General features: G+C 62.9%; 53 protein-coding genes, 1 tRNA gene and 3 pseudogenes (1 of these 57 only partly in view). 34 read left to right on the forward strand and 23 right to left on the reverse strand.

All coding sequences use genetic code 11. From position 1 onward, the window contains the following. Nucleotides 1–11: 11 nt before the first annotated feature. Nucleotides 12–272 (reverse strand): annotated as a pseudogene (locus NKI38_RS12965) (transposase); the annotation flags it as partial. Between the two features lie 539 nt (nt 273–811). Here NKI38_RS12965 and NKI38_RS12970 point away from each other — a divergent pair. The 9 genes from NKI38_RS12970 (at nt 812) to NKI38_RS13010 (ending at nt 12,171) form a co-directional block, all read left to right on the forward strand. Continuing rightward, nucleotides 812–1,843: a substrate-binding domain-containing protein gene (locus NKI38_RS12970; protein WP_352658093.1), complete on the forward strand. Its 1,032-nt coding sequence runs from the start codon at nt 812–814 to the stop codon at nt 1,841–1,843. A gap of 97 nt (nt 1,844–1,940) precedes the next feature. After that, the gene (locus NKI38_RS12975) at nt 1,941–3,476 is read left to right on the forward strand and encodes a sugar ABC transporter ATP-binding protein (protein WP_352658096.1); all 1,536 of its coding nucleotides are present in this window, start codon (nt 1,941–1,943) and stop codon (nt 3,474–3,476) included. A 76-nt stretch (nt 3,477–3,552) separates the two neighbouring features. Further along, on the forward strand, nt 3,553–4,476 hold the full coding sequence (locus NKI38_RS12980; protein WP_352658339.1) for an ABC transporter permease: 924 nt from the start codon (nt 3,553–3,555) through the stop codon (nt 4,474–4,476). A 24-nt stretch (nt 4,477–4,500) separates the two neighbouring features. Next, nucleotides 4,501–5,481, forward strand: coding sequence for a sugar-binding transcriptional regulator (locus NKI38_RS12985; RefSeq protein ID WP_352658099.1), 981 nt, complete (start codon nt 4,501–4,503; stop codon nt 5,479–5,481). Continuing rightward, entirely contained in the window at nt 5,478–6,473 is a 996-nt protein-coding gene (locus NKI38_RS12990) for an aldo/keto reductase (protein WP_352658102.1), read from the forward strand. Before NKI38_RS12985 ends, NKI38_RS12990 begins: the two co-directional genes overlap by 4 nt. A gap of 19 nt (nt 6,474–6,492) precedes the next feature. Continuing rightward, complete coding sequence (locus NKI38_RS12995) at nt 6,493–8,190, forward strand: glycerol-3-phosphate dehydrogenase/oxidase (RefSeq protein ID WP_352658105.1); 1,698 nt, start codon at nt 6,493–6,495, stop codon at nt 8,188–8,190. Next, nucleotides 8,181–9,023: a class I fructose-bisphosphate aldolase gene (locus NKI38_RS13000; protein ID WP_352658108.1), complete on the forward strand. Its 843-nt coding sequence runs from the start codon at nt 8,181–8,183 to the stop codon at nt 9,021–9,023. The genes NKI38_RS12995 and NKI38_RS13000 overlap by 10 nt, the downstream gene beginning before the upstream one ends. Nucleotides 9,024–9,043: 20 nt before the next feature. Continuing rightward, complete coding sequence (locus tag NKI38_RS13005; RefSeq protein WP_352658111.1) at nt 9,044–10,558, forward strand: FGGY-family carbohydrate kinase; 1,515 nt, start codon at nt 9,044–9,046, stop codon at nt 10,556–10,558. Next, nucleotides 10,555–12,171, forward strand: coding sequence for a GMC family oxidoreductase (locus NKI38_RS13010; RefSeq protein ID WP_352658114.1), 1,617 nt, complete (start codon nt 10,555–10,557; stop codon nt 12,169–12,171). Before NKI38_RS13005 ends, NKI38_RS13010 begins: the two co-directional genes overlap by 4 nt. A 5-nt stretch (nt 12,172–12,176) precedes the next feature. Here the strand turns inward: NKI38_RS13010 and NKI38_RS13015 are convergent, their stop codons facing one another. Beyond that, nucleotides 12,177–13,094: a LysR family transcriptional regulator gene (locus tag NKI38_RS13015; protein ID WP_352658117.1), complete on the reverse strand. Its 918-nt coding sequence runs from the start codon at nt 13,092–13,094 to the stop codon at nt 12,177–12,179. A 159-nt stretch (nt 13,095–13,253) separates the two neighbouring features. Between NKI38_RS13015 and NKI38_RS13020 the strand changes: the two genes are divergently transcribed. Both NKI38_RS13020 and NKI38_RS13025 read left to right on the forward strand, forming a co-directional pair. Then, nucleotides 13,254–13,892, forward strand: a complete 639-nt coding sequence (locus NKI38_RS13020; protein WP_352658120.1) for a DsbA family protein — start codon at nt 13,254–13,256, stop codon at nt 13,890–13,892. Nucleotides 13,893–13,926: 34 nt separating this feature from the next. Then, a pseudogene (locus NKI38_RS13025) lies at nt 13,927–14,522 on the forward strand (NAD(P)-dependent oxidoreductase). Between the two features lie 231 nt (nt 14,523–14,753). Here the strand turns inward: NKI38_RS13025 and NKI38_RS13030 are convergent. From NKI38_RS13030 to NKI38_RS13055, 6 genes are all read right to left on the reverse strand, one after another. After that, on the reverse strand, nt 14,754–15,260 hold the full coding sequence (locus tag NKI38_RS13030) for an L-2-amino-thiazoline-4-carboxylic acid hydrolase (RefSeq protein ID WP_352658123.1): 507 nt from the start codon (nt 15,258–15,260) through the stop codon (nt 14,754–14,756). Next, entirely contained in the window at nt 15,257–16,042 is a 786-nt protein-coding gene (locus NKI38_RS13035; RefSeq protein WP_352658126.1) for an ABC transporter ATP-binding protein, read from the reverse strand. Before NKI38_RS13035 ends, NKI38_RS13030 begins: the two co-directional genes overlap by 4 nt. Further along, the gene (locus tag NKI38_RS13040) at nt 16,039–17,052 is read right to left on the reverse strand and encodes an ATP-binding cassette domain-containing protein (RefSeq protein WP_352658129.1); all 1,014 of its coding nucleotides are present in this window, start codon (nt 17,050–17,052) and stop codon (nt 16,039–16,041) included. The genes NKI38_RS13035 and NKI38_RS13040 overlap by 4 nt, the downstream gene beginning before the upstream one ends. Next, nucleotides 17,049–17,879 (reverse strand): ABC transporter permease, encoded by an 831-nt coding sequence (locus tag NKI38_RS13045; RefSeq protein WP_352658132.1) that lies wholly within the window; start codon nt 17,877–17,879, stop codon nt 17,049–17,051. The genes NKI38_RS13040 and NKI38_RS13045 overlap by 4 nt, the downstream gene beginning before the upstream one ends. Next, complete coding sequence (locus tag NKI38_RS13050) at nt 17,876–18,862, reverse strand: ABC transporter permease (protein WP_352658135.1); 987 nt, start codon at nt 18,860–18,862, stop codon at nt 17,876–17,878. Before NKI38_RS13050 ends, NKI38_RS13045 begins: the two co-directional genes overlap by 4 nt. Nucleotides 18,863–19,123: 261 nt before the next feature. Beyond that, nucleotides 19,124–20,734: an ABC transporter substrate-binding protein gene (locus NKI38_RS13055; protein ID WP_352658138.1), complete on the reverse strand. Its 1,611-nt coding sequence runs from the start codon at nt 20,732–20,734 to the stop codon at nt 19,124–19,126. A 373-nt stretch (nt 20,735–21,107) separates the two neighbouring features. On the opposite strand from NKI38_RS13055, the gene NKI38_RS13060 reads away from it, so the two are divergent. After that, entirely contained in the window at nt 21,108–22,301 is a 1,194-nt protein-coding gene (locus NKI38_RS13060; RefSeq protein WP_352658141.1) for a M24 family metallopeptidase, read from the forward strand. Between the two features lie 200 nt (nt 22,302–22,501). Here NKI38_RS13060 and NKI38_RS13065 read toward each other — a convergent pair whose 3' ends face one another. Genes NKI38_RS13065 through NKI38_RS13075 form a run of 3 tightly spaced genes read right to left on the reverse strand, consistent with a single transcriptional unit; the run spans nt 22,502 to nt 24,994 of the window. Further along, complete coding sequence (locus tag NKI38_RS13065) at nt 22,502–22,918, reverse strand: cupin domain-containing protein (protein ID WP_352658143.1); 417 nt, start codon at nt 22,916–22,918, stop codon at nt 22,502–22,504. Beyond that, on the reverse strand, nt 22,915–23,787 hold the full coding sequence (locus tag NKI38_RS13070) for a phosphoenolpyruvate hydrolase family protein (protein WP_352658146.1): 873 nt from the start codon (nt 23,785–23,787) through the stop codon (nt 22,915–22,917). The genes NKI38_RS13065 and NKI38_RS13070 overlap by 4 nt, the downstream gene beginning before the upstream one ends. A 10-nt stretch (nt 23,788–23,797) precedes the next feature. Continuing rightward, complete coding sequence (locus tag NKI38_RS13075; RefSeq protein WP_352658150.1) at nt 23,798–24,994, reverse strand: Tm-1-like ATP-binding domain-containing protein; 1,197 nt, start codon at nt 24,992–24,994, stop codon at nt 23,798–23,800. An 83-nt stretch (nt 24,995–25,077) separates the two neighbouring features. Here NKI38_RS13075 and NKI38_RS13080 point away from each other — a divergent pair, with 83 nt between their 5' ends. From NKI38_RS13080 to NKI38_RS13110, 7 genes are all read left to right on the forward strand, one after another. Then, nucleotides 25,078–25,767 carry a TetR/AcrR family transcriptional regulator gene (locus NKI38_RS13080; RefSeq protein ID WP_352658153.1) on the forward strand — a complete coding sequence of 230 codons (690 nt, stop codon included), beginning with the start codon at nt 25,078–25,080 and terminating at the stop codon, nt 25,765–25,767. A gap of 363 nt (nt 25,768–26,130) precedes the next feature. After that, a complete protein-coding gene (locus tag NKI38_RS13085; protein WP_352631823.1) occupies nt 26,131–27,447 on the forward strand; it encodes an ABC transporter substrate-binding protein in 1,317 nt (438 codons plus the stop codon). Nucleotides 27,448–27,515: 68 nt separating this feature from the next. Further along, nucleotides 27,516–28,421 (forward strand): carbohydrate ABC transporter permease, encoded by a 906-nt coding sequence (locus NKI38_RS13090; RefSeq protein WP_352631825.1) that lies wholly within the window; start codon nt 27,516–27,518, stop codon nt 28,419–28,421. 1 nt (nt 28,422) lies between these two features. Beyond that, nucleotides 28,423–29,382 (forward strand): carbohydrate ABC transporter permease, encoded by a 960-nt coding sequence (locus tag NKI38_RS13095; protein ID WP_352631827.1) that lies wholly within the window; start codon nt 28,423–28,425, stop codon nt 29,380–29,382. Further along, nucleotides 29,379–29,600, forward strand: a complete 222-nt coding sequence (locus tag NKI38_RS13100; protein ID WP_352631829.1) for a hypothetical protein — start codon at nt 29,379–29,381, stop codon at nt 29,598–29,600. The genes NKI38_RS13095 and NKI38_RS13100 overlap by 4 nt, the downstream gene beginning before the upstream one ends. After that, on the forward strand, nt 29,597–30,700 hold the full coding sequence (locus NKI38_RS13105) for an ABC transporter ATP-binding protein (RefSeq protein ID WP_352658156.1): 1,104 nt from the start codon (nt 29,597–29,599) through the stop codon (nt 30,698–30,700). The genes NKI38_RS13100 and NKI38_RS13105 overlap by 4 nt, the downstream gene beginning before the upstream one ends. Then, the gene (locus NKI38_RS13110) at nt 30,700–31,803 is read left to right on the forward strand and encodes an ABC transporter ATP-binding protein (RefSeq protein WP_352658159.1); all 1,104 of its coding nucleotides are present in this window, start codon (nt 30,700–30,702) and stop codon (nt 31,801–31,803) included. Before NKI38_RS13105 ends, NKI38_RS13110 begins: the two co-directional genes overlap by 1 nt. A 5-nt stretch (nt 31,804–31,808) precedes the next feature. Here NKI38_RS13110 and NKI38_RS13115 read toward each other — a convergent pair whose 3' ends face one another. After that, the gene (locus NKI38_RS13115) at nt 31,809–32,240 is read right to left on the reverse strand and encodes a DUF4437 domain-containing protein (protein WP_352658162.1); all 432 of its coding nucleotides are present in this window, start codon (nt 32,238–32,240) and stop codon (nt 31,809–31,811) included. Between the two features lie 360 nt (nt 32,241–32,600). Next, a pseudogene (locus NKI38_RS13120) lies at nt 32,601–33,583 on the reverse strand (AraC family transcriptional regulator). 90 nt (nt 33,584–33,673) lie between these two features. On the opposite strand from NKI38_RS13120, the gene NKI38_RS13125 reads away from it, so the two are divergent. Then, nucleotides 33,674–34,888, forward strand: a complete 1,215-nt coding sequence (locus NKI38_RS13125; protein ID WP_352658165.1) for an MFS transporter — start codon at nt 33,674–33,676, stop codon at nt 34,886–34,888. Between the two features lie 130 nt (nt 34,889–35,018). On the opposite strand, the gene NKI38_RS13130 is transcribed toward NKI38_RS13125, so the two are convergent. After that, nucleotides 35,019–35,366 carry a GFA family protein gene (locus NKI38_RS13130; protein ID WP_352658168.1) on the reverse strand — a complete coding sequence of 116 codons (348 nt, stop codon included), beginning with the start codon at nt 35,364–35,366 and terminating at the stop codon, nt 35,019–35,021. 106 nt (nt 35,367–35,472) lie between these two features. Between NKI38_RS13130 and NKI38_RS13135 the strand changes: the two genes are divergently transcribed. Then, on the forward strand, nt 35,473–36,768 hold the full coding sequence (locus NKI38_RS13135; protein WP_352658171.1) for an amidase: 1,296 nt from the start codon (nt 35,473–35,475) through the stop codon (nt 36,766–36,768). Between the two features lie 18 nt (nt 36,769–36,786). Here NKI38_RS13135 and NKI38_RS13140 read toward each other — a convergent pair whose 3' ends face one another. Genes NKI38_RS13140 through NKI38_RS13160 form a run of 5 tightly spaced genes read right to left on the reverse strand, consistent with a single transcriptional unit; the run spans nt 36,787 to nt 41,040 of the window. Next, complete coding sequence (locus tag NKI38_RS13140) at nt 36,787–37,176, reverse strand: hypothetical protein (protein WP_352658173.1); 390 nt, start codon at nt 37,174–37,176, stop codon at nt 36,787–36,789. A gap of 42 nt (nt 37,177–37,218) precedes the next feature. Next, nucleotides 37,219–38,199, reverse strand: coding sequence for a hydroxyacid dehydrogenase (locus tag NKI38_RS13145; protein ID WP_352658176.1), 981 nt, complete (start codon nt 38,197–38,199; stop codon nt 37,219–37,221). A 5-nt stretch (nt 38,200–38,204) separates the two neighbouring features. Further along, nucleotides 38,205–38,921, reverse strand: coding sequence for a FadR/GntR family transcriptional regulator (locus tag NKI38_RS13150; protein WP_352631844.1), 717 nt, complete (start codon nt 38,919–38,921; stop codon nt 38,205–38,207). 2 nt (nt 38,922–38,923) lie between these two features. After that, complete coding sequence (locus tag NKI38_RS13155; RefSeq protein WP_352658178.1) at nt 38,924–40,093, reverse strand: mandelate racemase/muconate lactonizing enzyme family protein; 1,170 nt, start codon at nt 40,091–40,093, stop codon at nt 38,924–38,926. Nucleotides 40,094–40,152: 59 nt separating this feature from the next. Further along, complete coding sequence (locus NKI38_RS13160) at nt 40,153–41,040, reverse strand: sugar phosphate isomerase/epimerase family protein (RefSeq protein ID WP_352604514.1); 888 nt, start codon at nt 41,038–41,040, stop codon at nt 40,153–40,155. 391 nt (nt 41,041–41,431) lie between these two features. Here NKI38_RS13160 and NKI38_RS13165 point away from each other — a divergent pair, with 391 nt between their 5' ends. From NKI38_RS13165 to NKI38_RS13175, 3 genes are all read left to right on the forward strand, one after another. After that, a complete protein-coding gene (locus NKI38_RS13165; RefSeq protein WP_352658181.1) occupies nt 41,432–42,487 on the forward strand; it encodes a sugar phosphate isomerase/epimerase family protein in 1,056 nt (351 codons plus the stop codon). Between the two features lie 147 nt (nt 42,488–42,634). Further along, nucleotides 42,635–43,822 carry a Gfo/Idh/MocA family protein gene (locus NKI38_RS13170; RefSeq protein ID WP_352658184.1) on the forward strand — a complete coding sequence of 396 codons (1,188 nt, stop codon included), beginning with the start codon at nt 42,635–42,637 and terminating at the stop codon, nt 43,820–43,822. A gap of 36 nt (nt 43,823–43,858) precedes the next feature. Beyond that, on the forward strand, nt 43,859–44,710 hold the full coding sequence (locus NKI38_RS13175; protein WP_352658187.1) for a sugar phosphate isomerase/epimerase family protein: 852 nt from the start codon (nt 43,859–43,861) through the stop codon (nt 44,708–44,710). A 222-nt stretch (nt 44,711–44,932) separates the two neighbouring features. Here the strand turns inward: NKI38_RS13175 and NKI38_RS13180 are convergent, their stop codons facing one another. Next, complete coding sequence (locus tag NKI38_RS13180) at nt 44,933–46,165, reverse strand: ABC transporter substrate-binding protein (RefSeq protein ID WP_352658190.1); 1,233 nt, start codon at nt 46,163–46,165, stop codon at nt 44,933–44,935. Between the two features lie 177 nt (nt 46,166–46,342). Between NKI38_RS13180 and NKI38_RS13185 the strand changes: the two genes are divergently transcribed. Genes NKI38_RS13185 through NKI38_RS13195 form a run of 3 tightly spaced genes read left to right on the forward strand, consistent with a single transcriptional unit; the run spans nt 46,343 to nt 49,109 of the window. Further along, nucleotides 46,343–47,149, forward strand: coding sequence for an SDR family oxidoreductase (locus NKI38_RS13185; protein WP_352658193.1), 807 nt, complete (start codon nt 46,343–46,345; stop codon nt 47,147–47,149). Nucleotides 47,150–47,151: 2 nt separating this feature from the next. Then, nucleotides 47,152–48,231 carry an ABC transporter ATP-binding protein gene (locus NKI38_RS13190; protein WP_352658195.1) on the forward strand — a complete coding sequence of 360 codons (1,080 nt, stop codon included), beginning with the start codon at nt 47,152–47,154 and terminating at the stop codon, nt 48,229–48,231. After that, nucleotides 48,228–49,109, forward strand: a complete 882-nt coding sequence (locus NKI38_RS13195) for a MurR/RpiR family transcriptional regulator (RefSeq protein ID WP_352658198.1) — start codon at nt 48,228–48,230, stop codon at nt 49,107–49,109. Before NKI38_RS13190 ends, NKI38_RS13195 begins: the two co-directional genes overlap by 4 nt. Before the next feature lie 18 nt (nt 49,110–49,127). Here NKI38_RS13195 and NKI38_RS13200 read toward each other — a convergent pair whose 3' ends face one another. Then, on the reverse strand, nt 49,128–49,436 hold the full coding sequence (locus NKI38_RS13200; protein WP_502899303.1) for a DUF167 family protein: 309 nt from the start codon (nt 49,434–49,436) through the stop codon (nt 49,128–49,130). Then, the gene (locus NKI38_RS13205; RefSeq protein WP_352635885.1) at nt 49,433–49,723 is read right to left on the reverse strand and encodes a YggT family protein; all 291 of its coding nucleotides are present in this window, start codon (nt 49,721–49,723) and stop codon (nt 49,433–49,435) included. Before NKI38_RS13205 ends, NKI38_RS13200 begins: the two co-directional genes overlap by 4 nt. A 160-nt stretch (nt 49,724–49,883) precedes the next feature. On the opposite strand from NKI38_RS13205, the gene NKI38_RS13210 reads away from it, so the two are divergent. From NKI38_RS13210 to NKI38_RS13240, 7 genes are all read left to right on the forward strand, one after another. Beyond that, a tRNA-Ala gene (locus NKI38_RS13210) sits at nt 49,884–49,959 on the forward strand. Between the two features lie 431 nt (nt 49,960–50,390). After that, a complete protein-coding gene (locus NKI38_RS13215; RefSeq protein WP_352658203.1) occupies nt 50,391–51,881 on the forward strand; it encodes a hypothetical protein in 1,491 nt (496 codons plus the stop codon). Nucleotides 51,882–52,457: 576 nt separating this feature from the next. Next, nucleotides 52,458–53,207 (forward strand): helix-turn-helix domain-containing protein, encoded by a 750-nt coding sequence (locus NKI38_RS13220; protein ID WP_352658341.1) that lies wholly within the window; start codon nt 52,458–52,460, stop codon nt 53,205–53,207. 529 nt (nt 53,208–53,736) lie between these two features. Continuing rightward, nucleotides 53,737–54,699: a SagB family peptide dehydrogenase gene (locus NKI38_RS13225; RefSeq protein ID WP_352658205.1), complete on the forward strand. Its 963-nt coding sequence runs from the start codon at nt 53,737–53,739 to the stop codon at nt 54,697–54,699. Between the two features lie 59 nt (nt 54,700–54,758). Further along, the gene (locus tag NKI38_RS13230; protein ID WP_352658208.1) at nt 54,759–55,010 is read left to right on the forward strand and encodes a hypothetical protein; all 252 of its coding nucleotides are present in this window, start codon (nt 54,759–54,761) and stop codon (nt 55,008–55,010) included. Between the two features lie 4 nt (nt 55,011–55,014). Continuing rightward, nucleotides 55,015–55,275 carry a hypothetical protein gene (locus tag NKI38_RS13235; RefSeq protein WP_352658211.1) on the forward strand — a complete coding sequence of 87 codons (261 nt, stop codon included), beginning with the start codon at nt 55,015–55,017 and terminating at the stop codon, nt 55,273–55,275. Nucleotides 55,276–55,374: 99 nt separating this feature from the next. After that, on the forward strand, nt 55,375–55,689 hold the full coding sequence (locus tag NKI38_RS13240; RefSeq protein ID WP_352658213.1) for a hypothetical protein: 315 nt from the start codon (nt 55,375–55,377) through the stop codon (nt 55,687–55,689). A 23-nt stretch (nt 55,690–55,712) separates the two neighbouring features. On the opposite strand, the gene NKI38_RS13245 is transcribed toward NKI38_RS13240, so the two are convergent. Beyond that, nucleotides 55,713–56,586: the 3' portion of a TonB family protein gene (locus NKI38_RS13245; RefSeq protein ID WP_352658216.1), read on the reverse strand. It continues 68 nt past the right edge of the window; the window shows 874 of its 942 coding nt (coding positions 69–942); the start codon falls outside the window, past its right edge; its stop codon occupies nt 55,713–55,715.

A 56,586-nucleotide genomic window follows, 5' to 3' on the forward strand; every position in this document is an offset into this window, starting at 1 on the left:
GGGCGTCACCATTTCTTTCCCACAAGATCCTTCAACGCGGCATTGTCGAGCATGGCGTCGGCCAAAAGCCGCTTTAGCCGCGTGTTCTCGTCCTCCAGCGCCTTCAGTCGCCGAGCCTCGGAGATATCCATCCCGCCGAAGCGGGCCTTCCAGTTGTAGATCGAGGCGTCGCTGACCCCGTGCTTGCGGCACAGATCGGCAACCGATACCCCGGCCTCGTGTTCCTTCAAAATTCCGATGATCTGCTCTTCAGAGAAGCGGCTACGTTTCATGTCCTGGTCCTCTCGATGGGCCAGAACGAACTTCAAACCGGATTAGATCAGAGGGGCAAGGTCACTCATGATCAATCCCCATGTCGCTGACCGGAAGCGGCTTTTGCTCGTCCGTGCGTCGCCCTGCCGCCCAACGCAGGATTCCTAACGAAGAGAGCGTCAAGCTCCAAGCCGAGCAGATGCCACCAACACGCGACCGGACGCCAGACTATGAAGGCGCTGCCGGCGATCGGCTCACCGCGAACGTCCCTCCAACATTCCATCTCCGCTTCGCCGTCAAGCGAGAATGCCCTGCCAAAAAGTGCGAGACCTTGGCCCCGACCGCGACCGGCCTCATCGAACCAGAACGTGTGGTGTCTCGTAGCGCGTATGGTGTGAAATATATTTCAATATGTGAATTATATTGACAGTACGGAACGGCACTGTAATGTCCCGATCGTCGGCTTTCGGAGGAAGGTCGGCGTCATCAAATCCATACGGCAGCGCTCATTGAGCGCCTGCGACGGTCATTGAGGATGGCTTCGGCCAAGGGAGGAAACTTGCGCAAATTTCTGAGCACGCTCGCAATCGCGGCGGCTGCATCGACCTGCTTTGGGCCGATGCTGGCACGCGCCGAAACCCCTAACCCGTTCAAATGCGAGCCGGGTGAAAAATACGTCATGAACGTCATGGTCTCGGGCGTTGAATACTGGTTCCCGGTCTATGAAATGTTCAAGCAGGCTGGCCAGCAGTTCGGCTGCGAGACGGCTTATACGGGTACGCCCGAATACGACGTCAACAAGCAGATCGCGACCTTCGACCAGGCGCTGGCACAGAAGCCGGCCGGCATACTGGTGCACCCGATGAACTCCGATCCGTTCATCGAGCCGATCAACCGCGCCATCGAGCAGGGCACAGCGGTGGTGACCTTCGCCGCCGACTCGCCGAATTCCAAGCGCGTCTCCTACATCACCTCCGACAACAATGCCGAAGGCACCTATGCCGCCGACGCCGTTGCCAAGGCGATGGACGGCAAGGGCGAATATGCCGTGCTGGAAAATCCCGGTCAGGACAATCACGACAAGCGCGTCAACGCCTTCGTTGCCCGCATGGAAGCCAAATGGCCTGATATGAAGCTCGTCGGCCGCGCCGCCTCGAACCAGGATCCGACCAAGGCCTATCAGGCGGTTCTGAGCCTGGCCCAGGCGCATCCCGATCTCGGTGCCGTGTTCATGCCGGAAGCCAACTCGGCCATCGGTGCTGCCCAGGCGGCCAAGGAAGGCGGCGGCAAGATCCGCGTCATGCTCGCCGACGTCAATGCCAAGATTCTCGACATGATCAAGGCCGGCGAGATCTTCGGCTCGGTCAATCCCAATCAGGGCATGCAAGGCTATATGGGCTTCATGCTGTTGTGGATGGCCAAGCATCCTGGCCTGATCGATCCGATGAACGACGCCCAGCGTTCGGGCTTCAACTCGATGAGCGTGCCCTTCGTCGACAATGGTTTCTCCATCGTCTCCAAGGACAATGCGGACGACTTCTACTGGGACAAGTATCTCAAGCGTCGCGGAACCAAGGGCATCGAGGAATAGTCTCGATCTCTCGTTCCCGACCCTTGCAGAGTCGGACCAGATAGGAAGGAGGCTTCGGCCTCCTTCCCCTCAGCAATCGCCTTCGCAGGAGCATGGCGTGACCCTGGCACCCATTCTTGAAATCCGCGGCCTGTCCAAGGCGTTCGGCCCGGTCAAGGCGCTGAGCGACGTGCGGTTCGAGCTGCGGCGCGGCGAAATCCACGCGCTGTGCGGCGAGAACGGCGCCGGCAAGTCGACGCTGATGAACATGATCGCCGGTGTGCTGCAGCCCGACGAGGGCGACATCCTGATCGATGGCGAGCCGCTCTCGATCCTCTCACCCGCGGCCGCCCAACGTCTCGGCATCGCGCTCGTCCACCAGGAGATCGCGCTCTGCCAGGATGCGACGGTCGCCGAAAACATCTACATGGCCGCGATCAACAGCCGGCGCGCGCCGCTGATGAATTTTCAGAAGCTTTATGCCGATGCCCAGAAGGTCATGGACCTGCTCGCGCCCATTCCGGTGCGCACCAGGGTCGCCGACCTCTCCATTTCCAACCAGCAGCTCGTCGAGATCGCCAAGGCGCTGACGCTCGACTGCAAGGTGCTGATGCTCGACGAGCCGACCGCAGCGCTCACCGAAAGCGAAGCGCAGCGCCTGTTTTCGATCGTGCGCGGGCTCAAGCACCGCAGCATCTCGGTGGTCTATATCAGCCATCGCATGGCCGAGATCTTCTCGCTGTGCGACCGCGTCACCGTCTTCCGCGATGGCCGCTACGTGGCGACCGATGCGATTGCCGCCGTTTCCCCCGATGACGTCGTGCGCAAGATGGTCGGCCGCGAAATCACTCAGCTCTACCCCGACAAGCTGGCGCCGCAAGAGCCCGGGCGCCTGCTCCTCTCGGTGGAGGGGCTTTCCGATGGCCGCCGCTTCGCCGGCGTCGATCTTCAGCTCCGCGCCGGTGAAATTCTGGGCATAGGCGGCCTGATCGGCGCCGGCCGCAGCGAGATCGCGCAAACGGTCTGCGGCCTGAGGCCAATGACGTTAGGAACCGTTGCGCTCGACGGAAAGCAGCTGCGGCTGTGCGGCTATGGCGATGCGGTCAAGGCGGGGCTGGTCTACCTTTCGGAAGACCGCAAAGGCTCCGGCGTGTTCCTCGATCTGCCGATCGCGGCGAACATCTCGGCGCTTGACCTTGGCAGGGTGACCGGGCCACTCGGTCTGCTCGATCGCAAGGCCGAGGATCGTCAGGCGAGGGAACTGACCGGCAGGCTCGGCGTGCGCATGGCTGGCATCGAGGCCGCCGTCTCGACGCTGAGCGGCGGAAACCAGCAGAAGGTCGCCATCGCCAAGCAGCTGTCCGTCAGCCCCAAGGTCATCATCATGGACGAGCCGACACGCGGCATCGATGTCGGCGCCAAGGTGGAGATCCACCGGCTGCTGCGCCATCTCGCCGGCAGCGGTGTCGGCGTCGTCGTCATCTCGTCGGAACTGCCGGAGCTGATCGGCCTGTGCGACCGCGTCATCGTGGTGCGCGAGGGCAGGATCGCCGGCGAACTCACAGCCGGCGAGCTCGGCGAGGAAGCCATCATCATGCTCGCCTCGGGCGTCCAGGACAGTTCAACTCAAAGGCAGGCTCAGAATGTCGCCTAGGGAATCAGGAGAAGCGCTCGTGCACGCCGAGATCAAGGCCGCCGGGCGGCGCATCAATTTCGCTCAGCTCGCATCGATGCGCGAGGCCGGGCTGATCGTCATCATCCTGGCGCTGTGCATCGCCATGAGCTTCGCCTCGCCGCATTTCCTGACATGGGGCAATTTCCGCGCCATGATGATGAGCTTTTCCATCGAAGGCATCGTTGTCGTCGGCATGACGATCCTGCTCATTGTCGGCGGCATCGACCTTTCCGTCGGCTCGGTCGTGTGTTTCTCGATGGTCGTCTCCGGCGCGCTGTTCCTCGCCGGCCTCGATCCCTGGACGGCAAGCCTGATCGGCATTGGCGTCAGTGCACTGATTGGCGCGGCGATGGGCTTCTTCGTCACGGTGATAGGCCTCAATCATTTCATCACGTCGCTGGCGGCCATGGTCATCGTGCGCGGCATGTGCCTGGTCGTCACCAAGGGCACGCCGCTTTCGCTGTTCACCCTGCCGCCGGCCTTCAAGGCCGTCGGTCAGGGCAGCTTCAACAACATCCCCTATGTCATCCTGATCTTCGTCGTCGTGGTGGCGATCTTCGACCTCCTGCTGCGCCGCGCCACGGCCTTCCGCAAGGTTTTCTACACCGGCTCCAACGAGAAGGCCGCGCAGTTCTCCGGCATCAGAACCAATCAGGTGAAGTTCTGGGTCACGGTGCTGTGCTCGACCCTCGCCGGACTGGCCGGCGTCATCTACATGGCGCGCTTCGGCGCGGCGACGCCGACCTTCGGCGCCGGCATGGAGCTCAACATCATCGCCGCGGCCGTCATCGGCGGCGCCTCGCTGAATGGCGGCTCGGGCACCATCTTCGGAGCGATCCTCGGCATGGCACTGCTCTCGGTGGTGACGAGTTCGCTTATCCTGCTCGATATCTCAGTCTATTGGCAGGACATGATCAAGGGATGCATCCTGCTCGCAGCCGTATCGATCGATCACTTCCTGCACCGCAAGAAGTCCTGAACTCCAGAGGCACCGAACAAGGCCATGGCCCCACCCAACACCCGCGACGACATCGCCGCTGTCCGCCAGATGCACCAGGCGCTTGTCCTGCATTATGTCGAAGGCAAGACCCAGGCCGAGATCGCCGGGGAACTCGGCATCTCGCATGCCACCGTCAACCGGCTGATCAAGCGCGGCCATCAGCTCGGCCTCGTCGAGATCAAGATCAAGTCGCCGATCGACCACCTGGTCGACCTCGAAGCGCGGCTGGTGGCGCTCGGCGGCATCGAGCGGGCGGTGGTCGTGCCGTCGGTCTCCGAAAACCCTCACACAGCTCTGCAGCGGGTCGGCGAGGCGGCGGCGCGGTTGCTGCTCGACACCATCAAGGATGGCGACACCATCTCGATCACCGGCGGCAAGGGCGTCAGCGCGCTGGTCGCCGGCCTCAAGCCGGGACGCCGATACGATGTCGAGATCATCCCGGCCACCGGGCTGGTGCAGGGCAAGCACTATACCGACGTCAATCACGTCGCCTCGCTTATGGCCGACAAGCTCGGCGGCCGCGCCTATCAGGTTCATGCGCCGCTGTTTGCCGATACCGCGCAGCAGCGCGAGATGCTGATGGGCATCAGCTCCGTCGCAGACGTGTTTCGCAAGGCGCGCGAGGCCGATGTCGCGGTGGTGGGCGTCGGCTCCATCCTGACCGACGATTCCAGCTACTACGATCTGCATCCGTCCTCGAACGCCGATCGCCAGGCGATCGAGAAGTCCGGGGCGACAGGCGAATTGCTCGCCCATCTCATCGATCGCCAGGGCAAGCTCTGCAACTACTCGCTCAACCGTTCGCTGGTCTCGCTGACGCTTGACGAGTTCGCGACCATCCCGCGCTCTATCGGCATCGCCAGCGGACCCAGCAAGGTCGCACCGATCCTGAGCGCGATGCGCGGAAACCATCTCGACACCATCGTCACGGACGAGGCCACCGGGCTCCAGATCCTCGAGCTGGCCGGACAGGAGGCAGCATGAATTCTCGACAGATCCAGCGACAGATCGGCAAGTCAGGCATATCGGCGTCGGCCGTGGGCCTGGGCACCTGGGCCATTGGCGGCTGGATGTGGGGCGGCACCGACGAGAAGGAGTCCGTGCGGGCGATAGAGGCCTCGATCGATGCCGGCCTCAGCCTGATCGACACCGCACCGGCCTACGGCCTTGGTCGCAGCGAGGCGATCGTCGGTACCGCCATCAAGGGTAAGCGCGACAAAGTGGTGATCGCGACCAAATGCGGGCTGAACTGGCATTCGGGTAAGGGCGGCTATTTCTTCGACCAGGACGGCAAGCCGGTGCATCGCTATCTCGGCGCCGACGGCATCGCCTATGAGGTCGAGCAGAGCCTGCGGCGTCTCGGCACCGATCATATCGACCTCTACATCACCCATTGGCAGGACCCGACGACGCCTATCGCCGAGACGATGGCGGTGCTGGAAAGACTGAAGGCAGCCGGCAAGATCCGCGCCATCGGCGCCAGCAACATCGGCGCCGGGGATCTCGGCCACTATATCGACGCCGGCCAGCTCGATGCGATCCAGGAGCGCTATTCCATGATCGACCGCGACATCGAGAGCAGCCTGCTGCCGATCACCCGCCGCCATGACATCGCCACCCTCAGCTACTCGTCGCTGGCGCTGGGCCTGCTCACCGGCGCGGTCGACCCCGGCCGTACATTCGGTGGTGACGACCAGCGCAAGGACAACCCACGCTTCTCCACAGCCAACCGGCAAAAGGTCGCAAGGCTGAAGGAGGCAATCGCCCCCATTGCCATCGGCCATCAAGCGTCGATGGCGCAGATCGTCATTGCCTGGACGCTTGCCCAGCCGGGGATCACGTTCGCCCTGTGCGGCGCGCGCAACCCCGAACAGGCGCTCGACAATGCGCGGGCCGGCGCGATCACGCTTGCGGCAAGCGAGCTTGCGGCCATCGACGCCGCGGTAGCCGTGCATCTCACGGCGATGGTTGCCTGAGCAAAAAGGCAACAGTCCAATGAACCGTAGCCAAACAACAGCCGCTCTGCGCGACCGGCCGGACATTGCCGTGCTCGTCATCGGCGGCGGCATCAACGGCATCAGCGTCTTTCGCGAACTGGCCCTGCAAGGCGTCGATGTCGTGCTGGCGGAAAAGGGCGACTTTTGCAGCGGCGCCAGTGCCGCGCTTTCGCGCATGGTGCATGGCGGTCTGCGCTATCTCGAGAATGGCGAATTCAAACTGGTGCGCGAATCGCTGCTCGAACGCGACCGCCTGCTAAGGAATGCGCCGCACTATGTGGCGCCATTACCAACGACGGTGCCAATCTTCGATATGTTTTCGGGTCTTGCCAATGGCGCGGTGCGTTTCCTCGGGCTGACGCGGCGGCCGAGCCGACGCGGCGCGCTGGTCATCAAGACCGGCCTTGCCATGTACGACCTGTTCACCTCCGCGCGGCGACTGATGCCGACGCACAGGTTCAGGGGGCGAGCCGAGACCCTAAAGACATGGCCGGCGATCAATCCGGCGATCCGCAACTCGGCGACCTATTACGACGCCTGGGTGAGCCGGCCCGAACGCCTCGGCCTGGAGATGCTGCTGGATGCCACGGCGAGCGCGGCGAACGCCCGCGCCTTGAACTATGCACAGGTATCATCGACCGGTGACGGCCTTGCCATTACCGACACGCTGACCGGCGAAGAACTGCCGGTGCGGGCGCAACTGGTCATCAACGCCACAGGCGGCTGGATCGACCTGACCAACAAGGCCATCGGGGCCGCGGCCCCGAGGATGATGGGCGGCACCAAGGGCTCGCACCTCATCGTCGACAACGCAGAACTGTTCGACGCGCTTGGCGGCCACATGGTCTATTACGAGAACGAGGACGGCCGCATCTGCATCCTGTTTCCCTATCTCGGCAAGGTGCTGATCGGCTCGACCGACATCCGGGTCGACGATCCGGACCAGGTCCGCTGCGAGGAGGACGAGCAGCGTTACATCCTGCAGTCGCTCGCTTTCGTCTTTCCCTCGATCAAGGTCACCGAAGGTCAGATCGTGTTCCGCTTTGCCGGCGTGCGTCCCTTGCCCGCCAGCGAAGACAGTTTTACGAGCCGCATACCGCGCGATCATTTTTGCGAGTTCGTCGAAGCGAACGGGCATCTGCCGGCGACGCTTTGCATGATCGGCGGCAAGTGGACCACTTTCCGTTCATTTGGAGCGCTGGCAGCCGATATGGCGTTGAAGCGACTGGGACTCGTGCGCAACATGGGAACGCAGGACATGGCTATCGGTGGCGGCCGTGACTTTCCGGCCGACCCGGAGGCCTGGTGCGCGTCATTCGCCGCCGAGCACGGCCTGCCGGTCGAGCGCGCGCACACGCTTCTGCAGCGCTACGGCACCTCGGCCAGCGATTTCGTTTCGCACCCGGCAGGCGAACATATGCTGCCGCAGTCGGACTATTCGGCAAGCGAGATCGGGCACATCATCGAGCGTGAGCATGTCGAGTGCCTTGCCGACCTGTTCCTGCGCCGCACCACCATCGCCATTTCGGGTGGCCTCGGCTTCGCCCTCATCAACGCCGTTCTCGACATGCTGGCGGCGCACAAGGGCTGGAGCGCCAGCGAGGCTACCGCCGAACGATCGACCTTCCTCGCCTTGCTGGCCGACCGGCACGGCATCGATCTCCAGACGCACCAAAGGAGCGCCCTATGCGCGTGAACAAGAAAGTCCGCATGAACCGGCTGTTCGGCGGTGGCCGCTGCCTCGACGTGGCTATCGATCATGGTGTCTGCAACGAGCCGAGCTTCCTTGCCGGGCTCGAAGACATGGCCGGTGTCGTCGCCCAGCTGGTCAAGGCCGGCCCCGACGCCATCCAGATGAACTACGGCCAAGCCGATCTGCTGCAGTCCGTACCGGGCAAGGACAAGCCGGCGCTTGTCATGCGCATCGACATGGGCAATCCCTACAACAGGATACGCCACCGGGCGATGTGGGCGGTGTTGCAGAACGAGACCGAGCCCTTGCTTGGCGCCCTCGAAATGGATGCGGCTTGCGTCGTGGTCAATCTGTTCATGCTGCCCGACGAGCCTGACTTGTTCCGGCAATGCGTGCAGAACATTGCCCGTGTGCGTGCCGACTGCGAGAAATACGGCCTGCCGCTGATGATCGAGCCGCTGGCCATGCTGCCGGTTGCCGAACATGGCAGCTACATGGTCGACGGCGATGCCGAAAAGATCGTCACCTTGACCCGGCTTGCCCGCGAGATGGGCGCCGATATCATCAAGGCCGATCCGACCACCGACCCCAACGATTTCCACCGTGTCGTCGAGGCCGCGCGCTGCCCGGTACTGGTGCGCGGCGGCGGCAAGGAGGACCTGCGCGCCGTGTTCGACAAGTCGGCTGCCTTGATGGCGCAGGGTGCGCTTGGCATGGTCTATGGCCGCAACATCTACCAGCATGCCAATCCGAGCGCCGTCGTGCGTGGGCTGATGGCGATCATCCACGACGATGCCGATGGTGCCGTCGCCTGGGACCTGTACAAGCAGGCATAGGCCGGTATCGGGAGGAGCCAATGGGTAAGTATATTCTCGGCCTCGATGCCGGCAACACCGTCATCAAGGCCATCCTCTTCGACCTGTCGGGGCGCGAGCTGGCACTTGCCGCCCGCGACGGCCGCTCGTCCATGCCAAAGCCCGGACATGTCGAGCGCGACCTCGACGAACTCTGGCGCAACGCGGTTTCGGTCATCGGTCAATGCATCGCCCAGGCGGGGGTCGATGCCGGCGATATCGTCGCCATCGGCTGCGCCGGCCATGGCAACGGGCTCTACGCGCTCGATCGCACGGGTGCACCGCTGATCGGCATCCAGTCGCTCGACACACGCGCGGTCGGTGTCGTTGCCGAATGGGCACAACGGAATGTCGGCGACCGCACCTATGCACACTGCCTGCAACGGCCGTGGGCGGCGCAGACGCCGACCCTGCTTGCCTGGCTCAAGCGCTTTTCTCCGGCGCTGTTCTCTGGGATAGGCACGGTTTTCCTGTGCAAGGATTTCGTCGTCAACCGCCTGACAGGCGCGCGCAGCAGCGATACCTCTGATATGTCGGGTTGCGGCCTGCTGCAGATGCGGGACCGGCGCTACGAGCCGGACCTGCTTGCCGCCTACGGGCTCGGTGATTGCATGGACCTGCTGCCGCCGGTGCTGGAATCGGCCGACATTGCCGGACATATCAGTGAAGAGGTGGCGACCCTGACGGGACTGCGCGCCGGCACGCCCGTCGTGGCCGGCCTGTTCGACGTCGTCGCCAGCGCGGTCGGTTCGGGCGTGACCAGAACCGGTGCCGCCTCGGTCATCGCCGGAACCTGGAGCATCAACCAGGTGATCACCGACGAACCGATCCGCGACCCTTCGATTTTCATGCTGTCGACTTTCGATCGCCAGCGCTATCTGGCGATCGAATCCAGCGCGACCTCGGCCGCCAATCTCGAATGGATCGTTCGCGAATTCCTCGAGCATGGCGGCGAAGCCGGCAAGTCGCCGTTCGAATTGTGCAGCGAACTCGTCGCTTCCGTCGATCCGAACAGCGACATTCCGATCTATCATCCCTTTCTGTATGGCTCGCAACAGAATGGCCATGCGCGCGCCGGCTTCTACGGCATTGCAGGCTGGCACGGCCGAGTTCATCTGCTTCGTGCGCTGTTCGAGGGCGTCGCCTTCGAGCACAAGCGCCATGTCGAGACCTTGCACAAAGCGGGCGCCGACTTCGACGCGGTGGTGCTGTCCGGCGGCGGCTCGCGCAGCACGGTCTGGCCGCAGATATTCGCCGATGTGCTCGGCGTACCCGTTACCGTGGCGCGCAGTCGCGAGACCGGCGCCCTGGGAGCGGCAATTGCGGCGGGCACCGGCGTCGGTATCTTCGCCGACTACAGCACGGGCGCCGCGGCCATGACGGCCGCCGCCCGGCACTTTGTACCCAACGAGGCGGTTGCCGACGCATACGCACGGCGGTATCGACTGTACGGCGAGATCAACCAGGCGATGACCCCGATGTGGGAGCGAATCGCCGCACAGCAGGCACGCACGTGAGCGAAGCTTCACCGTCCCCGTTCGGCGTCTACGACTACGTCATTGTCGGCGCCGGCTCCGCCGGCTGCGTGCTCGCCAATCGGCTCTCCGCCGATCCGCGCAACAGTGTGCTGTTGCTCGAAGCCGGCGGCAGCGACCGCTACCACTGGGTCGATATCCCGATCGGCTACCTCTTCTGCATGGGCAACCCGCGCACCGACTGGATGATGAAGACCGAGCCGGAAGCTGGTCTCAACGGGCGCAGCCTCAACTATCCGCGGGGCAAGGTGCTTGGCGGCTGTTCATCGATCAACGGCATGATCTACATGCGCGGCCAGGCAGCCGACTATGATGGCTGGCGTCAGGCCGGCAATGCCGGCTGGAGCTGGGACGATGTCCTGCCTTATTTCCTCAAATCGGAAGATTATCACGGCGGCAAGAGCACCATGCACGGAAGCGGCGGCGAGTGGCGAGTCGAACGGCAGCGGCTGTCATGGCCGATCCTTGACGCCTTCCGGGACGCGGCCGAGGAACTTGGCATTCCGCGCACCGACGACTTCAACACCGGCACCAATGAAGGCTCGGGTTATTTCGAGGTCAACCAGAGGAACGGCGTGCGCTGGAACACGTCGAAGGCGTTCCTGCGCGGTATTGCGGCGCGCAAGAACCTGCGGGTGGTGCTCGGCGCGGAGACGGAACGGCTCGAATTCGACGGCCGGCGCGTAACCGGACTGGTGTTCCGAAAAGACGGTGGCCTGCACCGCGTGTCAGCCGGCCAGACCATTCTCGCCGCCGGCGCCATCAACTCGCCGAAGCTGCTCGAACTGTCGGGGGTGGGCCGCCCGGACCTGCTTTCGAGCCTTGGCGTGGATGTCCGCCACGCCTTGCCGGGCGTTGGTGAAAATCTGCAGGACCATCTGCAGATCCGCACCGTCTTCAAGGTCGCCAACACCGCGACGCTCAACCAGCGCTACCACAATCTGTTCAGCCGTGCATCGATGGGGCTCGAATACGCGCTCAGGCGCAGCGGGCCGCTGTCGATGGCACCGAGCCAGCTCGGCATCTTCGCCAGGAGTGATCCGCGCCTCGAAACACCTGATCTCGAATACCATGTGCAACCGCTGAGCACCGACCGCCTGGGCGAGCCGCTGCATCGGTTTCCAGCAGTGACAGTATCGGTCTGCAATCTGCGCCCGGAAAGCCGAGGTACGGTGCATGTGGGATCGTCCGACGCGCATGAGGCGGCGAAGATCCGGCCGAACTATCTTTCCACCGAGGGAGACCGCAACGTGGCCATAGCTTCGCTGCGCCATGTCCGCCGCTTGATGAAGGCCCGGGCCGTGGCGCGCTTTGCGCCGGAAGAGATGCTGCCCGGCGCGCAATATGACAGCGACGAAGACCTCATCCGCGAGGCCGGCGATATCGGCACGACGATCTTCCACCCCGTCGGTACCTGCAAGATGGGTTCGGACCCGATGGCGGTGGTCGACGACGGCCTGCGAGTTCACGGGCTTGCTGGCCTGCGCGTGGTCGATGCCTCGATCATGCCGACAATCGTTTCGGGCAACACCAACTCTCCGGTCGTCATGATCGCGGAGAAGGCAGCCGAGATGATCCTGCAAGAGGCCCGCTGACGGCGTCACGCCATGGCGACGCCGCGCGATCGCCTCTTCTCGACGGCCGCGAGCAGGTCAACGAAGGCGCGCACCTTGGCGGGCCGGAACCGGGCCGGTGGAAACACGGCATGGATGCCGCCGGTGGGCAAGGTCCAGTCGGCAAACACCGGCACCAGCCGTCCCTCAGTGATATCGTCGCTGACGCTGTAATCCGGAAACACGCCGAGCCCGATGCCGGCAAGCACGCAAGCCAGGGCAGCCGGGCTCTTGTCGCACATGATGACCGGATTGAGCTCGGTCAGCACCGTTTCACCATCCCTGGAAAACAGCCATTGGCCGATGCCGCGCAGCTGGACGTTGCCGACCCAGGCCAGCGATCTTGCCTGGCGCGGCGTCACGTCAGGCGGCAGGCTTGCCGCGAAGCCAGGGCTCGCCACCACGACCTGCCGTATCGTGCCCAGGCGCCGCGCCTGGTTCGAGGAATCCGTGAGCCAGCCGACACGGATGCCGAGATCGATCTGCTCGTCCACCAGATTGCTCACCGCGTCGTCGAAGATCGCCTCGACGCGCATATGCGGATAGGCCCTGAGATAGGCCGCCATGACCGGGGCCACCATCTTGGTGCCGTAGTCGAGCGGCGCGGTCAATCTCAGCGTTCCACTCGGTTCGACGGTTCCGCGCGAGATTTCGCCATAGGCCGCCTCCGCTTCCCGCAAGATGATCATCGCGCGGTCATAGAACAGGCGGCCCTCCTCGGTCGGCGTGACACGCCGTGTCGTGCGCTGCAACAGCGTTGCGCCCAGTTCCTCCTCAAGCTTGCCGATCTGATGGCTGACCACAGCCTTGGCGACGCCAAGCCGGTCGGCCGCCGCGGTGAACGAGCCGGTTTCCATTACCGTGGTGAAGTAGGCGAGCCGATTGAGGTTCAGAAGTTCGGCCAAGGCGGCACCATTTGTATGATTGGATCAGACAGTTTGTATTATTGAGTGCTATTTTTCGCAAGAACGCCATTTGCCATATATCGGCCAACACGTTCGACAGGCGCAGCAGCCCAATATCCCGAACCAAGCCGGTGTCCCACACCAAGGATGGCAGCGATCATGAGCAGTTCAGAAGTGACCTACCTTTTCGATCCGCTCTGCGGCTGGTGCTATGGCGCCACCCCGATGCTCGACGGACTGTTGGCCAGCGGCCTGCGCGTCGAGCTGCTGCCGACCGGCCTGTTCTCCGGCGCCGGCGCGCGTCCGATGGATGAAGGTTTTGCCGCCCATGCCTGGGCGAACGACCAGCGCATCGGGCGCCTGACCGGACAAGTGTTCACACCGGCCTACCGGCACAATGTCCTTGGCGTCCGCGGAACCCTGCTCGACTCGCATGCCGCTACGCTCGGTATCAGTGCCGCCGGCCTCGAAGATCCCAGCCGCCGGCTTGCCGCACTGAAGACGATCCAGCGGGCCCGCTACGTGGATGGACGCGATGTCGTGACGACCGGCGGTGTGGCCGAGGTGCTCGCCGCCGCCGGCATGGCGGACGCTGCCGAGATGCTCAAGGCGCCGACCGAAACATTGCTGACGGCTTGCCGCGAGATGGTCGGCCGCGGCCGCGCGCTGTTCCAGCGCCTGCATGCCGATGGCGTGCCTTCGCTGGCGGTCATCCGCAACGATGCGCCCCGGCTCATCGGTTCGAACGCACTGTTCGGCAGCTTCGACAATCTCGTCGCCCATATCGCGGCGGCGTGATCCCAGCAAATTTTCAACAAGGGAACTGAAAGACATGGCAAAAGTCGCTCTCATTGGTGCATCCGGCGCAGTCGGTTCGCGCCTTCTCAAAGAACTCTCCGATCGCGGCCACACCGTCACCGGCATTGCGCGCAACCCGGAAAAGATCGCGGCGCTGCCACGCGTGACGGCCAGGAAGGGCGACGTCTTCGACGAGCAGGGTCTTGCCGATCTGATCCGCGGCCATGATGTGGTGATCAGCACGGTGCATTTTCTGGACAGCGACGCCGACACGCTGATTGCCGCTGTGCGGGCCTCCGGCGTGAAGCGCTATCTCATCGTTGGCGGCGCCGGCAGTCTCGAAGTCGCGCCGATACCCCCGAATTCCCTGATATCTACAAGGCCGAAGCGCAGAAAGGCGCCGACTTCCTGGACAAGTTGAAGACGGTCGGCGACCTCGATTGGACGTTCCTGTCGCCATCCGCCATGTTCGTCCCGGGCGAGCGCACCGGAAAATTCCGCCTCGGCAAGGACACGCTTCTCGCCTCGGACAAGGGCAGCAGCATTTCGTTCGAGGACTACGCCATCGTTATGGTCGACGAGATCGAGAAGCCTGCCCATATCCGGCAGCGCTTCACCGTCGGCTATTGATCGAACAGGCGTCGGCCGGGGGTAAATAGAAGCCCGCCGCCGCCAGGCGCGCCAAGGCTTCGCGGACGCCGACGCGCCGGTAGGTCTCGGTGACGAGGCCGTCTTGTCTCAGCGCCTCGCGGCGGCGTTCAACGAAGGCGCGTTCCTCGCTGGTCAGGTCGTGCTCGTGCTTGCGCAGTCATTCCTGATAGGACGGATCGACCTCCTTGATCGGCTTGGCGGCCTACTGAGCTATCCGGCATCCCTGTCTGTCAGCGCGATATGACAGCAACCGGAGCCGTGGCCTGGTGTCCAGGTGACATTGTCGAAACGCACGCCGGTCGCCTCGAACAGGCCGCGGTCAAAGGCGCCGGCGATACGGCAGAGCGTTGCGAGTTTTTCGTCATTAAGCCCAGCCTCGACCCAGGCATCTTTCAGCGGGCAGCGTTTCACCTTGAAGGCGATGCGATCATCGCTGCGTTCGACATCGGTCGGGTACATCAGGCCGCCATCCGGACTGACGGCCAGGAAGGCCTCGCCGATCGCGCGTGCGTCATTAGGGCCGAAGCCGGCGAAGGCGGCTGCGGCCACTTCCTTGCCGCGCTGTTCGATGGCGCGGATCATGACCGCTTCGGCCTTTTCGGCGCCTAGTTCTCCTGTCAACTCGTCGAGGAACAGGCGGTACAGATCGGCTCGGTTGCGAAAGGCGGAATCGAGTTCGCGCGACAGTTTCTCGGCTCTGGCTTCGGGATCGGTCATGATGCGTCCTGTGTGGTCCGGTTCAATCTCGGTGCGGCCGCCACAAGCGCCTTGCCGATGGCCGATTGCGGTGCGCCGATGACGGTTCGGGCATCGCCGCTCTCGGCAATCCGCCCGGCGTCGAGAAGGACGACGCGGTGGGCGATGGCGCTGATAACGCCGAGATCATGTGAAATGAAGAGATAGGCGATCTGTTCCTGGCGTTGCAGGTCAAGCAAAAGGTCGAGGATCTGTCCGCGCACGGAAACGTCGAGCGCCGACACCGCTTCGTCGAGCACGATCAGCGACGGTTTCGTCGCGATGGCGCGCGCAATGGCGACGCGCTGCCGCTGGCCACCGGAGATTTCATGGATGGCGCGGGTGGCGAGGTCGGCCGTCAGCCCGACACGCTCCAGCAAGACGGCGATGCGGCGCGGGCGCTCGGCGCGGGAGGCGATGCCATGGATGCGCAAGGGATCGTCGAGTACGCGTGCCACCGTGGCGCGAGGGTTGAAGGCGGCAAGTGGATCCTGGAACACCATTTGCAGGCGTGCGCGACGCGCTCGTAGCGCCGCGCCAGTCAAAGCCAGGAAATCATTCCCTTCGAAGTCGATGCGGCCAGCGTCCGGCTCGATCAGCCGCAGCACCAGCCGCGCGATGGTCGACTTGCCGCTGCCGGAGGGCCCGGCCAGCGCCAGCGTCTCGCCGGGGTCGATGTGAAAGGAGACATCGTCGATGGCAGCGATGGCCTTTTTGTCGCGACGGTAGCGTTTGGTGAGGTTGGACACGGTCAGCAGGCTCATGCGTGGAGCTCGGCTCGGTTCAGCAACGGCTTGGCGTCGAGGCCGATATGGGCGTCGAGCAGCGCGCGTGTGTAAGCTTGGCCAGGTGCATTGATGATCTGCGCCGTCGTGCCAAGCTCGATCAACTGGCCATAACGGAAAACGGCGATGCGCTCGGCAAGCTCGGCCGCCAGCGCGATGTCGTGGCTGATGAACAGCAGCGTCATGCCGTCCTCGGCCACCAGGCGCCGGATCAAGGCAACGATCTCGGCCTGCACGATGGTATCGAGCGCGCTGGTCGCCTCGTCGGCGATCAGCAATTTCGGACCGGCCGCAATGGCCGCAGCAATCGCCACACGCTGCTTCTGGCCGCCGGAGAGCTGATGTGGGAAGGCGCGCAAGGCGGCATCCGGATCGGGCAGGCGGACACGCTCCAGCAAGTTTTTTGCCTTCGCATACGCTTGTGCCCATGTGAGGCCGAGATGGGTGCGCGCGACTTCGGCGATCTGTTTGCCGATGGTCATGACAGGGTCGAGGCTGGCGGAGGGATCCTGGAAGACGAAGCCGATGTCGCGGCCGAGGAGGGGTATGCAGCTCTGTTTGAAGGGAGACTTTCGGACTTCGCGCTCTACGAGGCCCCCCTCTGTCCTGCCGGACATCTCCCCCTCAAGGGGGGAGATTGTGCCCTTATCTCTGCTTTCGCCAACTACGCTGGCAGTAGGGGAGGAACCGACAGTGGAACTGCCAATCTCCCCCCTTGAGGGGGAGATGTCCGGCAGGACAGAGGGGGGTGCCTTGGCACCCAACGTTGGTGGCATAAACCAATCGATGCGGCCTTCAATCCTGGACGCAGCCGGCAGCAGCGCGGCAATGGCCAGTGCCAGCGTGCTCTTGCCCGAGCCGCTTTCGCCGATGATGGCGAGGCGTTCGCCAGCGGCGATGTCGAGGCTGACGCTCTTCAGTGCCGCCACCTCGCTGCCGTCGCGGCGGTAAGTCACCGTCAAGTCGCGGATCGTAGCCAGGGCGGTCACGAAAGGCCTCTCCTGACTGCCGTCGTCTCGACGATGCCTTCACCAGCGAGATAGACGCCGAGCACGGTCAGAACCAACGCTATGCCCGGAACGATCGACAGGAAGGGTGCGGTGCGCAGGACGGCGCGGCCTTCGGCGATCATGCCGCCCCAGGTGACCCGGTTAGGGTCGCCCAAGCCGAGGAAGGACAAGGCCGCTTCGGTGAGGATCGCGGCGGCGACGATCACCGACGACATCGCCAGCACCGGTGGCAAGGCGTTGGGCAGCACCTCGCGAAAGGCGATCGCCAGCGGGTGCATGCCGATGACCCTGGCCCCGGCGACATAATCGCGTTCGCGAATGGAGAGGACTTCCGCGCGGGCCACTCTGGCAGGTCCGGTCCAGGTGCCGAGCGCGATGGCAATCACGACGATGCCGAGTGACGGTCCGACGACGCTGACGAAGGCCAGCGCCAGCAGGAAACTCGGCACGGTCTGGAAGGCGTCGGTGATGCGCATCAGCACCTCGTCGACGAGGCCGCCGGCAAAGCCGGCCAATGTGCCGACCACCGCGCCGACGACAAGTGCGGCCACTGCTGCCGCGAGCCCGACGGCCAGCGACGTGCGGGCGCCATGAAAAAGCTCGGCCAGCACGTCGCGGCCAAGCCGGTCAGTGCCGAGCGGCAGCGACCAGTCCTGGAAGGGCGGCAGCAGTGCGGGGCCGGCGATGGCTTGGGGATCGCCTGGGAACAGCAGCGACGCCGACAGCGCCATGGCAATCAGCGCCGCGAGGAGGATGGCACCGGCAACCGCCTCAGGCGCGCGCAGAAAGCGGCGGAGCAGGCTCATGCGCGGGCCTCGCTCGCGCCGACGCGCGGATCGAGGAAGGCATAGGCGATGTCGACGAGAAGGTTGATGACAATGACCAGGACGGCGCTGGTGAGGATAATGCCAAGCAGAAGCGGCGTGTCGCGGGAGGCGACTGCCTCCTGCGCCAGCCGGCCGAGGCCGGGCACGGAAAAGACGCTCTCGATGACGACGCTGCCGCCGAGCATCTGCGCCGATTGCAGGCCGAGCATGGTGACCAGCGGCAGTAGTGCGTTGCGGGCGACATGGGCGAGAACGATGCGCCGGCGGGATAGCCCCTTGGCGCGGGCGGCCAGGACGAAATCCTGCCGCCAGACCTCGGCCATGCCGGCGCGCATCATGCGCAGATAAAGCGCCAGATAGATGAAGCCGAGGGCAGAAACCGGCAAGACGAGATGGATGGCGATGTCGGCTGCACGGTCGAGACCCGTCTTGTCCGAGGCCAGGGTTTCGATGCCGCCGATCGGCAGCCAGCGCAGGTCGACGGCAAAGACGACGATCAGCACCAGGCCGAGCCAGAAACCCGGCACGGCATAGAGCGCCAGCGAGCCGATCGACAGGAAGCGATCTCGGAAACTGCCTGGCCGCGCACCGGCATAGATGCCAAGTGCCGAGCCAAGCCCGAAGGAGAGCGCGGTGGCGCTGACCATCAACAGCAGCGTATTGGGCAGGCGTTCGAGGATGACGTCGCGGATCGGTCGGGAGAACGTCACCGACTGGCCGAGATCGAGATGCAGCAGCGCCCAGAGATAGTTGGCGAGCCGCGTCAGCTCCGACTGGTCGAGGCCCCAGCGATGGCGCAACAGCTCGATCATGCCGGCGTCGCCGCCGGTCGACACGATATAGGCATCGACCGCGTCGCCGGGGGCCGCTTCGAGCAGCAGGAAGGTGCCGACGACGACGATCAGCAGCACGAAGATGCTGCCGGCGAGGCGACGGCGAAGGAGGGTTAGGGCGCGGGTCATGGGAGCGTCGAGGGGGCGCGACGATCAAAAGAAAGGTCGCGCGCGTGCACCCCCCTCTGTCCTGCCGGACATCTCCCCCTCAAGGGGGGAGATCGGAAGGCATTTGCGGTTTCGCCAATCTTCGACGTTGCAGGCAAATCAGCCGACGACGCGGCCAGCCAATCTCCCTCCTTGAGGGGGAGATGTCCGGCAGGACAGAGGGGGGCCTCGTAAAACGCAACCCCTACGATCATTCCGCGAACTTTCATCCGCGAAATACTGTCACGATTCCAGATACGTGTCCGCCCAGTTCGACACCGCCCAGCGTGGGTTGTTGGCGATGTTGCCGACCGTGTCGCGGGCGACGCTGATAAAACTCCATTCGGCGACGTTGATCAGCGGCAGGTCGGCGGCCACCTCCTTCTGGAACTCCTTGTAGAGGTCGGTGCGGGCAGTGGTTTCGAGCGTCTCGGATGCCTTGGCGATGAGGGCATCGAGCGCGTCGTTCTTGTAGCCGCCCTGGTTGGAGAACGGCACGCCGTCGGGAATGCCGCTCTGCACCAGGATGGTGGTGGAGATCGCCGGGTCGCCACGGAACACCGGCGGGCCGACGGCGAGGTCGAAGGCGTGATCTGTGTAGACGGCCTTGATGTGGCCGGCCGAGTCGTTGTTGACCAGTTCCGCGTCGATGCCGATGGCGGCCAGCGCCTGGCGCAGATAGTCGCCGAACTGCTTGGTCTCGTTGAAATAGGGCGCGGGCAAAAGCTTCAGCGAGAAGCGGTTGCCGTCGGCGCCTTTCTTGTAGCCGGCCTCGTCGAGCAGCGCGTTGGCCTTGGCGACGTCGAAGGCGTAGGTCGGCACGTCGGCGGTGTAGAATTGCGGATCGTTCTTCGGCACTGGGCCGGTGGCGGCGGCGGCATAGCCGAGGAACACCGTCTTGACGACGAAATCCTTGTCGATGGCATGCGCGATCGCCTGGCGCACTTTCACGTTGGCCAATTCCTTGCGGCGATGGTTGATCTCGACGACGAGCTGATAGGTGAGCCCCTCATAGCCCTTGGAGATCACCTTCAGGCCTGGAACTTTAGCGATGCGGTCCAGATCGGCCAGCGGCACGGCGGAAAAGGCTGCGAGCTGGATCTCTCCAGCCTCCAGCGCGCTCGCCGCGGATGTGCGATCCGGCAGCACCTGGTAGATGATCTCATCGAGATAGGGCTCGTCCTTGCCCCAGTAATCGGTGTTCTTCGTCAGCCGGTAGTACTGGCCGGCCTTGTACTCGCCGAATTTGAACGGCCCGGTGCCGATCGGCGCGTTGTTGGCCGGGTTGTCCTCGATCTTGCCGACCTCGTAGATGTGCTTTGGCACCACGCTGCTCAGCGCCGGCAGCGCGTTGCGGATCAGCTGGAAGGGTGTCGGCTTGGCGAATTTGAATACGGCGGTGAGATCGTCCGGAGTTTCGACGCTGGCCAGATCCTTGAACACGGTGCGGCCAAGATTCTGCAGCGGCTTCCAGATCTGCAGCGCCGAGAAGGCGACGTCGGCCGAGGTGAATGGCTTGCCGTCATGCCACTTGACGCCGTCGCGCAGTTTGAACGTCGCCGAGAGCCCGTCGGCGGCACCTTCCCAGCTCAGCGCCAGCCGTGGCGCGAGCCCGTCCTTGCCGTCGAATGAGGCTTCGGCCAGCGTTTCGACGATCTTGCTGGAGATGAAGAAGACGCCGTTGGAGGCGACAATCGCCGGGTTGAGGTTGCGTGGTTCGGAGTCGGCGGCAAGCACCAGCCGGCCACCCTTCTTCGGCGTCTGCGCCCGGCCTGATATTGGCATGGCGGTGGAAGCCAGCAGCATCGCCGAACCGGCAAGCATCGTGCGTCTCGAAATCGTGAAATCTGACATGATCGAACTCCGTCCTCTCCGCGACCCGACCGGGTGCGCCAATACCCCTCAGACCCGGCAAGTCCGCCGGCATCCTTGCGGCGGCGATTATGGGCCTTGCCGAGGGTTTCGCCAGAGACGGAATTGGCGCATCCTCGCTTGGCTTTGAAATTTTCATCCGCTGGACCAGTTTGGAGGAAGCGGTTCTATCAGACCATTCTGGTAGGACCAGATTGACCTGATATGCGACGGATGACGACGTGGTGACGTCGAGTTGTGCTATTTCGCCTCTTTCTGGATGGACCAGCGCGGGCAAAATGGTGCAGATTTGATCCAAAGCCAACGGATCGGGAGCGGAACAGCCGGCGATCCCAAGCAATTCAGGGAGAGAGAGATGAACATTGCTCCGGGCGGCAAGAATGCGGTCGGCAATATCCCGTTCGACCACGCAAGGGTCGACCGGTTGATGGAGGAGGCCGGCATCGATGTGCTGCTCGCCACCTCCAAGCACAACACGCAGTATCTGCTGGGCGGCTACAAATTCATCTTCTTTGCCGCCATGGATGCGATCGGCCACAGCCGTTACCTGCCGATCGTCGTGTACGAAAAGGGCGGGCCGGACCATGCCGCCTATATCGGCAACCGCATGGAGAGCAGCGAGCATCAGAACAACCCGTTCTGGACGCCGACGCTGCACGCCGCCTGCTGGGGCACGCTCGATGCCGCCAATCTCGCGGTCGAACACCTACGGAAGATCGGCAAGACGGGTGCCCGCATCGGCATCGAGCCCGGCTTCCTGCCGTCGGACGCCTATACGCTGATCCGCAAGGCGTTGCCGGATGCCAAGCTGATCGATGCGACCGACATGCTGGAGCGCATGCGCGCCATCAAGACCGATGCCGAGCTGGAGAAGCTGCGCACGGCCTCTGAACTGATCACCGATTCCATGCTGGCGACCATCGCCTGGGCGCGCGAAGGCACGACCAAGAGCGAGATGATCGAGCGGCTGCGGCGCGAGGAAACCAATCGCGGTGCGCATTTCGAATATTGCCTGCTGACACTGGGCTCCAGCCACAACCGCGCCGCCTCGCCGCAAGCGTGGAAGAAGGGCGAGGTGCTGTCGATCGATTCCGGCGGCAATTTTCTCGGCTATATCGGTGACCTCTGCCGTATGGGCATTCTGGGCGAACCGGATGCCGAACTCGAAGATCTGCTGGCTGAGGTCGAGACGGTGCAGCAGGCAGCCTTTTCAAAGGTCAGGGCAGGCACGCTGGGTGGCGACATGATTTCGCATGCCGAGGGTGTGCTGAAAGCGTCGAAGATCGCGGCCTATACGGATTTTTTCGCCCATGGCATGGGCCTGATCACGCATGAGGCACCGTTCCTGATGACCAACCACCCGGTGACCTATGAGGGCACCTATGCGGCAAAGCCGCTGGAGAAGAACATGGTGCTGTCGGTCGAGACGACCATGCTCCACCCGACGCGCGGCTTCATCAAGCTGGAAGACACGCTGGCGGTTACTGAGGGCGGCTACGCGATGTTCGGCGATCGTGGCAGGGGGTGGAACAGGGGCGCGACCATCTAGCTGCTACTGAAGGGCGCTGCCCCTCACCCGGATTGCCATCCGAATTGAATTGCGAAGAGCAATTCGGGGCAATCCGACCTCTCCCCGAGGGGAGAGGAGGGAGCCGGCGATGATGCTCGTCTCTTCTCCCCTCGGGGAGAAGGTGGCCGCGAAGCGGCCGGATGAGGGGGCCTCCCAGCAAACGCGGGACGGAGGAAAGATCACTGCCCCGCCGGGATCAGCCTGAAATCCGGCAGTTCGCGCAGGACCAGTTCCGGGCCGGCCGGCGAATAGACGACGAAAAGCTGCATCGGCCCGTCACCGGTGTTGAGCGTCGAATGAAAGCGGCTTTCCGGCACGTAGATGGTGCAGCCGGGGCCGACCTTCTCGACCACCGGATTGCCCTTCTCGTCCTCGACCATCTGCTCGCCATGACCTGATATGACGAAGATGATTTCCTCGGCGCCCGGATGGTTGTGACGCGTATGGCCCTTGCCCGATGGCAGGTCGACGACGCCGCCGGAAAAGCGCGTCGCGCCATTGACCTCGGGCGCGACCGTCAGCGCCAGTCTGCCCCAGTCAAAGCCGAAGGCACTGACATCCTTCGGGTAGACAAACACCTTGCTCTTGTCGGTCATCTCATCACCCCTTCTTCTTTCTTCATATTCCCGTCGCCGCCAAGCGTCACGGCCTTGAAATCCGCCGTCTGTCTTGCGATCGCCGCCTCGGCCGGCAGCCGTTCCATCGAGCTGGCGCCATAGAAACCGTGCAGGCCCTTGCAGCGATCGAGGATGTAGCGGGCGTCGTCCGGCATCGAGATCGGCCCGCCATGGCATAGCAGGATGATATCCTTGCGCACCGAGCGGGCCGCGTTGGCGATGGCGTCGATCTCGACGACGCAATCATCAAGCGACTTGGCCGAGGTGGCGCCGATCGAGCCGCCGGTGGTCACGCCCATATGGGCGACGACGATGTCGGCTCCGGCCTTGGTCATGGCGCGGGCCTCGTCCGGGTTGAAAACATAGGGCGTGGTCAGGAGGTCGAGCTTGTGCGCCTCGGCGATCATGTCGACCTCGAGCCCGAAGCCCATGCCGGTCTCCTCGAAGCTTTGCCGCATCTGGCCGTCGAACAGGCCGATAGTCGGAAAATTCTGCACGCCGGAAAAGCCCATGGTCTTCAGCTCGGCCAAGAGCAGCGGCATGATGACGAAGGGATCGGTGCCGTTGACGCCGGCCAGCACCGGCGTCTTCTTGACCACCGGCAGCACCTCGTAGGCCATCTCCTTGACGATCTCGTTGGCATTGCCATAGGCGAGCAGGCCGGCGGCCGAGCCGCGGCCGGCCATGCGGTAGCGGCCGGAATTGTAGATGATGATGAGGTCGATGCCGCCGGCCTCCTCGGCCTTGGCCGACAGGCCTGTGCCGGCGCCGCCGCCGACGATCGGCACGCCCTTGTCGATCATTCCCCTGAATCTCTTCAGTATGTCCTTACGCGGTATGGCGGGCATGACTTGGATCTCACTGTCTGGCGATGTCGAGGAAGGCTGATGTTGCCGCCTTGGCGAATTCAGGGTCGTTGATGTGCAGCGGCAGGCGTGTGACGCGATGCCTGCCATTCGGCTTGATGGTGCGCTCGATGGCTTCGAACAGGACGGCGTCGGCTTCCGGATCAAAGAAGGCGCCGCCTTCGATGTCGAGCGCCGAGACACCCTTTTCAGGGATAAGGAAATGCACCGGCCCCTCGCAGCGGGCGAGCCTGCCGCCGATCCATTCGCCGATCGCGCGGCATTCCTGCGCCGTGGTGCGCATCAACGTGACGTTGGGATTGTGTTCGTAGAACAGTCGACCGCGATAGCGCTCCGGAATGGTCGAAGGCGCCCAGAAATTCACCATGTCGAGCGCACCGACCGAACCGACATAGGGCAGCCTGGTGCGGGCGATCGCTCCGAAACGATCCTCCGTCGCTGGCAGCACGCCGCCAAACAAGAGATCGCAGACTTCCGTGGTGGTGATGTCGACGACGCCGGACAGCAGGTCACTGTCTGCCAGCTTCTCCATGCTGCGGCCGCCGGTGCCGGTGGCGTGGAAGACCATGCAGTCATATCTAGAACGAAGCTGGTCGGCGATGGCGGTCACGCAAGGGGTGGTGACGCCGAACATGGTGAGGCCGATCGACGGCTTGCCGTCGGGCGGTGGCGCCGGCGTTGCCGCCATGCCCGATATCGCCTGGGCGGCATTGTGCAGGATGACGCGGGACAGCCGGTTCAGTCCGGCCATGTCGGTCACCGCAGGCATCATGATGATGTCGGAAACGTCGACGTAAGGCGCAGTATCGCCGGAGGCGAGCGTCGAAACCATGATCTTGGGCAGGCCGAGCGGCAGTGCACGCATGCCCGACGTGATGATCGAGGTGCCGCCGCCGCCGCCAATGCCGGTCATGGCGGCAATATCGTTTCGCGATTGGGCAAAGCGGGCAAAGGCGATGCCCATCGCGGCGACCGCTGCGCCGCGATCATTGCCGCCGAGCACGGCGTCACGGCCGCCGGGATGATGGCCGGCAATTTCCTTTGCGGTGATGTCGACGGGAACTGTTGCTTCGCGTGTTCCGACATCGACGCGGGACACGGCGGCACCGGTGGTGGCGATCGCATCGGCCAGGAAGGCGAGTTCCTCACCCTTGGTGTCGGCGGTGCCCACCGCATAGATGCGCTTCATCGCGTTTCCCCGCCGGCTGTTTGCCCGACCTTCCGGCAAGCGAAGGCCATTGCAAATTTTTGAGACGCGCGTATCGTATTGATATGGATGTCTCACGTCAACAATCCACAGCGAGCGATGACACCGAGCGGGGAGGCGGCCCGACGATAGAGCGCGGGCCGCGCGCGCGCACGAAACGGCTGATGCTGGAGACGGCGACGAGGCTGATGCAGGCGGGCGTCACGCCCTCGGTCAGCGAAGTCGCCGAGGCGGCACAGGTTTCCCGTGCCACCGCCTACCGGTATTTCCCGAGCCAGGCGGCACTGGTGCAAGCGGTAGTCGACGAGGGGCTAGGGCCAATCCTCACCTGGCAATCGACCTCCGCGGATGCGGAGCGCCGGGTCGCCGAGCTGTTCGACACGGCCATGCCGCGCATCGAGGCTTTCGAAGCGACGTTCAAGGCGGCGCTGAAGCTGTCGCTCGATCAGTGGGCGCGGCGGCAGGCCGGCACGCTGGACGGCGAGCCGGCTTTCACGCGTGGTCACCGCATCGACTTGCTGAAAGAGGCGATCGCGCCGCTCAAGGGCCGTTTGCCGCCGCGCGACTTCAAGCGGCTGGCGCAGGCGCTGTCGCTGATGTTCGGCGTCGAGGTGCTGATCGTGCTCAAGGATATCTGGGGACTGGACAGTCGCCGGACGATGTCGGTCGCGCAATGGGCGGCCGGGGCGCTGGTGCGTACGGCGGTCGCGGAATCGATCGGTGAGGGAGACAGCATCGATCCGCGGCAATCGTGAAATAGCTCTATCTGGTTCGACCAGATTTGCATGCCGACTATCGATATTAACCGCAGTGCGGGGTGCCGGGCAATGCCTGTTTGTATCACTGAGTAGGAAAATCTTGGTAAAACAGGCAGATAAAGCCGAAATCCGATAGCAAAGCGCAAGTCGAGCTGCCAAGAAAGGGCTTGACGTGCATGCAAAATTGGTAATACCAGATTAGATCAGAAAAGCGGATCGAAAGTGAGGGCTGCGATCCATTTTCCGGCAGGGCGAGGAGGCCCAGAACCGGAAAGGTGCGATCACGGGAGGGACTACCAGGGCCGGCCCCGTTGCCGGCTCGCATGACAAGGTAGAATGCGCACAAGGGAGGAAATCATTATGCGCAAGTTAGTGACCAGCGTACTTGCTGGTATCGGCTTAACGCTTGCCTGCGGGACATCCGTCTACGCGCAGGAAAAGTCACTCACCATCTTCTGGGCCGAATGGGATCCGGCCAATTATCTGCAGGAACTCGGCAACGAGTACGAGAAAGAAACCGGCGTTAAGATCACTGTGGAGACCACGCCCTGGCCAGACTTCCAGACCAAGGCCTTCACCGAGTTCAACGCCCATGGCGACGCCTATGATATGGTCGTCGGCGACTCGCAATGGCTCGGTGCCGGCTCGACCGGTGGCCATTATGTCGACCTGACCGACTTCTTTAACAAGCACAAGGTCGGCGACGTGATGGCACCGGCGACGGTGAAGTACTACGCCGAATATCCGGGCGGCAGCAGCAAATACTGGGCCATCCCGCTTGAAGGCGACGCCGTCGGCTGGTCCTATCGCAAGGACTGGTTCGAGGATCCGAAGGAAAAGGAAGCCTTCAAGGCCAAGTATGGTTACGATCTCGACGTGCCGAAGGATTTCAAGGCGCTGCGCGACATCGCCGAGTTCTTCTACCGGCCGGACCAGAAGAAATACGGCATCGCCATCTATACCGACAATTCCTACGACGCGATGGCGATGGGCTTCGAGAACGCGCTGTTCTCCTACGGTGGCGAACTGGGTGATTATTCGACCTACAAGGTCGATGGCTTCATCAACTCCGACAAGGCGGTCGCAGCGCTCGACGCCTACAAGGAGCTTTACAAGTTCACGCCTCCAGGCTGGGCCAAGTCGTTCTTCGTCGAAGACAACCAGGCGATCACCGAAGGCCTGGCCGCGATGAGCATGAACTACTTTGCGTTCTTCCCGTCGCTGATCAACGAAGCGTCGAACCCGAACGCCAAGAACACCGGCTTCTTCGCCAATCCTCCTGGCCCGAACGGCGACCAGTTCGCCGCACTCGGTGGGCAAGGCATCTCGATCGTGTCCTACTCGCAGAAGCAGGAAGAGGCGACGAAGTTCCTTGAATGGTTCATCAAGGACGAGACCCAGAAGAAGTGGGCGGCACTTGGCGGTTATACCTGCAGTGCTGCCGTGCTGAAGTCGCCTGAATTCCAGAACGCTACACCCTACAACAAGGCCTTCTACGAGACCATGTTCAAGGTGAAGGATTTCTGGGCGGTGCCGGAATATGCCGAACTGCTGCAGCAGCTCAACCAGCGCGTCTATCCCTACATGATCGGCGGCGAAGGCACCGCCAAGGAAACGCTGGACGCTTTGGCGTCCGACTGGAACGCGACTTTCAAGAAGTACGGCCGCGGTCAGTAACTATCATAGCTCACGGAGGGGGCGTTGGTGCCTCCTCCGTTTCCTTTTCTGCAAACGGGAGCAGGGTCTTGGCGACCACGATGATCACAACGCTCGACAGGTCTTCAAGGGCGGCCGTGCGCGGCCTCAGCGACATTTCGATCCGCAACCTCTTCATCATTCCGACGGTCCTGTTCCTGATCGTCTTCAACATCTTTCCGCTGATCTACTCGCTCGGCTATTCCTTCACCGACTTTCGCGCGTCTACCAATGCGCCGGCGAATTTCGTCGGGCTGCAGAATTATCGCGATCTGCTCAACGATCCCTATGTCTGGTCCAACTTCGCCATCACCGCGAAGTACGTCATCATCTCGGTCGCTGGGCAGCTGTTCGTCGGCTTCGGCGTGGCGATGCTGCTCAATCGCGACATTCCGCTGAAGGGACTGCTGACGACGCTGCTGCTCTTGCCGATGATGCTGTCGATGGCCGTCGTTGGCCTGTTCTGGAAGCTGCTCTATGATCCTTCCTTCGGCATCATCAACTATGCGCTCGGCCTCGGCACCTTCGAATGGCTGTCGGACCCGAAGATGGCGCTCTACGCCGTTGCGCTGACCGACATCTGGATGTGGTCACCCTTCGTCATGCTGTTGTCGCTGGCCGGCCTGTCGGCGGTGCCGAAGCATCTCTACGAAGCCGCCGCGATCGATCGCGCCGGACCGTTCTACACCTTCTTTCGCATCACGCTGCCGCTGGTCGCGCCGATCCTGATGATCGCGGTCATCTTCCGCACCATGGAGGCATTCAAGACCTTCGATCTCGCCTACATCCTGACCAGTCAGCCGACGGCCGAATTGATTTCGATCCGGCTTTACAAGATGGCATTCCAGGAATGGCAGACCGGGCGCTCCTGCGCGCTCGCCTACATCGTGCTGATCATGGTGCTGGCCATCACCAACATCTATGTCAAATACCTCAACAAGGTGAAGGAGCGCTGAGATGGCTGCCGTCCGCACTTCTTCCGAAATCGGCTTCAACCGTGTCGCCATCGTCGCCGTCCTGTTGGTGACGATCATCTTCCTGGCGCCGATCTACTGGATTGCCTCGACGGCTTTCAAGCCGCGCAATCTGGCCACAACCATTCCGCCGACGGTCGTCTTCCAGCCGGAAATTTCGCCCTTCGTCAAGCTGTTCGCCAAGCGCTCTCAGATGCGTAATCCGGCGTCGCCGGAAGAGTATGCCGCCGCCCCGTGGTGGGAGCGTGTCGTTTTCGACGGTGGCGAGAAGATCGTGCGCGACGGCAAAGGCCAGGTGCAGTGGTCGGGATATCCGAGCCGCTTCCTGAACTCGTTGATCGTGGCCATAACCTCGACGGTGCTGGCGGTCGGCATGGGCACCTTCACCGCCTACGGCTTCTCGCGCTTCAAGGTGAAAGGGGAGGCGGACCTGCTCTTCTTCATCCTGTCGACGCGGATGCTCCCGCCGGTGGTCGTCGCTATTCCAATGTTCCTGATGTACCGGGTGGTCGGGCTCAACGATACCCATGTCGGCCTGATCATTCTCTACACCGCCTTCAACCTGTCCTTCTCGGTGTGGCTGATGAAGGGCTTCATGGATGAGATTCCGAAAGAGTATGAAGAGGCAGCCCTCGTCGATGGGTACACGCGCATGGAGGCATTCTTCAAGATCGTACTGCCCGAGGCCGCGACCGGCATCGCCGCTACCGCCGTCTTCTGCTTCATCACGGCATGGAACGAATATGCCTTCGCACTGATCATGACCAGCCGCCGTGCCCAGACAGCACCGCCGTTCATCCCCAGCCAGGTCGGCTCCGGTCTGCCGGACTGGTCGGTGATTGCCGCTGGAACCTTCCTGTTCCTGCTGCCGGTCGCCATCTTCACCTTCCTGCTCCGCAACCATCTGTTGCGCGGCATGTCCTTCGGAGCGATCCGTAAATGAGCTTTCGCGCCATCAATCAGAAATATCTGGAGCCCGGCAGCCAGGTGCTGATGGTGCTCGGCATCATCGCTCTATGCCAACCCTGGAACATGCTGTTGCACACCTATGGCCTGACCATCATCCTGATCGGGCTGATCGGCTTCAACGTCACGTCGAAGATCGCGCCGGAAGAAGAGGCCGGCACCGGCCAGGTGCGAAATCCGGGAGCACAGCATTGACCCAGATCGAGCTTCGCGGCGTCCAGAAATTCTTCGGCGCCGTCCAGGTCATCAAGGACCTGAACCTGAAGATCAACGACAACGAGTTCATCGTTCTGCTCGGCCAGTCGGGCTGCGGCAAGACGACGACGCTGCGTGCCATTGCCGGGCTGGAGACGATCGACGAGGGCGATATCCTCATCGACGGCAAGCCGATCCAGCATTTGAAGGCCGCCGACCGTGACATCGCCATGGTCTTCCAGTCGTTCTCGCTCTACCCGCATATGAGCGTCTACGAGAACATTGCCTTCCCGTTGCGCGCTACGCGCAAGAGCAAGGCGGAGATCGACGGCGAGGTTCGTTCCGTCGCCAAGACCCTGCAGATCTTGGATCTACTCGACAAGAAGCCGTCGGCGCTTTCGGGCGGGGACATGCAGCGTGTGGCCATCGGCCGAGCGCTGGTGCGGCGGCCGAAGGCGATGCTGATGGACGAACCGATCGGCGCCCTCGACGCCAAGCTGCGCGAGGAGATGCGCGCCGAGATCAAGCGGCTGCACATCAAGCAGGGCTCGACCACCATCTATGTCACGCACGACCAGATCGAGGCGATGAGCCTCGCCGACCGCATCGTCATCATGCATGAAGGCGTGCTGCAGCAGGTCGGCTCGCCGGACGAGGTCTATTCGCACCCGGCAAACCTGTTCGTGGCGCAATTCGTCGGCAGTCCGGTGATGAATGTCGCCGATGCGGCGGTGGCAGAGACTGCATCCTCGGTCTCGGTGACGGTCGGTGGGGCTGCCGCCGGCTTCGAGTTTCCGCGGGCGCTGCTGTCGAAGCTCAACGACCATGCCGGCGGCCAGCTGGCGCTCGGCATCCGGCCGGAAGGCGTCCTCATCCGCCGCGATGCGGCCGAGGGGTTCCTGCCGGTCGAGACGCAGATCGTCGAGCCGCTCGGCTCCTTCGACATCGTCGACCTCAAGGTCGGCTCCAAGATGCTGCGCGCACGTACCAAGAGCGGCTTCGTCAGCGGGCCCGGCGAGAAGGTGTTCGCCAGGATCGATCCGGCCCAGGCGCATTTCTTCGACACGGCAAGCGGCAAGTCGCTGGAAGTGAGATTGTGATGGCCCATATCCAGCTCAAGAATATCTCAAAGACCTTCGGCAACCACACCGCCTTGACCGGGCTCGATCTCGACATCGCCGATGGCGAGTTCTTCGTACTGCTCGGCGAAACCGGCGCCGGCAAGACGACGACGCTGCGGCTGATCGCCGGGCTGGAAAAGCCGAGCGAAGGCCAGGTGTTCATCGACGGTGTCGACGTTGCCGACTGGGGTGCGGCTGAGCGCGACGTGGCGCTGGTGCTGCAGCAATACTCGCTCTATCCGCGCTATACGGTGCGCGAGAATCTCGAATTCCCGCTGAAGCCGAAGATCCGCCGGCTGCCCGATGCCGAGATCAAGGATCGCGTCGACCGTGCCGCCCGCACGCTGCGGATCGAGCATCTGCTTGACCGCAAGACCGACCGTCTTTCCGGCGGCGAGATGCAGCGCGTATCGATCGGCCGCGCCATCGTGCGCAAGCCGCGTGTGTTCCTGATGGACGAGCCGCTGTCGGCGCTCGACGCCAAGCTGCGCGAGGCGTTGCGCACGGAACTGAAGAACCTGCAGATGCAGCTCGGCGCCACCTTCCTGTTCGTCACCCACGACCAGATCGAGGCGATGTCGATGGGCGACAAAGTCGGCGTGCTCAACCATGGCCGCATCGTCCAGACCGGCACACCGCACGAGATCTACAACAATCCGCGCGACACCTATGTGGCGAGCTTCGTCGGTTCACCGCCGATGAACCTCATCGACGGCAAGCTTGTGAATGGCCGCGCGGTGATGGCGTCGCTGAACTTCGAACTGCCTTTTTCGGGGGGTGCCAAGACTTTTGGGGGGCTAAAGACGGGTGCGGCAACCGATGGTCGCCCGCTCGTCTTCGGCATTCGTCCCGAGGACGTCTATCTCGAGAGCGGCGCGCCGGTCGAGGCGCGTGTCCACGACGTCGAGAACCATGGCGTCGAAAAGATCCTGACGCTGCGCGTCGGCGACGCGACACTGCGTGCCACCGTGCCGGCCAGGACCGACGTCGCCATCGAGCAGGCGGTGCGCTTTGCCTGGAACCCCGACAAGGTGGTGCTGTTCGACAAGGGCAGCGGCGTCAGCTTGCGGCACGCCTCATAGACTGCCTATTTCTGGAAGTAGGTTTCGTAGGGCGTGTCGTTGATCAGCAGGATCACGCATTCCGTGTCGGAGACGCAGGCGTCGTCATGCATCTCATTGGCTTTCTGGGTCCAGTAGGATCCAGGGGGCAGTTCGACCTTGGTCGCCTCGCCGCCATCCATCTGCCAATGCGCCCACAGCCCCTTTATGACCACCGCGCGATAATCCGCGGTGTGCGCATGGACCGGTGCACGCCAGTTGCCGGGAACCTTCAGCAACGTGCCTGCCGGACCCTTGGCCCGCTCGCCCCACAATGGGCCAAGACGATGCGGCTGGTCGGGTACTTCCGCCACATAGGGAATCTTGTCGGCCGGCAGGTAGCTGTCCTCAAGAGCAAAGGCGCGCCCGGGAACCGCAAGCATGACGGCGAATGCGATGATCTTCAGGTGACTTGGCATTGGTTCTCCTCTTCGGACCGACTGGCCGCCGGCCTCTTGCTGCTTGGCTCTGGCAAGCTATTGCACGCGCCCGGCACCCCGGCTGGCGAAGACAGCCAGGCGTCAGCTCGGGGCAACGAACTCGGGTCAACGGGTTCCTTCGGAGCCTTCACCGGCGCGTTGGCTGACGGAGCATCAAACGAAAAACCCGCCTGTGCGGCGGGTCACTGGCGCAAATCAGCACCATGGACGAATATATACCATAGCTGAGGGCACGAAGTCAAGAAAAAATTCCTATCATGAAAAGCTGCCAGCACAAAAGCTGCCGGCACCGCCGAACTGGCTGTCGCCTTTGTTAAGCTGAGTTCGGAACCCTTTGCGTCAGCCGGCCTGGCAGATATCAGCCTGTTCCTCGGCGCGTAGGTGGCTGGGCGCCGAGCCGATGACGCGCTTGAAGGCACGGCTGAAGGCGGCATCCGATTCATAGCCGAGACGCGCGGCAACGACGGAGATCTTCATCCTGTCGCGGACCAGCCACTGCCTCGCCTGATGCATTCTGACCTGGGTGACATATTTCGCCGGCGTTTCGCCGACGATGGTGGCGAAGCGCTCGGCAAATCCCGATCGCGAGGCGCCCATCATCCGGGCCAGCGACTCCACCGTCCAGTCGTGGTTCGGCTCAAGATGGATGGCGGCCAGCACGCGGCCGATTTCGCGGTCCCTGACCGCGGCGATCCAGCCGGACGAGTCGCCGCAGCCGCGTTCGACCCATGAGCGTATGACGGTGGCGGCAAGCACGTCCGCCAGCCGCGCCAGTATGCCGCCGGAGCCGACACGCTCCATCGTCACTTCACGCGCCATCGACTCCAGCAGATGCGGAATGCCAGGCTCGTAGGCCTCCAGTTCATGCGTGCGCATCACATCCGGCATCATGCCGAGCAGGGGATGCAGGCCGTCGAGATTGAAGTACATGCTGGCGCAAAACAGCAGGGTTCCCGGCCGGCAACATTCCGACATGCCTTCGTTCGACATGCAGTAGACGTCCTTGCAGACTTCCTCGACTTCGTAGCCGTGGATCGGCCAGGCCTGAGCGCCGGGCTCGCTGGCCAGCACGTGTGCCGCACCGCGCGGCAGCAGCACCGCGTCGCCGGCCTTAAGCTCTACCCACTCGCCGGACGGCTGCTTTAGCCAGCAGCCTTTTCGGCCGATGAAATGAAACCGCGCCGCCGGCTGGGCTGGGAACTGGATACCCCAGGCTCCTTAAGTTCGAAGCGGCCATACTCGACGCCATCGAGCCGCAAGCCGCGCAAGATGTCCGTCAACGGGTCGCCGGTGATTGGAATTTTGGACGAATGGTCAAACATGATGGGGTTTCTAGCATGGAAACTCCAGGTGGTCACTCCCTATGTTGCGTTGCAGCCAAATGCTGCGCTGCAAACAAATCGGAGACTGACATGGCCGAACCCGCGACAGGCGTCATCGACGCCACACTTTTGAACCCTGCAGACTCCGACGAACGAGCCGAACCGGCCTGGGGTGCCGTGGTCTCGCTGGCACTAGGCGTTTTTGGGCTCGTCACCGCGGAATTCTTGCCCGCCAGCCTGCTGACGCCGATGGCGCGCGACCTCGGCGTCAGCGAAGGCGTGGCCGGACAAGCGGTGACGGCAACCGCGATCGTCGGTGCCATTGCCGCACCAACGATGGCCATCATCACCAGACGCATGGACCGCAGGCTGGTGATGTGGATGCTGACGGTGTTCCTGATCGTTTCCAACCTTCTGGCCACTTTTGCCACTTCGCTGCCCGTGCTTCTGCTTGCCCGCATCGTGCTCGGCGTTGCGCTCGGCGGCTTCTGGGCAATGTCGGCCGCCATGGCGCTGAGATTGGTGCCGATGCGGCTGATGCCGCGAGCCATGTCGATCATCCTGACCGGCGTTTCGCTGGCGACCGTCTGCGCGGCGCCGGTCGGCGCCTATGTCGGTGATATCTGGGGCTGGCGCACGGCCTTCATGATCGCGACCCTTGTTGCCGCCTTGGCGCTGCTGGTGCAACTGGCCACCATTCCGAAATTGCCGCCCGTGGGCGTAGCGAGCTTCCGCACCTTGCTGGGCGTGCTGGAGCGCCCCTCCATCAGGATCGCACTGCTCGTCGTGCTGCTGGTCGCCTCGGGACACTTTGCCGGCTTCACCTATGTCCGTCCCTTCCTCGAGAAGGTGCCCGTGCTCGACATCGAGACGATCTCGCTGGTGCTGCTGGCCTACGGCATTGGCGGCTTCTTCGGCAATGTCGCCGGTGGCATTCTGGCCGAACGCAACCTCAAGGCAGCCGTCGCCCTGGCGCCCTTGCTGATTGCGCTGGCCGCCGCCTCGATGCTGGTTTTCGGAGCTTCGCCCACAATCGCCGCCGCCGCCGTTGCGCTCTGGGGCTTTGCCTTCGGCGCGGTTCCGGTGGGGCTGCAGAGCTGGCTGGTGCGGGCCGCGCCCGACCAGGCCGAAAGCGCCGGTGGGCTGATGGTGGCGACGTTCCAGGTGGCGATAGCGCTCGGCGCCGTCTTCGGCGGCCTGCTGGTCGATCATACCGGTGTCGCCAGCGCCTTCGCCTATTGCGGCGCGGCGACATTGCTGGCGGCCATCGTGGTGTTCCTGCGCGGCCCGAAGCGGGCCGAGTAGCCTGCCCATTGGCAGGACTAAGCTTCCCCTGACACAGCGCATCGGCCCGGGAACCGTCACGGTTTTCGGGCCGCTGCCGCTATGATGGCAGTGATGAAGCTGCCCTCGACATAGGCCACTATCGGCCGGCTCAGGCGGCGCGCCCGTCGAAGTCGAAAATCGCCAAGGTGGACGGGTCGAGATCCGTAACGCAATTGATGTTGATGTAGGCACTGCGCTCGCTGCCTTCGCGAACATCCTCCGCGAAGGGGTGGATGCCGCAAGCCCGGCAGAAGCGGTGCGCGATGGCATGGGTGCCGAATGTGTAAGTGCCGAGATCGTCGCCCCAGGCCAGAACCTGCAAGGTCCCGTGCGGGATGGCAAACAACAGCGCGCCCTTGCGCGAGCATATCGAGCAATTGCACCGCACGGCGCCGGTCAGTTCGGCCTTGAACTCGAAGGCGACCTTGCCGCAGTGGCAGCTGCCTTTGTAGAGCATCGGATTTTCCTCGTATTCGACAGGGTGCAAAACCGCATGCGCCGGGTTAAGTCTCGGCAAGCCATGTCCCAAGGACGTTCAAGGCGTCTGGAGTCCGACACCGAAAATGCAATCAGTCCGTGATCGTCTGGAAATCATCCTTGCGCGCCTTGCCGCCCGTGCCGGTGAAGAGCGCGTGTTCACGAAGCTCTATACCGAAGCCGCACGGGCCGCGGCTGATGCCAGCGATGCCCGCAAGCGGGCAGGGGTGAAGCTCGGACCACTCGACGGCACCATTGTTTCGATCAAGGATCTGTTCGATGTCACCGGCGAGGCGACCACGGCCGGCTCGCTGATGCGCAAGACCGCCGCGCCCGCCCCGGACGATGCCGTCATTGTCAGTCGGCTGCGGCAGGCTGGCGCGGTCATCATCGGCAAGACCAACATGACCGAATTCGCCTTCACCGCGATCGGCGACAACCAGCATTTTGGCACGCCCGGCAACGCCGCCGACGCCATTCGCATTCCGGGCGGCTCATCTTCTGGCGCCGGCGTTTCGGTCGGCGAGGCGACGAGCGAAATATCCATCGGTTCCGATACCGGCGGTTCGATACGCATTCCGGCTTCGCTCAATGGCGTCGTCGGCTTCAAGCCGACAGCGCGACGTGTGCCGCTCGCCGGCGCGTTCCCACTGTCCGCCACGCTGGACTCTATCGGGCCGCTTGCCCGGACCGTCGCCCAGTGTGCCGTTGCCGACGCTGTGATGGCCGGCGAGGTGCCGACCGCGCTGGCGCCGATTGCGCTTGCAGGGCTTCGAATTGGCATCCCGCGCGGTGTTCTTTTCGAGGAGACGGAAGGTGAGGTGGCGACCGCGTTCGACCATTGCCTTGGCAAGATCGAGCAGGCAGGCGCGCGGGTCGCGGACCTGCCGATCGACGATCTGCTTGGAGAGATGCGCGCGGCCACCAAGCGCGGTTCGATCGCGGCGATGGAGGGCGCGGAAGTGCATGCCGACTGGCTGGCGACGGGAGCCTCGGTGCCGGTCGACCCGCACGTCAGTGGGCCTTTGGCGCGTGCAGCAATGCTGCCGACCCCGGTCTATATCAGGGCGATACGCCGCCGTGCAGCACTCGCTGCCGCCATGGATGAGCGGCTGGCATCGGTCGATGTACTGGCCTTGCCGACCATACCTGTGATGGCGCCGACCATTGTTTCGCTGACTGAAGACGCCGAGTTGCGCGACCGCATCGAAGGCCTGCTGCTGCGCAACACGCAGGTCGCCAACCAGTTCGACCAATGTGCGATCTCGCTGCCGATGCCAGGCACTACGCTGCCTGCCGGATTGATGCTGGTGGCGCGCAACGGGCATGACCGGCGCCTGCTGCGGATTGCTGCTGAAATTGAGTCGCTGCTTGGCTCGTGACCGGGGCTGGACCGACGATCAGTGCGACGAACAGTGCCTGCGTTCGCTATCCTTGGCGGTCCGTACGATGCGGGTCGCGACCAGCCAGGGAAGGTTGTATTCCTTGCCGGTGATGGTCTGGGTGCGGTGCTCGATCGATCCCCTGACAACGATCTTTCCGGCATAAAGCGCGTCGGAAAGATCCGTTATCGCCTTGTCGGCTTGGGGCAATCCACTGGGGTCGATCGACACGCCCTTGATGATCGTGCCGGTGCCAAGGTCGAGCGCGCTGCTCGATGGGCACGGCGCCTTGAAGCAGCGCAGCCCGTTGTCGCAATAGACGTAGCTGCTCGGGGCCTCGGCGAATGACGGCAAGGCGCAGAGCGAAGATGCGGCAACAGTCAGACATTTGAGGCGAAGACCGAACATGGTGCTCAACGTCGCGGAGAATTGGGGCGAAACCGCGATGCTTTAGCTATCGGCCGGAAACCGCCGCCGGTAGTGATCGACCACTTCGGGATTGCGCAGGTTGACCGGCAGTTTGCCCGCCAGCACGAGCAGGGCCTCGCCTGCCGCGCCAACGCCCATGCGCATCATCGATTCCTCGGTGATGCCGGCCATGTGCGGGGTGATGATGACATTGTCGAAGCCGAAATAGGGATGATTTGACGGCAGCGGCTGGGTCGAAAACACATCGAGCGCGGCACCGCCAATCCGCCGCTTCCGCAAGGCTTCGATCAGTGCGTCGTCGTCGACGACCGGCCCGCGCGACACGTTGATCAGCAACGCATGCGGCTTCATGCGCGCGATCCGCTCGCGGTTGATCAAGCCGCGCGTCTCCGGTGTCAGCGGGCAGCACAGAACGATGATGTCGCTCTGCTCGACCAGGGCGTCGATCGACAGGAAGCCGACCTTCTCCGGTGCCGGCTGCATGCTGCGTGTGGTTGCCACCACCTTCAGGTCGAAGCCATGCGCAGCGATATGGCCGACAGCCTGGCCAACGGCACCGAGGCCGACGATGCCGATCGTCTTGCCGGCAAGCTCGCTGTTGGCGTTGGCGTGCTCGCGGCCGGCGAGCCAGCCTTTTGCCCGCAAGTCACGGTCGACGACGCGGAAGTTGCGCAGCAGGGCAAGGGCCGCGAACATGACGTGTTCCGCCACCGAGCGCGCATTGACCGCCGGGACATTGGCCACCAGCACGCCGGCGGCGGTCGCCGCCTCCATCGGGATCATGTCGAGTCCGGCGCCATGGCGGATGGCCGCCCGCAGTTTCGCGGCACCCTCGAACAGCGCCGGCGGCAGCGGCGCGCGGACGATGACCATGTCGGCGTTCCTCGCCTCGGCGGCCAGCGTGGCCGGATCGATGGCGGAAGCGACGACGAGTTCGCCGGCGCCGGCCAGCATGGCCGAGGCGCGCGGATGTAGCGGGTGTGTCGTGAGGATACGGGCCATGTCGGTCAGGCTTTTTCGAGCGCCGGGCTTTGCGGTTCCTCGCCATGGCCTTCGATCAGGCCCTTCCAGTAGCTCTCGGCACCTTGCAGATGAGCGCTCATCAGCGCCTGGGCGAGATTGCCGTCGCGGCGCAGCAGCGCCTCATAGATCTGGATGTGCTCGGCATGCGAGCGCACATTGCGCTCCGGGTCGTTGAAATAGATGGGCAGCCGCTGTTCGCCCATCATGTAATAGACGCTGCAGACATTGTGGAAGACGCTGTTTTTGGTGGCGCGTACGATCTCGAGGTGGAATTCGCGGTCCTCCCTGGCCAGGCCTTCGCCCGCCGCGATGCGCTCTTCCGAAGCTTTCAGGATTTCGCGCAGCCGCTCGAAATTCTCCTCGGTGGCGCGCGAACAGGCAAGCTCGGCTGCCTTGATCTCGTGGATCTTGCGCAGTTCGACCGTCTCGTAGATCTGGATCGGGTCGAGCGGGAGGCCCGCGCGGGCAAAAAGCGCCATGGCTTCCACGCTGGCCTGCTTGGTGTCGATGTAGATGCCCGACTTGGCACGGCGTTCGACGATGCGCATGGCCTCGAGGATGGCGAGCGCCTCGCGAAGCTGGCCGCGACTGACGCCGAAATGTTCCGCCAGTTCGCGTTCCGACGGCGTTCGGCCGGTCTCCTTGTCCGAATGGGAGAACAGGTAGGCGGCGAGTTCCGCGAGAAGGTTCTTTTCTTTCATCGTCAACCGCGTTGCACGTGCGCCTCTAGGAACCGCTCCGAAATGGTGAATCCCAGACCCGGTCTTTCGGGGATCGCTATCATACCGTCCCTGGCTTCGACAGTCTCCTCAACCAGATCGTGGATCATCGGGTTGGCGCCGAGCGAATATTCGACGGTAAAACTCGACGGCGAGGCAGCGCAGACATGCAAGCCGGCGAAGAAACAGGGCGCGCCGGCCCACAGATGCGGCGCAAAGCGCAGGTTGAAGGCGCTGGCGATGGTGCCGATCTTCATCGCCTCGCTGATGCCGCCGCAGAAGGCCGGATCGGGCTGGAAGATGTCGGCCGCCTTGAGCACGGCGAGGTCGCGGAAGGCATAGCGTGTCGCCTCGCTTTCGCCGGCGGCGATCGGGACGGCGCCTGATGCCCGCACTTCAGCCATGCCGGGCTTGTCGTCGGCGACAACAGGCTCCTCGAACCAAGCGAGATCGAGGTCGTTGACGAGGTGGATGAAGCGCTTAGCCTCGGCCACCGTATAGGTGCCGTGCGCGTCGACCATCAACTCGACATCGGGGCCGAGCGCCTGCCGTGCGGCGCGCACGCGGGTGGCGGAAATGTGTGCCGCGCCGTCCATGGCGCCAACCCGCATCTTCAGCGCCTTGAAACCGCCCTTGGCGATATAGGATTTCAACTGCTCGCCGATAGCGTCGGCGGCAGCCCAGCCGCCGGAGGCATAGGCCGGCATGCGATCGAGCTTGCGGCCACCGAGAAGCCGCCAGACCGGCACGCCAAGCGATTTGCCCAGGATGTCCCACAGGGCGATGTCGACGGCGCTGATGGCGGCGATGCTCATGCCGCGCCGCGCCAGCTGCGGCATAGCGTGGCCGGTGCGCGCGGCGCTGTCGTGACGCACGCCATTGTAGAGCATCTCCCAGATGACGCCAATGTCGGCCGGATCGCGGCCGATCAGCTGCGGTCCGACCTCATGGTTCAGCATGTGGACGAGTGCGCCGTAGCTGCCGGCACTGCCGGCGGCGTTCTTGCCTTCGCCCCAGCCAACCAGCCCGTCATCGGTTTCGATGCGCAGGATGGCGGCGTCGAAGGTTGTCACCTGGCCGAAATCGCTGCGGTGTTGCCGAGCGGCTTCGATCGGGATGCGGACCCACCAGGCTTGGACGGTCTTGATGCGCATATTCTTCCCCAGCCCTGCCGCCGGTCAGGGCGAAAGAGCAATTTTCCAGAGGCAGTCGGCTACTTGATCAGCGGCAGCAACGTTTCGGCGGTGATGCGCATCTGGTCGGTGTAGAACTTTTCCGTCAGCACGCTGGAGCCGTGGTCCTGGATGAACTTCAGCTGCTCGGGCGAGATATCGACCGGGTGGCGCTCGACCATATCGGGATAAGGGGCGGCCGGCGTCCGGTCGACGGGCGCAACGAACTCGTTGGTCAGCGCGCCGTCGTAACCGATCTCTCTCAGCGTGGCGACGATCTTCGGCCAGTCGATCTGGCCAAGGCCGGCGGCAAAGCGGTTGTTGTCGGCGACATGGAAGTCGAACAGGCGCTTGCCGACCTGGCGGATCGCGTCGTGAACGTTAAACTCCTCCATGTGGATGTGGTAGGCGTCGAGGCAGACGCCGCATTCGGGGCTGACCGCGTCGGCCAGCGCGAGCGCCTGAGCGCCGCGATTGAACAGATAGGTTTCGAAGCGGTTGAGCGGTTCGACCGCAATCTTGACGCCGACCTTCTTGGCGTGGGTGAAGCATTCACGGGTGGCGTCGACAACCCACTTCCATTCCTCTTCCTCGGTGCCGTCGGGCACGACCTTGCCGACCGTTGCCGGCACCAGCGTGATGATCTCGCCATCGAGTTCGCTGACCATGGTCAGCACGTCCTTGACATACTGAACGGAGCGCTCGCGCTGGCCCTGGTTCCTGGCGGCAAGGTTGCGCTCGCCCAGCATCAAGGTCACCGCACCCCAGCAGCGGATGCCATGCTCCTTCAGCAGCGCCCGTGTCTCCTTGGTCTTGTACTGTTCGGGCTCGCCGGAAATCTCGATCGACTCATAGCCGAATTTCTTGATGCGCTTGAGCGTCGTCTCCAAGGGTTCCGCGCGCATCCAGTTGTGCGTCGAAAGATGCATGGTCTGTCCTTCCCAATTCGTCTCTACGGCATGCACCGCCGAAAGGCGACGCAAGGGTTCCTCCCCAAGGCATCCCCAGCCTTTTCTTGCAAACTGGTTCGACCAATTGGGCCTTAAGGGAGGTCTACAGCAAATTCTTCTGGACGGCAAGAAGCGCGGGAAGGCTACTTCCGGTGTGGATTATTTCATTGATTATATTGATGTATATACCTGCGTTTCGCCTGTCCAAAGGGCTCTGGCAGTGCATTGCGAGGCTTGACCAAATTCCCTCATTTGGTAATACCAGAATAGCGGCGCACACGATGCGCCCGATGTGAAGAGACCAAAGTGGCTGGCCCTGCTTCCAATCGGCGCTATGCTCGGTCGCGAGAGAAAATGAGGGAGGATGCCGATGCCGACGACAATGAAGGGCCCTGGACTGTTTCTGGCGCAGTTCGCGGGCGATGCCGCGCCGTTCAACTCGCTGGCGTCGATCACCAAATGGGCGGCCGGTCTCGGCTACAAGGGCGTGCAAATCCCGACCTGGGACGCGCGGTTGTTCGATCTCAAGAAGGCGGCCTCTTCCAAGGCCTATTGCGACGAAGTGAAGGGCATCTGCGCGGATGCCGGTGTCGAGATCACCGAACTGTCGACGCATCTGCAGGGCCAATTGGTGGCGGTGCATCCGGCCTATGACGCGCAGTTCGACGGCTTTGCGCCAGCTTCGGTGCACAACAATCCGAAAGCGCGGCAGGAATGGGCGGTCGAACAGATGAAGTTCGGCGCCAAGGCCTCGAAGAACCTCGGCCTGAAGGCCTCGGTGAGTTTCTCCGGAGCGTTGGCCTTTCCCTATCTCTACCCCTGGCCGCAGCGTCCGGCCGGGCTGATCGAGGAAGCCTTCGCCGAACTCGGCAAGCGCTGGAAGCCGATCCTCGATGTCTATGAAGACAATGGCGTCGATGTCGGCTACGAAATCCATCCCGGTGAGGACGTGTTCGACGGTGCCACCTTCGAGATGTTCCTCGACGCAGTCGGCGGCCACAGACGCTGCAATATCAATTACGATCCGTCGCACTTCCTGCTTCAGCAACTCGACTATCTCGAATTCATCGACATCTATCACGAGCGCATCAAGGCGTTCCACGTCAAGGACGCCGAGTTCAATCCGACCGGCCGGCAAGGCGTCTATTCCGGCTATCAGAGCTGGACCAACCGCGCCGGCCGCTTCCGGTCGCTGGGCGACGGGCAGGTGGATTTCGGCGGCATCTTTTCCAAGCTGACGCAGTACAATTATGATTCCTGGGCGGTGCTCGAATGGGAGTGCTGTCTGAAGCATCCGGAAGACGGCGCGGCCGAGGGTGCGCCCTTCATCCAGCATCACATCATCCGGGTGACAGAAAAGGCATTCGACGATTTCGCCGGTGGCGCTACGGACAAGAAAGTGCTGCGCGGCATGATGGGAATTTAACGCTGATTTCCCTCCCCCTTGAGGGGAGGGTGGCCCGAAGGGCCGGGTGGGGTCGGTCCATGCCGCGCTCTACGCCCGGCAACCCCACCCGATCCGCTGCGCGGATCGACCTCCCCTCAAGGGGGAGCAACAGCCAAGGAGAAAAACATGGTCGGCGCATCGAAGTCGGAAACGGGAGGCGGCCCGATCCGCTATGGCATGGTCGGCGGCGGGCAAGGCGCCTTCATCGGCGCGGTGCACCGGATCGCGGCGCGCCTGGACAACGACTTCGTGCTGGTCGCCGGCGCTTTGTCATCCGACCCGGCCCGTGCCAAGGCATCAGCGGCCGAACTGGGGCTTGATCCCACACGCAGCTACGCTTCCTATGCCGAGATGGCCAAGGCCGAGGCGAAGCGCCCCGATGGCATCGAGGCGGTGGCCATCGTCACCCCGAACAATGTGCATGTGCCGGCGGCCAAGGCCTTCCTCGAGGCCGGTATCCACGTCATCTGCGATAAACCGCTGGCAACGACGCTGGCCGAAGCCAAGAAGCTGGCGGCGATAGTCGAGAAGACCGGCAAGGTGTTCGTGCTCACCCATAACTATACCGCCTATCCGATGATCCGGCAGGCGCGCGAGATGGTGGCCAAGGGCGTGCTCGGCGACATCCGCATCGTGCAGTCCGAATATCCGCAGGACTGGCTGACAGAGGACCTTGCCGCCACTGGCCAGAAGCAGGCGTCGTGGCGCGGCGACCCGAAACAGGCAGGCGCCGGCGGTGCGCTGGGCGACATCGGCACGCATGCCTACAATCTCGCCCGCTTCGTTTCCGGGCTAGAGCTGGATTCCCTTTCAGCCGATCTCGATGCCTTCGTGCCGGGACGGCTGCTCGACGACAACGTCAACGTCATGCTGCGCTTCAAGCCCGCGGGCAAGACGCATCCGGCCAAGGGCATGATTTGGGCAAGCCAGGTGGCGCCGGGCCATGAGAACGGGCTGAAGCTGCGCATCTATGGCTCGAAGGGCGGGCTGGAATGGGTGCAGGCCGACCCGAATTATCTCTGGTACACGCCGTTCGGCCAACCCAAGCAACTGCTCACCCGCAATGGCGCCGGCGCGCTGCCGGTGGCGGGCCGGGTCAGCCGCGTGCCGTCAGGCCATCCCGAGGGCTATCTCGAAGGTTTCGCCAACATCTACCAGGAGGCCGCACGCGCCATCCGCGCTGCCCGCAAGAAAGGCGGCAAGCCGGCAAAGGACGTCGTCTTCCCGACCATTCACGACGGTGTCGAAGGCATGGCTTTCATCGAGGCCTGTGTGAAGTCGTCGAAGAAGAATGGGGCGTGGACGAAACTCTAAATAAAAATCAGGGGGATCCAAGCTGAGGGGGCGTCGATGAAAATCGGCATGTGCATGTTCTTGTGGACGACGGCTGTGTCGAAGAAACACGAGCCGTTGCTCAGGGATATCAAGGCAACCGGCTTCGATGGCGTCGAGATACCGATCTTTGCCGGCACGCCGGACGGCTACAAAAAACTCGGCGATCTGCTCGACCGCATCGGGCTGGAGCGGACCGCGGTTTCAGCGATGGGCGATCCGGCGATGAATTTGATCTCGGCCGATGCGGCAACGCGCAAGGCCGGTGTCGATTATATGAAATGGGCGATCGACTGCACCGATGCGCTTGGCGCCAGCACGCTGAGCGGCCCGCTGCATTCGACGCTCGGCGCCTTTTCCGGCTCCGGGCCGACGGCCGCCGAGAAGAAGCGCTCCGTCGCCTCGCAGCGCGCCATCGGCGACCATGCCGGCAAGAGGAACGTCACCATCGGGCTCGAGGCGCTCAACCGCTTCGAATGCTATCTGCTCAACACGATGGCTGACCTGTCGGAGCATATCGACGCCATCGACCGGCCGCATATCAAGGCAATGTACGACACCTTCCACGCCAATATCGAGGAAGCCGACCCGATCGGCGCCTACACGAAACACCGCCGGAATGTCGTGCATATCCATATTTCGGAGAACGATCGCGGTGTGCCGGGGCGCGGCCACCTTCCGTGGAAGGAAACATTCTCCGCCATCCGCAAGAGCGGCTATGACGACTGGCTGACGATCGAGGCGTTCGGACGTTCGCTGAAGGACCTGGCGGCGGCAACCAAGGTGTGGCGCGATTTTTCCGAAACGCCGGAAGCGGTCTATCGGGAAGGGTACAAGCATATCAGGAACGGGTGGAAGAGGGCGGTTTAGGCTCCTGCGCTTGGCCATTTTCTATTTGCGTTCGCGGCGGTTGCCAGGTGGTTCCCCCACTCCGTCTCGGCTTCGCCGAGCCACCTCTCCCCCCTCCGGAGGGAGAGGAAAGGAGCCTGGCTGGGGTGGCGCTGACATCGACGAACTATCCTTCTGCTCAAGTCTGCAAGATGTGGCGCGCCCGCCTGAGCGGAGCGCGCCACGGGCGCAGGGAGATACGCCCTATTTCTTCAGGACGGCGTTGGCCTTGGCGGCTGCGTCCTTCAAGCCTGCCTCGGGGTCGCCGCCGAGATAGATCTTCTGCATGGCGTCCGAGGTGATCTGGGCGACCTCCTCCCAGCCCGGAATGACCGGCGCGAAGCGGGCGTCGGGCAGCAGCGCCGTGAACGCCGCCAGATCGGCATTGTTGACGTAATAGTCCATTTTCGCCTCTTCCTTGTTCACCGGCAGGAAGCCTTCGCCTTGCGTGAACTTGGCGCGCTGTTCGGTGGTGAACAGGAAATCGAGCAGCTTCCAGGCCTCGTCCTTGTTCTTGGAGTTCTTGAACATGATGATGGAATCGGTCACGCCATAGGTGCCGCGCGCGCCGGTCGGCCCGGCCGGAATGGCCGCCACGCCGTATTTCAGGTTCGGCGCCTCGTCCTTGATCTGGTTGGACAGGAAGGGGGCCGTGATCATCATGCCGACCTTGCCCTGCTTGAACAGGTTCTGCACATCCTCGCGGTTGTTGGAGGTGACGCCCGGCTCCGTCAGCCCTTCGTCGATCATCGACTTGTAAAGCTTGGCGGCTTCAAGCGCGCCTGGCGTGCTCAGACCGGAGGTGCCGTCCTTGTTGAGGATTTCGGTGCCGTAGGACCACATCGCATAGTAGTAATAGACGTCGGTCTCGATCTCCTTGCCCTGCAGTCCGAAACCGAAGGTGCCGGACCCCAGGGCCTTGATTTTGCGCGCATCTTCCTGCAGCTCGGTCCAGTTGGCGGGCGGATTGGCGATGCCGGCTTTCTCGAACAGCTCCTTGTTGTAGTACATGGCGCGCGCCGAGGCGGCGATCGGCAGGCCGTAGGTCTTGCCGTCCATGATCGAGGGCGACAGGAACGTGTCGATGAAGCGGTCCTTGAAGTCGGGCTTGATGTAGCTGTCGAGCGGCTCGGCGACATCCTGCTGGACGAAGTCGATCAGCCAGCGCGTGCCGATGATCGACAGGTCGGCATTGGTGCCGGCGGTGATGTCGGTGGTCAGCTTCTGCAACAGGACATCCCACGGCACCACCTCGAACTTGACTGTGATGCCGGGGTTGGCAGCCTCGAATTCCTTCTTGACGCTCTCGAAATAAGGTCCAGTCTTGGCGCTGTACTCGGCGACGGTGACGCGCACCTCACCCGCATTCGCCTGCGCCGCAAATGCCAGCATGCTCATTCCGGCCATCAAGCCGACAGTCCATTTTGCAAGGCTCATTTGATGTCTCCCATTTTGATTTTGCCTCTGCGCGCCTCTTCGCCGCAGGGGGTAGATTATGTGACTTTCCTACATTATCGATCATTTGAAGGCTTGCAAGTAGATTATTCTGTTGCTTAATTACATTTGTAGGGCTAGGCCTGACGTGATCCGTCAGAGTTCCCGGAGGATGACGCGGTGGTTTCGCAAGCCGAGTTCGAAGGCAGGGCCGAGTTCGAAGGCAGGGCCGAGTTCGAAGGCAAGACTGTCGTGGTGACGGGTGCCGGCGGCGGCCTCGGCACGGCCATCGTGGCGCTGATGGCGCAAAGAGGCGCCAGGATCATAGGCTGCGACCAGTCGAGCGAGGCATTGAACAGCCCGCATCTTGCCTCCCGCCATGTCTTCGACCTTCTCGACCGAGCTTCGATAGAAGCGGCACTCGGCGCCATCCTCGACGGGGACGGCGTGCCGGACATTCTCGTCAACAATGCCGGCTGGACGCGCGCCGAGACGATTTCGGCGCTCAATCCCAACAAGATAGAGCAGGAACTCGACCTCAACCTGACCGGCGTGATGAATTTCGCCGACCCGCTGGTCAAGGCGATGGCCGGCCGAGGCTCGGGCAGCGTCGTCTTCATCTCGTCGGTCAACGCCATCGCGCATTTCGGCAATCCCGCCTATGCCGCGGCCAAGGCCGGCATCAACGCCTATGCCAAGGCGATCGCCGTCGAACTCGGCCGCAGCGGCCTGCGCGCCAATGTCGTCTGCCCCGGATCGATCCGCACCGCCGCCTGGGACCACCGCCTTGCCAAGGATCCCGAAATCCTCGGCAAATTACAGCGGCTCTATCCGCTCGGCCGCATCGTCAACGCTTCGGAAGTGGCCGAAGCCGTCGCTTTCCTTGCGTCCGATCGCGCATCTGGAATAACAGGCGTGGTGATGCCCGTAGATGCGGGGCTGACCGCCGGTTGCCTGCCATTTATCGACGACATTCTGGGAGCGTGACCATGACCGACGTCGAATTTCGCGACCTGTCGAAATCCTTCGGGCAGCACAATATCCTCGAAAACATCAGCCTCGATATCAAGAGCGGCGAGTTCGTCGTGCTGGTCGGCCCGTCCGGCTGCGGCAAGTCGACCTTGCTGCGCATGCTGGCCGGGCTGGAGACGATCACCTCCGGCGACCTGTTGATCGGCGGCGTGCGCGCCAACAACCTGCCGCCACAGCAGCGCAACATTGCCATGGTGTTCCAGTCCTATGCGCTGTTCCCGCATCTGAAAGCATCGGAAAACATCGGCTTTGGCCCCAAAATCCGCGGCGAGGCGCGCGCGGCGGTCGACCAGAAGGTCAGGAAGGCGTCTGGCGTCCTCAATCTCTTCTCCTATCTCGACCGCTATCCCCGCCAGCTCTCGGGCGGCCAGCGCCAGCGCGTCGCGATGGGCCGCGCCATCGTGCGCGAACCGTCGGTGTTCCTGTTCGACGAGCCGCTGTCCAACCTCGACGCGCAATTGCGCGTGCAGATGCGCGTCGAGATCAAGGCGCTGCACCAGCGGCTGAAATCGACCATCGTCTATGTCACGCACGACCAGATCGAAGCCATGACCATGGCCGACCGCATCGTCGTGATGGACCGAGGCAGGATCCAGCAGGTGGGACCGCCGTTGGAACTCTACGACAGTCCGGCCAACAAGTTCGTCGCCTCCTTCCTCGGCTCTCCGTCGATGAGCTTTGTCTCCGGATCTCTCAAGACGACGGCTGAGAAAACCTGGTTCGAATCGACCGGCGGCGGGCGGCTTGCGCTTGCCGGCAAGGCGGTGCCGGCGGGCAGCCCCGTGGAAGCCGGCATCCGGCCCGAACACTTCATCATCGGCGAGGCCGTCGACGCGATGGCGATCAAGGTGGATGTCGTCGAGCCGACCGGCTCCGAAACCCATGTCTACGGCGCCATCGGCACTGACACCGTGCGCGCCGTGTTCCGCGACCGGGTACAGGTCAGGCCGGGCGACCTGCTGCCGGTCTCGGTCGATCCCAGCAACATCCATCTGTTCGACACGGCGACGGGCCTGCCTATGAAAACGCAGGCATGAGGACGCCGGCCGACATCATCACGCGCCTGCAACTGGCATCGCAGGACGGAACGAAGTCGGATCGCAAGCTGGCCGGCTTCGTGCTGGCCGACCTCGACTTCGTCTCCAAGGCGGCGATTTCGGAGATTGCCGCACGCGTCGGCGTCAGCGAGCCGACGGTGACGCGGTTCTGCCGCAACCTCGGCTGCGAGGGCCTGCGCGATTTCAAGTTCTATCTGGCGCAGGCCATCGCCATCGGTGGCCAGTATCTGTCGCCGGAGCCGTTGAGCCGCGATGCCCGTGAACAGCGCATCGCGTCCGCCATCACCGAAGCGGCGATATCAGCCATCCAGCGCGCCAGCGAAAACCTCGACATGACGACGCTGGTCGCCGTCGCCGCACGCATCGCCGTTTCCGGCAATGTGCTGTGCATCGGTTCCGGCGGCATTTCGTCGATGATGGCGACCGAAATGCAGAACCGGCTGTTCAGGCTGGGCGTGTCGGTGCTGGCGCAGATCGACGGGCAATTGCAGCGCATGTACGCCGCCGTGGCCACCCCTGACACCACGCTGATCGCCTTCTCTGTCTCGGGCTATGCGCGATCGGTCATCGATGCGGTGCAGGTCGCCCAGCAATATGGCGCCACCACCATCGCCATCACCCCGCCGGACTCCGCACTCGCCAAGGTCGCCGACACGGTCATCCATTTCCAGTCGCTCGAGGACGGCAACATCTACAAGCCGACATCGTCGCGCTATGCGCTGCTGTCGATCGTCGACATGATCGTCACATCGGTCGCCGAAACGCGCGGACCACGCGTCCTCGAAAATCTGCGCCGCATCAAGCAGAGCGTGAACACGTTGAAAGTCGACGATCCCCGTTTGCCGCTGGGAGATTGAACCTTCCAGCGAAGGGCATCAGGAGCCGAGCCCCTCGATGCTTTTCGCCAAAATCGTCGGATCGCCTGAAATGCGCACGGTCTTCAGCCGGGCAGTACCACCAGTAACAATCGATACAGTCGATGCCGGGACGCCCAGCGCCTTGGCGATCAGCTTTTCGAGCGCATGGTTGGCGGCGCCGTTTTCCGGCACGGCGCGGACCCGGGCCTTGAAATGGCTTCGCCCGTCCGCTGACGTCGCGACGCCTTCGAGCCTGTCCAGCGCACCTTTCGGCGTCAGCCGGACAAACAGGTCGACGCCACCATCGCGCAAGCGGAACGGGCTCACAGGATCAGAGGCGCTACCGTGGTGAGTATGAACTGCCGTAGGAAGAACAGGATCAGAAGCAGGATGATCGGCGAGATGTCGATGCCGCCAAGGTCCGGCATGAAACGGCGGATCGGCCGCAACGCCGGCTCGGTCAGGCGGTAAAGCATGTTGCCTATGGAACCGACGAACTGATTGCGCGAGTTGACCACGTTGAAGGCGTAGAGCCAGGAGAAGATCGCCGAGGCGATGATGATCCACCAGTAGAGGTCAAGCGCCATGACGATTGTTTGAATGAGGGCGAGCATGCCGGTCTCCAATTGTTGCCGACATGTAGCCATTGCAGGCGAAACCGGCAAGGGCCGCCTTCCGCCGCACGCCGGCCCGATGCCGGCGGCCACGGATTTCGACACAGCCCCGCCTTGACAGGAAACCGCGGCGCCCGATAAATGCCCCCATCCGCTGGACGGGGCTGTAGCTCAGCTGGGAGAGCGCGTCGTTCGCAATGACGAGGTCAGGAGTTCGATCCTCCTCAGCTCCACCAGCGGATCAGCCTAAGGACATAAAATCCTAAGCTATTTTCAAAACGAGTGTTTCTGTCCCCACTTGGTAGCGGTGGCATCAGCGGACTGGCTGGCGCGGGTGCCGAAACGTTTTTGCGCCTTTTCCCCATGAAGGAATGGGCTTGCCTTGGAAAGGGAAGCGCATATTCGGAGCAGTAAACGCGCGCGCGCCGGTGCCTCGTACGGGATCGGACTAATCGAAAGCCTACCGCCCCCTGATGCCGAGAGACGATTTTAGCTGAACAACTCTCAAGCCCCTGACGGGGGCCGACAGGCATAAGATCAAATTTACGATTATTGCCTACGTTGCGGCATGTTCGAAACAATATCCCCTGCCAGGCTTAGCTATTCCGCGCGCCATTCTATTAGCCGCGAAGGCCTTTTACTGGTGGTCCTCCTGGTGGTCGCCTTCTTGCCGACTCTGATCGTCGACATACCGGCCATGGCAGACTATCCAAATCATCTCGCAAGAATGTCGATCCTGATGCGCGCCGGTACGCCCGAGGCTCATCCGTACTACGAAGTAGCCTGGGCACCCTATCCCAACTTGGCCATGGACCTTGTTGTCCCGTTCGTTGGACGCTTTATCGGGATCGAATTGGCGTCAAGGCTCTTCTACCTGACCGCGCAAATGCTGGTCGTTAGTGGAGCAATGGCCATTGGGTTGGCCGTGCAGGGGCGTGTGATGATCAGCGGCTTCGTTGCATCGCTTTTCCTGTACGCCGCGCCTTTCGCTTTCGGATTCGTGAATTTCGAATTCGCGTTCGGGATAGCATTGTGGGCCATTGCCGTTTGGATTTGGCTCGCAGACAGGCCTTTGCCGCTACGCCTTGCCACCCACACCGTCTTCGTCATGGTTCTGTATATCTCTCACCTGTTTGCGCTTGGCCTGTATGGCCTGGTGGTGGGTCTCTACGAACTTTCGCGCTGGCGCGACCACATCAAGAACTGGAAAGACGCGGTTTTGCTGGTCGCCGGAACGGCGGCTCCGACTATCATGGTTGGCGCACTGGCACTCGCCTTTGGCGGCAAGGTGGGTGGCAATGGAACCGAATGGTACCTGTCGGCAAAATTGCTCGGGCTGTTTCAAGTTAATGGCTTCAGCAAATACACTTCCTCGCTCGTGACAGCGGCACTGATTGTCCTCATTTACCTTGCAGTGAAGCGCAAGATGCTCCGCGTTTCCCGCGCCGGATGCTGGATAGGCCTTGGACTCCTGTGCCTGTTCATCCTCATGCCGTTTCGCCTTGCAGACACGGCTTTTGTCGACGGGCGCGTCCTTTTGGCGCTGGTTCTGATCCTGCCAGCCTTCACCACGATCGAGCGTCTGGAAGGCCTGCGCAGATCGATTTTCGTCGCACTGTTAGTTGGCGTCGCGCTTGCAAACAGCGGCGTCACGATCTGGGCTCAGTTGTCGTACCGCAGCGAATACGGCGCGCTGATGACCGCGTTCGACGGCATCGCACCGGGTTCGCGAATCCTGACCGGTCTGGATGGCTATCCAGAAAACCCGCCATCGGATTTGCTCCTTTATCCGATGTATAACGCCGCCACATTGGCCGTGGTCACGCGCGATGCATTGGTGCCGACGCTGTTCACTTACCCAGGGAAACAGCCGCTGCGGCCCCGACCTGAAATAGCCAGCCTGACCGTACCGCAAGGCGAACCCATTCCGATGTCGGAACTCGACGCTTACGCCGCTGGTGCATCCCCGCCCGTCATCGCCGCCTATGCAGGGCATTGGACGCGCGACTTCGACTACTTGCTGTTAATCGAGCCTGAGGGCACCTCGTCGAGGCGCGGGAATCTCGATCTGATCGCCACGGGCGACCGGTTTGAATTCTACCGCATCAGGAAGCCGGCCGACACGGACAGGGTAAGCGGGCGAAGAATTGCCGAGTGATGATCGTTTATGAGCACTGGCTATGAAAATGGAGTTGTCCAAAGGAGCCGAACCCACGGGGACTCGAAGATACGGCACGGCTAAGGTCGCTTCGTGTGTCGGGAGGCAAGGCCACCCACGGATCCCCATCGCTCGAAGCCGGCAAATCATACATACCGGGCGTTGCCGCTAAACATAGGCATGATCTGTCCTCTTCTGAAGAGCCATCCGATCCGCGCCGAAATTCTGGATATGCCCTTAACGCGAAAACTCAAAAGGCTCAAAAGGGCGGCCTGGCGGCACGACGCTCGGCTGGCTCGCCTGCCAGCGATATTTTGTCGTGCCAACGCGCCTACGGGGGCCACGCGCGCTGCTGCGCCCCCGTCCCGCGATATCTGACAAAACTGTTGTCAATTGGACTTATGACGGAAGCTGCTAACGGACAGTTTCCGTTCTTTTTGGAAGCTGCCCCACTAGATTGACGTTACCAAATCAGTTTTTTCTGTGCGTTGCGACAAGGGCGTTTCGGCGGGGGCGACCGGAGACGTTATATGGATTTCGAATCGAAATGAAGAAGCCGCCTGCGGAAGCAAGAACGTGTCAATTCGCGAGAATCTCGCTGCAAACCTTAGATCGCTCTGCAAGGACCATGCCTCCGTAAGCGCGGTGTGCCGTGAGTTGGGCATTAACCGCACGCAGTTCGAACGCTATCTGCAGGGACAGACGGTTCCCAACAAGGCCACCGCCAAGTTGATATGCGACTACTTCCGGATCGACGAGGCCGAACTGTATCGGGATCCCGCTGTCCCCGAACCCAGGGTGCGCGGACTGCCGCCGGTGTCCGAGAGCTTGTTCAACCAGATGATTCGCCCGCCCAGCCCATCGATCGCGGGGGGCACCTATTTCACCTATTTTTCGATCCCGGCCCGGCCCGACCTCTTGATGCGCTCGGTCACCTTCGTGCGGCGCGAAGCTGAGTTGGTTACCTTCAGAAGGGTCACCGGATGGTCCGAACGGCGGGGATCGACATGGGCGCGGGCGCGCGGCAACCACTATGGGGTGGCGATCTCGCGCCTGAACTGGATCTATTTCAGCGGCATCAATCGCCGCCAGACCGGCGAGCCGTCGCTGATCTCCGTGCAATGGGCTCCCATTTCCGAACCGGTACTGACAGGCAAGGCCATGCTTCTGACGGAGGCCGGGCCGGCCTTCGTGTCAGTCATCATGCGGCGCGACATTGCCAACATCCGCCCAAGGGATGCCATCAGCATGGCACATGTCATCAGGCTCGACGATCCGAGCGTCGACCAACTGGTTGTAAGTCTTACCCGGGACGGGCTGGGCTGATCCCTTCGATCGCCGTGGCTTACGCTAAATAAGAATAAGCATACACCGAAAAAGCGTATGCCAACGATTGTCTACTCTGTATCTGAATAAAATCGATATTTTACACTTTAGTGCCAGGAAAGATAATTCGATCTCTCGCCTTTAGCGCGCGGCGTTACTGCGATTTTAACAAACCATTAACTCTTTCGACCTTACTTTCTTGCTGCGGATCCTGATTTTGAGGGGTCTTTCAACGGATCCCAATGGGGTCAAGAAAGGGACGAAAATGGCCAAGAAAGTGAACACCGCTCCGAAGCTGACGATTGCCCCCGGTACGCAGACCGTCTTCTTTTCGCAGGGCATGCACTACAACAAGCGCTGAAGTCGTTCTGCGCCGGCGAGCGGTCCGCTTGTCGGCGCCTCGGCTCCGCAGGTGGCATTCAGCATCATGAAAATGCGCTCTTCAAAAACGCTTGTTTTCTACCCCGGGCAAAACAAGGTCACGGCATGCAACTTCCTGACCAGAAGCGTGTTTGAATGCAGCCCGGAGATGGTCGGTCTTCTCGCATCGTGGGACAAATGGGCGTCGACGGCGGATATCGCCCGCGCCCATGGGTGGTCGAAGTCCGAGCTGAAGGCAGTCGTTCCCCAGTTGCTCGATTTTTCCGCCCTGGTGGCCGCCGGATCGCCGCTCGCCGAACAGGAGGAACAGTTTTCCGGACAATGGAATTGGGGCCTTCCGACCGCGCTGATGCATTTCTGCGTCCAGGACAGCCAGTACATGGCCGTCGAGCAAGCGGAAGAGCGGCAGATCGAACGCGCCGGCCACACGCCGCAGCCGGACCTCCTGCTCAAGAATTCCGCCGGCGCCATTCAGCTGCCGAACGCACTGGAAGACAATGAACTTCTCGCTTTGATGGCGCGCCGCCGGACCAACCGCACGGCGGCTCAGCCCACCATCACGGCCAAACAGCTTTCCGACTGCCTGTTCGCGGGGCTCGGCATCACCGGCGAGACAGCCAACTGCGTTGGCGCCCTGCCGCTTGGCATGACCCCTTCGGGCGGCGCGAGAAATCCCTATGAGGCCTATGTGGTCGCGCTCGGCGTCGATGGCCTCGAGCCCGGCGTCTATCACTATTCCGCCGCCGATCACGACCTTGGCAGGATTTCCGCAAATCATCTGCCGAAGATCTCGGAACTGGTCGGCGGGCAGGAGTGGGCGGACGCCATGCCGTGCCTTGTCCTGCTTTGCGCGAAGCTCGACCGCACGATGTGGAAATACGAGGACGCCAACGCCTATCGTGTCGTGCTGATCGAGGCAGGCCATATCGGCCAGAACATCATGCTGGCTGCGACCAATCTTGGCCTGTCGGCATGCCCGACGGCCGCGCTCAGTCATTTGGCGATCAAGCGTCTGCTGGGCCTCGATCGTCTTACCGACGCGCCCATCTATGCCTTGACCCTCTCGACCCCGGAAACGAACCCGTCTTCGGCGGGCCAATCGATCAATTAGTCGGCTCAGTATGGTCAGTAACGCGTTCCCTAGGTTCCATCAGATGACAGGAGCAGCACGTGCCAAATCAGTCTTTACGTCAGTCGGAAATCGATAGTCTTCAATACATTTCGTCGATGACCAATGAGCTCGTGCAGATGGCCGAAGCAAACCGTTTTCCCATGATCTCCTATTTGCTGGGCATGGCCTATGCAGAAGCCTTCGACGTTCTTCGCGGCGCCCGGCCGGCCAGGCATGCGCAGCTCAGCGGCAACCCCCTGCACCCCAAGGCGCAGGCAAAAGACAATCGCGCCCAGCCCCGGAGAGCGTAGCGGCATGCAGTCGTCAGCCGCATGCGCGGTGGCAGGCTCGACGTCCCGGCCAAACCGCTGGGAGACACTGTGCGCGTTGCAAAACCTGCTGCCGCCGCTGATAAAAGCCGCCGCGAAACTGAACCGCGCCGACATGGTCTACTGGTTCGAACAGGCCGATGCCGAGGTCGCCAACATCATCAGGGGCCATCCCTCCGATGCGGCCGCCATCCCCGCCCTGATCGCGTGCAGCCCGCAGAACCGGCATTCGGTCACTCGTGTCTAAGGTGGTTCAGTACCGCTGAACCCGCTCCAAATCATTTGTTTTCACGCCTTTCCTGGGAAAGCCGCCAACTTTCCAGGAACTGCTCCAGGGGACCTGCCCATGAACATGATTGCCAACATCAGAAGCGTCGATGCCAGGGAGAGCATTTTCAGCCGGCTTGACGCCCTGGTCGCCAGGCGACCGCCATCGCCCGTCGCCGCGCGGGTCGAGGCCCGCCAACTCGTTTCGGCGGCAATTGCCGACAGCTGTCAGGCCGACAGTCTCTGGGGCGCCGTGGACGCCTTCCACGCCCATTTCGACTTCATGATGAAAACCATCGAGATCAACGGCGACGACGACCCGAACCTCAGGATCCTGCGCACGAAATGCCGCTTCTATCTGGAGCAGGTCGAGGCCCTGTCGCTGAGTTATTGATGGATTCGGGTTTGCCCTAGTCTCTAGTTGCGCAGGCTGAACACGAATGGCGCTGTTCGGCTCTGGCGCAAGCCGAGTTCCGGCGGCGGTGCCGGAACCGTGGCGCCTTGCAGCACGGCAAGTGCCGCGCGGTCCAAATCCGCATCCCCGGAGGAACGAGAGAGCCTGGCGGACAAGACCCGGCCGGACGAGTCGACGGTGAAGGCGACATACGGCTTGCCTTCCGCCCGGCGAGCCTTGGCCGAACTGGGATAGCGCGTATGCCGCTTGATCCAGGCGCCCAGACGCGAGTCCCACTTGCTGGCGTCGCCGGATCGCGACGTCGATTGCGCCGACTTCGGCGCTGCGGTCCTGGCCGCTGGCTTTGCATCGGCGCTGGCGACGGTTGCCGTCTTCGGCGGCGCCGCCTTCTCTTTCTTCGGCCGCGGCTTGGGCTTGTCGACAGGCTTTTTCGCCTTGGCCTCGACCGGTTTCTTGTCCTTGACCACCTCGACCGGTTTCGGCTGCGGCAAGGGAATGACGACCTCGGGCGTGACAGCCTCGACAATATCCGGGACGACCTCATCCGGCGGCGGCTGATCGACCTGTTCAGCCATTTCGGCCTGGGTGGGCTCGGCTTCGTCGGGCGGGACGGCTTGCGGCTGTTCGACAACCGGCTCCACCTTCTCCAACTCTTCGGGCGTCGGCTCGGTCGTCGGTGTCGGCTCGGTCTGATCTGGCGTCACCGCGTCCAGCGCGGCAACCTGCTCCTCCACGGCTGGCATCACCACCATCGGCGCCATCTCGATCACCTGGGCCGGTGGCGGACCGCCGTCTTCTTCGTTGGCCATGGTGAAGTTCTGCACGGCGTAGGCGACCGCGACATGGGCTCCAAGGACCAGCACGGCCGCGCCGGCC

The organism is Mesorhizobium sp. M0621 (assembly GCF_040320745.1).
Lineage (GTDB): Bacteria > Pseudomonadota > Alphaproteobacteria > Rhizobiales > Rhizobiaceae > Mesorhizobium.

Bases quoted from the DNA above. Each gene is read 5' to 3' on its own strand.
- NKI38_RS12980 (WP_352658339.1), top strand. From the start codon at position 3,553: ATGCGCGAGGCCGGGCTGATCGTCATCATCCTGGCGCTGTGCATCGCC.
- NKI38_RS12985 (WP_352658099.1), top strand. From the start codon at position 4,501: ATGGCCCCACCCAACACCCGCGACGACATCGCCGCTGTCCGCCAGATG.
- NKI38_RS12990 (WP_352658102.1), top strand. From the start codon at position 5,478: ATGAATTCTCGACAGATCCAGCGACAGATCGGCAAGTCAGGCATATCG.
- NKI38_RS12995 (WP_352658105.1), top strand. From the start codon at position 6,493: ATGAACCGTAGCCAAACAACAGCCGCTCTGCGCGACCGGCCGGACATT.
- NKI38_RS13000 (WP_352658108.1), top strand. From the start codon at position 8,181: ATGCGCGTGAACAAGAAAGTCCGCATGAACCGGCTGTTCGGCGGTGGC.
- NKI38_RS13005 (WP_352658111.1), top strand. From the start codon at position 9,044: ATGGGTAAGTATATTCTCGGCCTCGATGCCGGCAACACCGTCATCAAG.
- NKI38_RS13020 (WP_352658120.1), top strand. From the start codon at position 13,254: ATGAGCAGTTCAGAAGTGACCTACCTTTTCGATCCGCTCTGCGGCTGG.
- NKI38_RS13030 (WP_352658123.1), bottom strand. From the start codon at position 15,260: ATGACCGATCCCGAAGCCAGAGCCGAGAAACTGTCGCGCGAACTCGAT.
- NKI38_RS13035 (WP_352658126.1), bottom strand. From the start codon at position 16,042: ATGAGCCTGCTGACCGTGTCCAACCTCACCAAACGCTACCGTCGCGAC.
- NKI38_RS13045 (WP_352658132.1), bottom strand. From the start codon at position 17,879: ATGAGCCTGCTCCGCCGCTTTCTGCGCGCGCCTGAGGCGGTTGCCGGT.
- NKI38_RS13050 (WP_352658135.1), bottom strand. From the start codon at position 18,862: ATGACCCGCGCCCTAACCCTCCTTCGCCGTCGCCTCGCCGGCAGCATC.
- NKI38_RS13055 (WP_352658138.1), bottom strand. From the start codon at position 20,734: ATGTCAGATTTCACGATTTCGAGACGCACGATGCTTGCCGGTTCGGCG.
- NKI38_RS13060 (WP_352658141.1), top strand. From the start codon at position 21,108: ATGAACATTGCTCCGGGCGGCAAGAATGCGGTCGGCAATATCCCGTTC.
- NKI38_RS13065 (WP_352658143.1), bottom strand. From the start codon at position 22,918: ATGACCGACAAGAGCAAGGTGTTTGTCTACCCGAAGGATGTCAGTGCC.
- NKI38_RS13070 (WP_352658146.1), bottom strand. From the start codon at position 23,787: ATGCCCGCCATACCGCGTAAGGACATACTGAAGAGATTCAGGGGAATG.
- NKI38_RS13075 (WP_352658150.1), bottom strand. From the start codon at position 24,994: ATGAAGCGCATCTATGCGGTGGGCACCGCCGACACCAAGGGTGAGGAA.
- NKI38_RS13080 (WP_352658153.1), top strand. From the start codon at position 25,078: ATGGATGTCTCACGTCAACAATCCACAGCGAGCGATGACACCGAGCGG.
- NKI38_RS13085 (WP_352631823.1), top strand. From the start codon at position 26,131: ATGCGCAAGTTAGTGACCAGCGTACTTGCTGGTATCGGCTTAACGCTT.
- NKI38_RS13095 (WP_352631827.1), top strand. From the start codon at position 28,423: ATGGCTGCCGTCCGCACTTCTTCCGAAATCGGCTTCAACCGTGTCGCC.
- NKI38_RS13100 (WP_352631829.1), top strand. From the start codon at position 29,379: ATGAGCTTTCGCGCCATCAATCAGAAATATCTGGAGCCCGGCAGCCAG.
- NKI38_RS13110 (WP_352658159.1), top strand. From the start codon at position 30,700: ATGGCCCATATCCAGCTCAAGAATATCTCAAAGACCTTCGGCAACCAC.
- NKI38_RS13115 (WP_352658162.1), bottom strand. From the start codon at position 32,240: ATGCCAAGTCACCTGAAGATCATCGCATTCGCCGTCATGCTTGCGGTT.
- NKI38_RS13125 (WP_352658165.1), top strand. From the start codon at position 33,674: ATGGCCGAACCCGCGACAGGCGTCATCGACGCCACACTTTTGAACCCT.
- NKI38_RS13130 (WP_352658168.1), bottom strand. From the start codon at position 35,366: ATGCTCTACAAAGGCAGCTGCCACTGCGGCAAGGTCGCCTTCGAGTTC.
- NKI38_RS13135 (WP_352658171.1), top strand. From the start codon at position 35,473: ATGCAATCAGTCCGTGATCGTCTGGAAATCATCCTTGCGCGCCTTGCC.
- NKI38_RS13140 (WP_352658173.1), bottom strand. From the start codon at position 37,176: ATGTTCGGTCTTCGCCTCAAATGTCTGACTGTTGCCGCATCTTCGCTC.
- NKI38_RS13145 (WP_352658176.1), bottom strand. From the start codon at position 38,199: ATGGCCCGTATCCTCACGACACACCCGCTACATCCGCGCGCCTCGGCC.
- NKI38_RS13150 (WP_352631844.1), bottom strand. From the start codon at position 38,921: ATGAAAGAAAAGAACCTTCTCGCGGAACTCGCCGCCTACCTGTTCTCC.
- NKI38_RS13155 (WP_352658178.1), bottom strand. From the start codon at position 40,093: ATGCGCATCAAGACCGTCCAAGCCTGGTGGGTCCGCATCCCGATCGAA.
- NKI38_RS13160 (WP_352604514.1), bottom strand. From the start codon at position 41,040: ATGCATCTTTCGACGCACAACTGGATGCGCGCGGAACCCTTGGAGACG.
- NKI38_RS13165 (WP_352658181.1), top strand. From the start codon at position 41,432: ATGCCGACGACAATGAAGGGCCCTGGACTGTTTCTGGCGCAGTTCGCG.
- NKI38_RS13170 (WP_352658184.1), top strand. From the start codon at position 42,635: ATGGTCGGCGCATCGAAGTCGGAAACGGGAGGCGGCCCGATCCGCTAT.
- NKI38_RS13175 (WP_352658187.1), top strand. From the start codon at position 43,859: ATGAAAATCGGCATGTGCATGTTCTTGTGGACGACGGCTGTGTCGAAG.
- NKI38_RS13180 (WP_352658190.1), bottom strand. From the start codon at position 46,165: ATGAGCCTTGCAAAATGGACTGTCGGCTTGATGGCCGGAATGAGCATG.
- NKI38_RS13190 (WP_352658195.1), top strand. From the start codon at position 47,152: ATGACCGACGTCGAATTTCGCGACCTGTCGAAATCCTTCGGGCAGCAC.
- NKI38_RS13195 (WP_352658198.1), top strand. From the start codon at position 48,228: ATGAGGACGCCGGCCGACATCATCACGCGCCTGCAACTGGCATCGCAG.
- NKI38_RS13205 (WP_352635885.1), bottom strand. From the start codon at position 49,723: ATGCTCGCCCTCATTCAAACAATCGTCATGGCGCTTGACCTCTACTGG.
- NKI38_RS13225 (WP_352658205.1), top strand. From the start codon at position 53,737: ATGGTCGGTCTTCTCGCATCGTGGGACAAATGGGCGTCGACGGCGGAT.
- NKI38_RS13235 (WP_352658211.1), top strand. From the start codon at position 55,015: ATGCAGTCGTCAGCCGCATGCGCGGTGGCAGGCTCGACGTCCCGGCCA.
- NKI38_RS13240 (WP_352658213.1), top strand. From the start codon at position 55,375: ATGAACATGATTGCCAACATCAGAAGCGTCGATGCCAGGGAGAGCATT.